52 protein-coding genes and 2 tRNA genes (2 of these 54 running past the window's edge) are annotated in these 57671 nt (G+C 59.8%); 20 read left to right on the forward strand and 34 right to left on the reverse strand.

The genetic code is table 11. The features are described 5' to 3' along the window. The 3 genes from J4D25_RS11975 to J4D25_RS11985 all read right to left on the reverse strand — a co-directional run. On the reverse strand, window positions 1-94 hold the 5' end (the start) of the coding sequence (locus J4D25_RS11975; RefSeq protein WP_057712205.1) for a triacylglycerol lipase. Its footprint begins 797 nt before the window's first position; the window shows 94 of its 891 coding nt (coding positions 1-94); its start codon is at window positions 92-94; its stop codon lies beyond the left edge, outside the window. A gap of 96 nt (window positions 95-190) precedes the next feature. Next, on the reverse strand, window positions 191-496 hold the full coding sequence (locus J4D25_RS11980; protein WP_046039891.1) for a multidrug efflux SMR transporter: 306 nt from the start codon (window positions 494-496) through the stop codon (window positions 191-193). Further along, the gene (locus tag J4D25_RS11985; protein WP_057712206.1) at window positions 497-1135 is read right to left on the reverse strand and encodes an FMN-dependent NADH-azoreductase; all 639 of its coding nucleotides are present in this window, start codon (window positions 1133-1135) and stop codon (window positions 497-499) included. Between the two features lie 109 nt (window positions 1136-1244). Here J4D25_RS11985 and J4D25_RS11990 point away from each other — a divergent pair, with 109 nt between their 5' ends. From J4D25_RS11990 to J4D25_RS12000, 3 genes are all read left to right on the forward strand, one after another. Then, the gene (locus J4D25_RS11990; protein ID WP_198530223.1) at window positions 1245-2159 is read left to right on the forward strand and encodes a LysR substrate-binding domain-containing protein; all 915 of its coding nucleotides are present in this window, start codon (window positions 1245-1247) and stop codon (window positions 2157-2159) included. 205 nt (window positions 2160-2364) lie between these two features. Then, window positions 2365-3135, forward strand: a complete 771-nt coding sequence (locus J4D25_RS11995) for a hypothetical protein (protein WP_057712208.1) — start codon at window positions 2365-2367, stop codon at window positions 3133-3135. Between the two features lie 82 nt (window positions 3136-3217). Further along, complete coding sequence (locus tag J4D25_RS12000; protein ID WP_057712209.1) at window positions 3218-3901, forward strand: hypothetical protein; 684 nt, start codon at window positions 3218-3220, stop codon at window positions 3899-3901. Between the two features lie 72 nt (window positions 3902-3973). On the opposite strand, the gene J4D25_RS12005 is transcribed toward J4D25_RS12000, so the two are convergent. Continuing rightward, window positions 3974-6043, reverse strand: coding sequence for an AsmA family protein (locus J4D25_RS12005; protein WP_057712210.1), 2070 nt, complete (start codon window positions 6041-6043; stop codon window positions 3974-3976). A 387-nt stretch (window positions 6044-6430) separates the two neighbouring features. Between J4D25_RS12005 and J4D25_RS12010 the strand changes: the two genes are divergently transcribed. The 7 genes from J4D25_RS12010 (at window position 6431) to J4D25_RS12040 (ending at window position 11710) form a co-directional block, all read left to right on the forward strand. Further along, on the forward strand, window positions 6431-6901 hold the full coding sequence (locus tag J4D25_RS12010; protein ID WP_057712211.1) for a hypothetical protein: 471 nt from the start codon (window positions 6431-6433) through the stop codon (window positions 6899-6901). Window positions 6902-7073: 172 nt separating this feature from the next. Beyond that, the gene (locus J4D25_RS12015) at window positions 7074-7706 is read left to right on the forward strand and encodes a TetR family transcriptional regulator (RefSeq protein ID WP_057712212.1); all 633 of its coding nucleotides are present in this window, start codon (window positions 7074-7076) and stop codon (window positions 7704-7706) included. A gap of 285 nt (window positions 7707-7991) precedes the next feature. Further along, window positions 7992-8492 carry an urease accessory protein UreE gene (gene ureE / locus J4D25_RS12020; protein WP_057712213.1) on the forward strand — a complete coding sequence of 167 codons (501 nt, stop codon included), beginning with the start codon at window positions 7992-7994 and terminating at the stop codon, window positions 8490-8492. Then, window positions 8489-9163 (forward strand): urease accessory protein UreF, encoded by a 675-nt coding sequence (locus tag J4D25_RS12025; RefSeq protein WP_057712214.1) that lies wholly within the window; start codon window positions 8489-8491, stop codon window positions 9161-9163. The genes ureE and J4D25_RS12025 overlap by 4 nt, the downstream gene beginning before the upstream one ends. 23 nt (window positions 9164-9186) lie before the next feature. Further along, window positions 9187-9801: an urease accessory protein UreG gene (gene ureG, locus J4D25_RS12030; protein ID WP_057712215.1), complete on the forward strand. Its 615-nt coding sequence runs from the start codon at window positions 9187-9189 to the stop codon at window positions 9799-9801. A 29-nt stretch (window positions 9802-9830) separates the two neighbouring features. Next, complete coding sequence (locus tag J4D25_RS12035) at window positions 9831-10403, forward strand: HupE/UreJ family protein (RefSeq protein ID WP_057712216.1); 573 nt, start codon at window positions 9831-9833, stop codon at window positions 10401-10403. Between the two features lie 173 nt (window positions 10404-10576). Then, window positions 10577-11710 carry an AGE family epimerase/isomerase gene (locus J4D25_RS12040; protein ID WP_057712217.1) on the forward strand — a complete coding sequence of 378 codons (1134 nt, stop codon included), beginning with the start codon at window positions 10577-10579 and terminating at the stop codon, window positions 11708-11710. 99 nt (window positions 11711-11809) lie between these two features. On the opposite strand, the gene J4D25_RS12045 is transcribed toward J4D25_RS12040, so the two are convergent. From J4D25_RS12045 to J4D25_RS12090, 10 genes are all read right to left on the reverse strand, one after another. Then, window positions 11810-12715 carry a cation diffusion facilitator family transporter gene (locus J4D25_RS12045; RefSeq protein WP_057712218.1) on the reverse strand — a complete coding sequence of 302 codons (906 nt, stop codon included), beginning with the start codon at window positions 12713-12715 and terminating at the stop codon, window positions 11810-11812. Window positions 12716-12933: 218 nt separating this feature from the next. Next, window positions 12934-13695 carry an SDR family oxidoreductase gene (locus J4D25_RS12050; protein WP_056725413.1) on the reverse strand — a complete coding sequence of 254 codons (762 nt, stop codon included), beginning with the start codon at window positions 13693-13695 and terminating at the stop codon, window positions 12934-12936. Window positions 13696-13992: 297 nt separating this feature from the next. Beyond that, the gene (locus J4D25_RS12055; RefSeq protein ID WP_057712219.1) at window positions 13993-14241 is read right to left on the reverse strand and encodes a hypothetical protein; all 249 of its coding nucleotides are present in this window, start codon (window positions 14239-14241) and stop codon (window positions 13993-13995) included. A 292-nt stretch (window positions 14242-14533) separates the two neighbouring features. Next, the gene (locus tag J4D25_RS12060) at window positions 14534-15250 is read right to left on the reverse strand and encodes an ABC transporter ATP-binding protein (RefSeq protein WP_057712220.1); all 717 of its coding nucleotides are present in this window, start codon (window positions 15248-15250) and stop codon (window positions 14534-14536) included. Further along, complete coding sequence (locus tag J4D25_RS12065; RefSeq protein ID WP_057712221.1) at window positions 15247-16119, reverse strand: ABC transporter ATP-binding protein; 873 nt, start codon at window positions 16117-16119, stop codon at window positions 15247-15249. The genes J4D25_RS12060 and J4D25_RS12065 overlap by 4 nt, the downstream gene beginning before the upstream one ends. Continuing rightward, on the reverse strand, window positions 16116-17399 hold the full coding sequence (livM, locus tag J4D25_RS12070; RefSeq protein WP_057712222.1) for a high-affinity branched-chain amino acid ABC transporter permease LivM: 1284 nt from the start codon (window positions 17397-17399) through the stop codon (window positions 16116-16118). The genes J4D25_RS12065 and livM overlap by 4 nt, the downstream gene beginning before the upstream one ends. Window positions 17400-17402: 3 nt before the next feature. After that, on the reverse strand, window positions 17403-18317 hold the full coding sequence (locus J4D25_RS12075; protein WP_007979705.1) for a branched-chain amino acid ABC transporter permease: 915 nt from the start codon (window positions 18315-18317) through the stop codon (window positions 17403-17405). Window positions 18318-18557: 240 nt separating this feature from the next. Further along, window positions 18558-19691, reverse strand: a complete 1134-nt coding sequence (locus J4D25_RS12080) for an ABC transporter substrate-binding protein (RefSeq protein ID WP_008048115.1) — start codon at window positions 19689-19691, stop codon at window positions 18558-18560. A 362-nt stretch (window positions 19692-20053) separates the two neighbouring features. Continuing rightward, window positions 20054-21337 (reverse strand): FAD-binding oxidoreductase, encoded by a 1284-nt coding sequence (locus J4D25_RS12085; protein WP_057712223.1) that lies wholly within the window; start codon window positions 21335-21337, stop codon window positions 20054-20056. 154 nt (window positions 21338-21491) lie between these two features. Continuing rightward, window positions 21492-22982, reverse strand: a complete 1491-nt coding sequence (locus J4D25_RS12090; protein WP_057712224.1) for an aldehyde dehydrogenase family protein — start codon at window positions 22980-22982, stop codon at window positions 21492-21494. Between the two features lie 174 nt (window positions 22983-23156). Here J4D25_RS12090 and J4D25_RS12095 point away from each other — a divergent pair, with 174 nt between their 5' ends. The 3 genes from J4D25_RS12095 to nadE all read left to right on the forward strand — a co-directional run bounded on the left by J4D25_RS12095 (window position 23157) and on the right by nadE (window position 26333). After that, window positions 23157-24068, forward strand: coding sequence for a LysR family transcriptional regulator (locus tag J4D25_RS12095; RefSeq protein WP_057712225.1), 912 nt, complete (start codon window positions 23157-23159; stop codon window positions 24066-24068). Window positions 24069-24274: 206 nt separating this feature from the next. Next, window positions 24275-25501: a nicotinate phosphoribosyltransferase gene (gene pncB, locus J4D25_RS12100; RefSeq protein ID WP_057712226.1), complete on the forward strand. Its 1227-nt coding sequence runs from the start codon at window positions 24275-24277 to the stop codon at window positions 25499-25501. Window positions 25502-25505: 4 nt separating this feature from the next. After that, window positions 25506-26333, forward strand: coding sequence for an ammonia-dependent NAD(+) synthetase (gene nadE / locus J4D25_RS12105; protein WP_057712227.1), 828 nt, complete (start codon window positions 25506-25508; stop codon window positions 26331-26333). A gap of 174 nt (window positions 26334-26507) precedes the next feature. Here the strand turns inward: nadE and azu are convergent, their stop codons facing one another. Then, on the reverse strand, window positions 26508-26954 hold the full coding sequence (azu, locus tag J4D25_RS12110; RefSeq protein WP_057712228.1) for an azurin: 447 nt from the start codon (window positions 26952-26954) through the stop codon (window positions 26508-26510). A gap of 344 nt (window positions 26955-27298) precedes the next feature. Here azu and J4D25_RS12115 point away from each other — a divergent pair, with 344 nt between their 5' ends. Further along, entirely contained in the window at window positions 27299-27886 is a 588-nt protein-coding gene (locus tag J4D25_RS12115) for a TIGR00730 family Rossman fold protein (RefSeq protein WP_057712229.1), read from the forward strand. Window positions 27887-27954: 68 nt separating this feature from the next. After that, a complete protein-coding gene (locus tag J4D25_RS12120) occupies window positions 27955-28134 on the forward strand; it encodes a hypothetical protein (RefSeq protein ID WP_057712230.1) in 180 nt (59 codons plus the stop codon). Window positions 28135-28358: 224 nt separating this feature from the next. Here the strand turns inward: J4D25_RS12120 and J4D25_RS12125 are convergent, their stop codons facing one another. From J4D25_RS12125 to rnr, 11 genes are all read right to left on the reverse strand, one after another. After that, a complete protein-coding gene (locus J4D25_RS12125; RefSeq protein WP_057712231.1) occupies window positions 28359-29249 on the reverse strand; it encodes a transglutaminase family protein in 891 nt (296 codons plus the stop codon). Further along, window positions 29249-31735, reverse strand: a complete 2487-nt coding sequence (locus J4D25_RS12130) for a circularly permuted type 2 ATP-grasp protein (RefSeq protein ID WP_057712232.1) — start codon at window positions 31733-31735, stop codon at window positions 29249-29251. Before J4D25_RS12130 ends, J4D25_RS12125 begins: the two co-directional genes overlap by 1 nt. Before the next feature lie 88 nt (window positions 31736-31823). Beyond that, window positions 31824-35096, reverse strand: coding sequence for a DUF2126 domain-containing protein (locus J4D25_RS12135; protein ID WP_057712233.1), 3273 nt, complete (start codon window positions 35094-35096; stop codon window positions 31824-31826). 385 nt (window positions 35097-35481) lie between these two features. Beyond that, window positions 35482-37785: a YgiQ family radical SAM protein gene (locus J4D25_RS12140; RefSeq protein ID WP_007994999.1), complete on the reverse strand. Its 2304-nt coding sequence runs from the start codon at window positions 37783-37785 to the stop codon at window positions 35482-35484. A gap of 186 nt (window positions 37786-37971) precedes the next feature. Next, window positions 37972-39369: a replicative DNA helicase gene (gene dnaB / locus J4D25_RS12145; protein ID WP_007915846.1), complete on the reverse strand. Its 1398-nt coding sequence runs from the start codon at window positions 39367-39369 to the stop codon at window positions 37972-37974. A gap of 122 nt (window positions 39370-39491) precedes the next feature. Beyond that, the gene (gene rplI, locus J4D25_RS12150) at window positions 39492-39938 is read right to left on the reverse strand and encodes a 50S ribosomal protein L9 (RefSeq protein WP_007973276.1); all 447 of its coding nucleotides are present in this window, start codon (window positions 39936-39938) and stop codon (window positions 39492-39494) included. 19 nt (window positions 39939-39957) lie between these two features. Further along, window positions 39958-40851: a hypothetical protein gene (locus J4D25_RS12155; protein WP_056725445.1), complete on the reverse strand. Its 894-nt coding sequence runs from the start codon at window positions 40849-40851 to the stop codon at window positions 39958-39960. A 36-nt stretch (window positions 40852-40887) separates the two neighbouring features. Continuing rightward, the gene (gene rpsR, locus J4D25_RS12160) at window positions 40888-41118 is read right to left on the reverse strand and encodes a 30S ribosomal protein S18 (protein WP_002551829.1); all 231 of its coding nucleotides are present in this window, start codon (window positions 41116-41118) and stop codon (window positions 40888-40890) included. Window positions 41119-41146: 28 nt separating this feature from the next. Beyond that, complete coding sequence (gene rpsF, locus J4D25_RS12165) at window positions 41147-41569, reverse strand: 30S ribosomal protein S6 (protein ID WP_008048087.1); 423 nt, start codon at window positions 41567-41569, stop codon at window positions 41147-41149. Between the two features lie 305 nt (window positions 41570-41874). Continuing rightward, the gene (rlmB, locus tag J4D25_RS12170) at window positions 41875-42642 is read right to left on the reverse strand and encodes a 23S rRNA (guanosine(2251)-2'-O)-methyltransferase RlmB (RefSeq protein WP_007973273.1); all 768 of its coding nucleotides are present in this window, start codon (window positions 42640-42642) and stop codon (window positions 41875-41877) included. Next, window positions 42639-45266 (reverse strand): ribonuclease R, encoded by a 2628-nt coding sequence (rnr, locus tag J4D25_RS12175; protein WP_057712234.1) that lies wholly within the window; start codon window positions 45264-45266, stop codon window positions 42639-42641. Before rnr ends, rlmB begins: the two co-directional genes overlap by 4 nt. A gap of 225 nt (window positions 45267-45491) precedes the next feature. On the opposite strand from rnr, the gene J4D25_RS12180 reads away from it, so the two are divergent. The 5 genes from J4D25_RS12180 (at window position 45492) to J4D25_RS12200 (ending at window position 48681) form a co-directional block, all read left to right on the forward strand. Beyond that, window positions 45492-45578, forward strand: a tRNA-Leu gene (locus tag J4D25_RS12180). Window positions 45579-45745: 167 nt separating this feature from the next. Next, window positions 45746-45832 (forward strand) — tRNA-Leu (locus J4D25_RS12185). Continuing rightward, the gene (locus tag J4D25_RS12190) at window positions 45803-46087 is read left to right on the forward strand and encodes a hypothetical protein (protein WP_157858916.1); all 285 of its coding nucleotides are present in this window, start codon (window positions 45803-45805) and stop codon (window positions 46085-46087) included. Before J4D25_RS12185 ends, J4D25_RS12190 begins: the two co-directional genes overlap by 30 nt. Before the next feature lie 18 nt (window positions 46088-46105). Further along, the gene (locus tag J4D25_RS12195) at window positions 46106-47116 is read left to right on the forward strand and encodes an extracellular solute-binding protein (protein WP_057712235.1); all 1011 of its coding nucleotides are present in this window, start codon (window positions 46106-46108) and stop codon (window positions 47114-47116) included. Next, window positions 47116-48681, forward strand: coding sequence for an iron ABC transporter permease (locus J4D25_RS12200; RefSeq protein WP_057712236.1), 1566 nt, complete (start codon window positions 47116-47118; stop codon window positions 48679-48681). The genes J4D25_RS12195 and J4D25_RS12200 overlap by 1 nt, the downstream gene beginning before the upstream one ends. A 120-nt stretch (window positions 48682-48801) precedes the next feature. On the opposite strand, the gene J4D25_RS12205 is transcribed toward J4D25_RS12200, so the two are convergent. The 8 genes from J4D25_RS12205 to miaA form a co-directional block, all read right to left on the reverse strand. Continuing rightward, window positions 48802-50736 carry a methyl-accepting chemotaxis protein gene (locus J4D25_RS12205; RefSeq protein ID WP_057712237.1) on the reverse strand — a complete coding sequence of 645 codons (1935 nt, stop codon included), beginning with the start codon at window positions 50734-50736 and terminating at the stop codon, window positions 48802-48804. A 150-nt stretch (window positions 50737-50886) separates the two neighbouring features. After that, window positions 50887-52176, reverse strand: coding sequence for an adenylosuccinate synthase (locus J4D25_RS12210; RefSeq protein ID WP_057712238.1), 1290 nt, complete (start codon window positions 52174-52176; stop codon window positions 50887-50889). 54 nt (window positions 52177-52230) lie between these two features. Further along, entirely contained in the window at window positions 52231-53418 is a 1188-nt protein-coding gene (locus tag J4D25_RS12215) for an ATP phosphoribosyltransferase regulatory subunit (RefSeq protein ID WP_007973265.1), read from the reverse strand. A 312-nt stretch (window positions 53419-53730) separates the two neighbouring features. Then, window positions 53731-54600, reverse strand: coding sequence for a protease modulator HflC (gene hflC, locus J4D25_RS12220; protein WP_057712239.1), 870 nt, complete (start codon window positions 54598-54600; stop codon window positions 53731-53733). Beyond that, window positions 54600-55775 carry an FtsH protease activity modulator HflK gene (gene hflK, locus J4D25_RS12225; RefSeq protein WP_057712240.1) on the reverse strand — a complete coding sequence of 392 codons (1176 nt, stop codon included), beginning with the start codon at window positions 55773-55775 and terminating at the stop codon, window positions 54600-54602. Before hflK ends, hflC begins: the two co-directional genes overlap by 1 nt. Window positions 55776-55871: 96 nt before the next feature. Next, window positions 55872-57173 carry a ribosome rescue GTPase HflX gene (hflX, locus tag J4D25_RS12230; RefSeq protein WP_057712241.1) on the reverse strand — a complete coding sequence of 434 codons (1302 nt, stop codon included), beginning with the start codon at window positions 57171-57173 and terminating at the stop codon, window positions 55872-55874. Window positions 57174-57185: 12 nt separating this feature from the next. Next, the gene (hfq, locus tag J4D25_RS12235; protein WP_003221112.1) at window positions 57186-57446 is read right to left on the reverse strand and encodes an RNA chaperone Hfq; all 261 of its coding nucleotides are present in this window, start codon (window positions 57444-57446) and stop codon (window positions 57186-57188) included. Between the two features lie 93 nt (window positions 57447-57539). Further along, window positions 57540-57671 carry the 3' portion of a tRNA (adenosine(37)-N6)-dimethylallyltransferase MiaA gene (gene miaA, locus J4D25_RS12240; RefSeq protein ID WP_057712242.1) on the reverse strand. It continues 840 nt past the right edge of the window, so the window shows 132 of its 972 coding nt (coding positions 841-972); its start codon lies off the right edge, out of view; it ends in the stop codon at window positions 57540-57542.

Below are 57671 nucleotides of genomic sequence, written 5' to 3' on the forward strand. Positions count from 1 at the left end.
TCCCGTACCAATACGGATAAAGCACCAACCGGATGAACCCGAGCATCCCCGGGACCAACACCAGCGGGTAGCGCGGGGCAGAACCTTGCGACATGGGCGGACATCCTTGTGGTCGGGCGGTGACGCAAGGCTGGATGCAAGACATCCGCCAAGCATCACCAGCGAAGATGACAAGTCTATGTCATCCGCCCTACTTCAACCCTACCACGCCCGCCACGATCAGCCCGACCGAGACCAGTTTGATCACGGTCAGGCTTTCACCCAGCAGCGCGAAACCGAGAAACACCGTGCCCAGCGAACCGATGGCGGTCCAGATCGGGTACGCAATGCTCACCGGCAGCTCGCGCATGGCCAGGGTCAGAAAATAGATCCCGCCCACAGCGGCCACTACGGTGACCAGCGAAGGCCAGAGCCGGGTGAAGCCCTCGGCGTACTTCATGCCCATGGCGAAGGTGACTTCGAACCCGGCGGCGACCAGCAGAAACAGCCAGGCCATCTAGAACTCTCCGGCCAGCGCCAACAAGCGCTGCTCAGCCTCGGCGGCAGAGATTTGAAAGCTGCGCTCGGCGGACTCCTCGCCCTCGGCAGCCACCACGGTGACGTCCGTGATGCCAATGAATCCAAGCACCGTACGCAGTAGCGTGTCGGCATGGTTCATGGCTTCCAGCTCGCCGCCCGGGCCAAAACCGAAGCCGCCACGGCTGGTGATGATCAGGGCCTTTTTACCCAGCACCAACGGCTCGTACTGGGCCACGCCATTGTCCAGGGTGTGATCGAAGGTCACCCCCACCCGCACGATCTGATCGATCCAGGCTTTCAAGCCGCTGGGGACGCTGAAGTTGTGCATCGGCGTGGAAATCACCAGCACATCATGGCCAAGCAGTTCGCCGACCAGTTCGTCGCTGAACGCCAGATCGGCCTGCATCGACAGCGGCCGAGCGGCGGGCTCGGGGTAAAACGCGGCGGCCACGAATGCCTCGTTGACTGGCGGAATCAGCGCCCGACCGACTTCGCGTCGGGTCAGTTGCGCGTGTGGATGACGGGCCTGCCAGGCCGCCAGAAACACTTCGGCCAAACGCCGGGAGTGCGAACGATCACCACGGGGGCTGGCGTGAACAGCAAGAATTCTACTCATCTGTCTCTCCTCAGGGCTAAACTCAAACGGCCTGTGGTTTGCAGCTTGAGGCTCACTACCGTCCTCGCTCAAATGAGCAGAAATCAGTCTGGATGAATCCATTTCATCCATGGAGTGTTCAATGTTCGCCTCGTTGCCGCTGACCGCCCTGCGCGCTTTTGAATCAGCCTCACGCCTGCTGAGCTTCAAGGCTGCTGCCGAAGAACTCTCGGTGACGCCGACGGCGGTGTCCCACCAGATCCGCTCACTGGAAAGTTGGCTCGGCGTGCCATTGTTCGAGCGTCTGCCGCGCCAGGTGCGCCTGACCGAATGCGGCGAACGGCTGTTCCAGAGCCTGCATGGGGCTTTTCTGGAAGTGGCGCAAAGTGTCGATACACTGCGTCCGCAACGCAGTGGCGCCAGCCTGACGGTCTCCACTACCGCCGCCTTCGCCGCCCTGTGGCTGGTGCCAAGGTTGGGACGTTTCTACGCCCGACACCCGAACATCAACGTGCGCCTCGATACTCACTGCGAAGTCATCGATCTGCATCAGGACGCCAGTGTCGACCTGGTGCTGCGCTACAGCCTCGATGATTACCCCAACCTTTACGGCCAGTGCCTGTTCGATGAGTCCTTTGGTGTCTACGGTTCGCCTGAACAAGTGGCCCTGGCGTCGAGTCGCGCTCCGACGCTAATCAGCGTGCGCTGGCACAACTCCAAACTCTATGCCCACGGCTGGGAGGCCTGGTGCGCTCGCTCCGGCGAAACCTGGCTGAGCGGTCGGCCGGCCGTGCGCGAATACGACGAAGAGCATTACGCCCTGCAAGCGGCGATTGCCGGCCAAGGCCTGGTGCTGGCAAGCAATATTCTGGTGTCGGAAAGCGTGGCCAGTGGTCTGTTGTTGCCGTACCGGGGGGAAATCCAGGTCGATGGAGCCGGCTACAGCGCACTGTGCGTGCCGGGGCGTGAGCGACATCCACCGGTTCGGGCTTTTTTTGCGTGGTTGCGTGAAGAGGCATTGTTGTCCGGGCATGCGGTGCGCTGACCAGCGCCTCGACAACAGTTCAAGTGTTTCAAGTTTAACGACTGCTTAAGTTCACCACTACGAATTAGAACAATCACAAACGCCGAATAACAAACACAACTAAAACCTGAAGTTACAAACCAAAACTAGACTTTTAAATCTATAAACCTACTCTAACAACCACAGCCAGCCGGCTGCTCACACCAATAAGTAAAGGATTACTTTCATGCTACTTGAACAACGACTCGAATTTATTGATTCCCTGCCAGCATTACCTATCATCACGCAGCGCTCGGCACCTGTATTTTCTACGCTCTTGAACAAACCTGAACATGATATCAACAAACCAACTGCCAGCGTCATGCCTGATACTATCGATGCCTTCCTGCCCGGCGTTTCGCAGGAAATCATCGACGACGTCAATTTGTGCAAACTGGTCATGCAAAACGCCGCCACCAAACTCTACCCCGAAGATGAAAAACTCTTCGAGTGGTATCGCTACTATGTTGACGGCCTGAGCAAACTGGGCTGGGTGACTCAAAACCGGAACATCCAGGAGGTCACGATCAAGAGAGTTGGCCTGACGATGGATCAGGTTGCCCTGGAAGTGGCTGCAGGATTGATTGGCGGTAATGCGGCTCAAATACTGAGCAACGTTGCGAAAAAAGCAGTTGAGATGGTGCAAAACAATCCGGGTGCCATCACCATTTTTGAGAAAAACAAAAAGCTTGGCACTCAGGCAAAATTCGATATCGCACCCATCTGGGTCGATAAAAATGGGCAACCCAACATGATCCTTAACTGCATATCCCTCGATGCGAGGGAAAGCACGCGCGGTATCCTGTTCTGGAAATCGACCCGACAGTCCACCACCATCAAAACAGGTGCTGTTCGTACTCACCTTGATATTAAAACGTTCTCCGGGATACGCAACGCCGTATATAAAAAATATCAGGCAGACGGACAAAAATTCATCGAAAACCTGCCGGACTTCTAATCGCTTTACCACATATTTAAATCGGCAATAAAATTGCCGATTTAAATATGCTACCGCGCAAGCCTCTGCGCAGGAAAAACTTATGAAAAAAGCACCGCTCGATATTTACCTAGTCAATGGAAACATCACGATCTTTTGCGGCTCGCACACGGACAGCTTTAAGAAAGACATACTAGCCTCCAGCCTGCTGGGCGATCTGGTGGCCTCAAAGAAAAGTGGCAACCGTGAAATATCGTGGCCAGCTTATACAGATACCGTTCAAAAAGTCGGCTGGGCTGTTGGCAGCCGAGAGACTCAGCAACTCAAGTTTGAAAACAGCAGCCTTTTAAATATTGTTGAGCAAAGCACCGGGAGTGCCCTGCCACAAGATGAACGGCTAGCGCTGGCCAACGCATTTGAGCAACTGACAAGACTCCAGCCTGACTCACTGGCGGTCAGGGCAATCGTCGAGAAACTCCAAAGTAACGCCACCGTGAGCAATGCCTACGCAGACATAGCGGTTTCCACGGCCGCATTACTGACGATCATTCGCAACAATAAGACCGTGGTAACCCTGCAAATGGCGTTCAAAACAGATCAGGAGATTGCAATCGATATTCTCGACCAGCCGGTTTTGAGCGTCACCCACGAACACAAGACCAACATTTGGCTGATGAGTAGCGTCCTGGATGGGCGCTTTTACAATCAGGTAAGAGATGACGTTCTCAAGAAAGTGGGGCTTAACATCGAAACAAAACTGCTGCATATCCCTGCCCCCCCGGCTTGAATTGAATGATCCAGCCTCGCAAGACGTTCAAGCGCCCCTGAATCGGAGCGTTTGAACTGTCTCCGGCAACCTTCAGTTTTTTACCGTCTTCGGCGCCTTGCCCGCCTTCATCTGCTCCAGCAACGGCGCGCACTGGTTCGGCTCGCCGCCACTCGGCGCTATCAGCGCCAACAACCCTGCCGCCGGTGCGGCGATCGCGCCTAACGCGACCATCCCGGCTCCACGCAACATCAACGGCACGGCCTTGACCCCCGCATCGGGCTTGATGAACTTGCCCCGCACGTACAGCGGCGAACGCAACGAAATCAAACGCCAGCCCTTTGATTCCGGGGTGATGGTCAGGTCCAGTTGTTCGGTCGCCATGTTCGCCGTGCCATCGATGTAAACAATGGCGTTCTCGGTGTCGAACACAAACAAGCGGGTACTCGCCAGGCCGGACTGGATGCCGAAGTCGGCGGCGGCGCAGTTGATCTTCACTTCCTTGTCGCCAAAGATCTTGCCGACCACGTAGTTGCCGACGTTCAGCCCGGCCAACTCCATCAATTCGCGACTGATAGCACCATCGTTGATCAGCATTTTCAGATTGCCATTGGCGCTGCCCAGCAGTTTAGCCACCGAATTGCCGTGCCCGCTGATATCACCGTCGCCGTTGAGTTCGCCGAAACTGGTTTTCATCGGTTCAAAGCCGGGGAACAACTGCTTGAGCTTGAAGCCTCGCGCCGTGAGTCTGGCATGGCCCTCCAGCGGATCGGTGTGGCCGTTCAGGCGAATCTGCGCATCCAACTTGCCGCCGGCCACGCCGAAACGCAGCGGCTCGAGGCTGAGCACTCCATCGGTGAGTACCAGATGGGTATAGAGATCGTTGAACGGCAGTTTTTCGCTGTGCACGATGCGCTTGCCGGTGAACTCGACATCGGCGTCCATATCGCGCCAGCGATCGGTCTTGAACTCTTCGACCGGCAGCACTTTGTCCGCCGGTTGTTTGCTGTCACCGCCTCGGGCCTTCTGCTCGGCGTTGGAGTCGGCACCAATCAGCGGTGCCAGGTCATCGAACAGCAATTGATTGGATAACAGCGAACCGCTGAGCTTTGGCCGTGGCTGGCTGGCCACGTAGGTCAGGTTGCCATGGATGTCACTTTCACCGATCTTGCCGTTGAATTCTTCATAGTGGAATACCGCGCCACCCGGCTCGTGTAACTTGGCGATCAGATGGCCGTCGGTGGCATAGGGTGGCGTGTCCGGCAGGATCACGCCGGTCAGCGGGTAGAGATTGCCCAGACTGGTACCGGCCAGTTTCAGGCGCAGGTCCAGGGCGCCGAGGTTCAGCGGATCGGTCAGGGTGCCGGCCAGTTCGACGCTGGAATCGGCGATTTTTACCTGTGCCTGAAGCGGAAACGGCCGTGCCGCGTCCTGCAACGCCAACAGCCCGCCAATCTTGCCCTGGCCCGCGAGTTTCTGGCCGTGGTACTGGCCGTTGACCTTGAGGGCGAATGCATAGTCCTGGGGTGACGAACCCTTCTCCTGCGCGGCTTTCGCCGCTTTGTCGCCGACGATATCGCTGAACGGAATCGGCTTGCCCAATGGGTCGATCAGTACGTCGAGTTGGGTCTTCAGGTTCTGGTCGTCGAGGGTGACATGCCCCTTGTCAAAGCCGATCGCTCCGATATCCACCACCCAGCTCGAAGGCTCGGCGTCCGGGTCCTTTGGGTCGAATTTGAAGGTCCAGTTGGCGCGCCCGTCAGCCAGGCGTTGCAGGTGGGCATTGGGCTCGGTGAGATCGATACGCGGGATCACCACCCGCTGCGCCAGCAATGCCAGGGGTGAAATACGCAGTTCCACCCGTTTGAGGGTGATCATCTGCGGCTGTTTCGACCAGTCGGGATTGCCCAGGCTCAAGTCTTCGGCCACCACATGAGGCCACGGTACCCAGGCGCGCCAGCCGCCTTCATCGGGCTCGGGTTGCCAGACCACTGACAGATTGCCGTTGATGGCGAAAGCGCGGTGCATTTCTTCGGAAACTTTGGCGTTGAGCGGCGCTTTGATCCGGTTCCAGTCGAAGAACACGATGATCAGTACCAGCATCACCAACAAGGTAAGGAAAGTGGAAAGGGTCCAGACCAACGTCTTTTGAGTGCGCGTCATTGCACAGGGCTCCTGATACGACCGAGCGCCCCGACTGCGACGCACATGTGAAACGGTGAGCCGCAAACGGCTCGCCATGCAAACTACGACTGATAAAAACCCGACAGGTTTAATCGGTAGACCGATTTCGCCGATTTCGCCCAGTCCAATACTGACCAGTCGGTCGATCTGCGTTACCGAACCTGCACTTTTGCACAACACAGGTGGGTCGAAAACACCCACAAGAGTGCAAGACAACTCGCCGGAAACGCCCGGCCTAGGGCCTCCGCAGCAAACAATCAATTCCGTTGATTATTACCATTGCGTTTATGAACTTTCATATCGATTTATCGAGAGTAGCATTGCTCTCGTACCCACTTATTCGCACCCCCACGGAGCAAAACAATCATGAAACGCCAACTACTGCTTAGCCTTACACTTTCGATGCTGGCCAGCACTGCCTTTGCCCTGCCAGCAGCTGACCAGGCCACCCCACAAGTGAAACAAGACCACTCGGTGTTCAGCCAGACCGTCGCCGCCGATGGTTCCGACCGCACCCCACAAGGCCAGACCCTTGCCGAAGGCGGTAATGATCGCCTGAAAGAAAAAGGCCTGATTACTCAGGATGGCTCGGACCGTACTCCACAGGGCCAAACCCTGGCTGCCGATGGTTCCGATCGTACCCCACAAGGCCAGACCCTTGCCGCTGACGGTTCGGATCGCACCCCACAAGGTCAAACCCTGGCTGCTGATGGTTCCGACCGTACTCCACAAGGCCAGACCCTTGCCGCCGACGGTTCGGATCGCACTCCACAAGGTCAAACCCTTGCTGAAGGCGGTGGTGACCGCGTGATCGAACGCAACAGCGCCGTGAGCTAAGCTCCATGGCCGCCTTGAAAAAAAGCCCAATCCCCGGATTGGGCTTTTGAATTTTCATAGGCTCGCTCGATAGATGCCACACATCCCCGCGTGATCCCCCCACAGTCGTTCGACGCCGGCAAAGCCGATTTGCTAGAGTGCGCCGCGTCCCTGTCCAGAAAACGCCCTTGCGATGCTGCCCCGCGCCGAACAGAAACAACAAACCCGTAACGCCCTGATGGACGCTGCCCGGCGCCTGATGGATGGCGGCCGAGGATTCGGCAGCCTGAGCCTGCGCGAAGTCGCGAAAACCGCCGGCATCGTACCGACCGGTTTCTACCGCCATTTTGCCGATATGGATGAATTGGGCCTGGTACTGGTCAGCGAAGTCGGCCAGACATTCCGCGAAACCATTCGCCTGGTACGACACAACGAATTCGTAATGGGCGGCATCATCGATGCCTCGGTGCGGATCTTTCTTGATGTGGTTAGCGCCAACCGTTCGCAGTTCCTGTTTCTTGCCCGTGAGCAGTACGGCGGTTCAGTGCCGGTGCGCCAGGCCATCGGCCGTTTGCGTGAAAACATCAGCTCGGACCTGGCGGCGGATTTGTCACTGATGCCGAAACTGCAGCATCTGGACATCGCCGACCTGAGCGTCATGGCGGATCTGATCGTCAAGAGCGTGTTCGCCACCCTGCCGGACATCATCGATCCGCCAGCCGAAGCCTTGCCAGAGCACCTGACGCCCCAGGCGAAAATCACCCAGCAGCTGCGGTTTATCTTTATCGGCCTCAAGCATTGGCAAGGGCTCGGCAGCACTGAGTAACTTTCTGTGGATGAAATCCCTGTGGGAGCGAGCTTGCTCGCGATGAGGGCATGACATCCACCATCGATGTGACAGTTCCACCGCCATCGCGAGCAAACTCGCTCCCACATTAAACCTCGCCGCTTTAACTTGGTGCGCAAACCAAAAACAACGCACCAACTTCAACCAAAATACTCACTCCATCGATACCAGTCCTACGCCACCGTCAGGCATTTCCTACACATCATGCCGATTGGCAAGCCCCTTGCTCTAGCCTGAGCATTGTCCATTGCTGGAAGCCTTCCGATGCTGGTGATTCATCGCAGAATCGACCCTCAACCCGTTTGGGCCGCCGAGCTGCACCTGACGTTCGAAGCCCGCAGCAAAAGCCGATTGCGCTGTTTCAGTGCCGAGGGTGAAGACGTCGGGTTGTTTTTGGAGCGCGGCCAGCCGCCGTTGCGTGACGGCGAATGCCTGCAAGCCGAAGACGGGCGAATCGTGCGCGTCTGCGCCCGTCCCGAACAACTGCTGCATGTCACCTGCGCCAATGCCTTCGAACTGACCCGCGCGGCCTATCACCTGGGCAACCGCCATGTCGCCCTGCAAGTCGGCGACGGCTGGTTGCGCCTGCTCGACGACTACGTGCTCAAGGCCATGCTCGAACAACTCGGAGCCGTTGCCGTGAACATCGAGGCGCCATTCCAGCCGGAACATGGCGCCTACGGCGGTGGCCATCACCACTCGCGTCACGGCGATGAAGACTTCAACTACGCGCCGAAACTGCACCAGTTCGGCGTACGCACATGAACCCGGCCTGGGCGCTGTTGCGCCTGGCCAGTCCGCAATTGCCGATTGGCGGCTACAGCTACTCCCAGGGCCTTGAAATGGCTGTGGATAACGGCCGTGTTCACGACCCCGACAGTGCGCGACGCTGGATCAGCGATCAGTTGCTGCTGAATCTGGCACGCTTCGAAGCACCCTTGCTGCTCGCCCATTGCGTGGCCGCCAGCGAGGAAAACTGGGACGAATTGCTGCAGCGCTGCGAGGAACACCGCGCCAGCCGCGAAACCCGTGAGCTGCATCAGGAGAGCCGGCAGATGGGCTATTCGTTGCAGCAATTGCTCAATGGCTTGCCGGAACTCGACGCCCCCGCCCGCGCCTTCCTCGAACAGCGCAGCGAGCCACATCTGGCCCTGGGTTGGGCGTTGGCCGCGCGCGCCTGGCAGATCAGCCCGCAGGACGCCCTGGCCGCATGGCTCTGGAGCTGGCTGGAAAACCAGTTGGCGGTGCTGATGAAGACCCTGCCCCTGGGTCAGCAAGCTGCCCAACGCCTGACCAGCGAACTGTTGCCGCTGCTTCAACAAGCTCAACAGAACGCCACTCAAGTCGATCCCGATCATTACGGCAGCGCCGCTTTCGGCCTGTCCCTGGCGTGTATGGGCCACGAGCGCCAGTACAGCCGTCTGTTCCGTTCCTAGGGCCATTTATTTTGGAGAATCACATGAACGCACAACCCCTGCGCGTCGGTATCGGCGGTCCGGTCGGCTCCGGCAAAACCGCCCTGACCCTGGCCCTGTGCCTGGCCCTGCGCGAGCGTTACAACCTGGCCGTCGTGACCAACGACATCTACACCCGCGAAGACGCAGATTTTCTGGTGCGCAACGAAGCCCTGGCACCGGAGCGCATCATCGGCGTGGAAACCGGTGGCTGCCCGCACACGGCCATCCGCGAAGACGCCTCGATCAACCTCGAAGCCGTGAATCAGCTCAACCGCCGTTTTCCGGGGCTGGACCTGATTCTCGTAGAGTCCGGTGGCGACAACCTCTCCGCGACCTTCAGCCCGGAACTGTCCGACCTGACCATCTACGTGATCGACGTCTCGGCCGGCGACAAGCTGCCACGCAAGGGCGGGCCGGGAATCTGCAAATCCGACCTGCTGGTGATCAACAAGATCGACCTGGCACCTCTGGTCGGCGCCTCGCTGGAGATGATGAACAGCGACACCCAACGCATGCGCAACGGCAAACCCTTTGTCTTCAGCAATCAGAAAACCGGCCTGGGCCTGGAAGAGATCATTGCCTTCATCGAACGCCAGGGTTTGCTGACCGCGGCCTGATCACGACTTATCAACAAGGAAGCTTATCCATGACACTCAAACGCATTTTCGGCGCCCTGGCCCTGCTGCTGACTCCGACCCTCGCCTTCGCCCATCCGGGACACGGCGACAACGGCTTGATCGCCGGTATCAGCCACCCACTTGGCGGTCTCGATCACTTGCTGGCAATGCTCGCGGTCGGCCTGTGGGCAGCACAGCAGCAAGGCGCCGCACGCTGGGCGCTGCCATGTGCCTTTGTCGGCACTATGTTGATTGGCGGGCTGTTGGGTTTTGAAGGATTGAACCTGCCGGCACTGGAGAGCGGGATTGCCGCTTCCGTGTTGGCTTTGGGGCTGGCGGTTGCCCTGGCAGTGCGTCCACCGTTGGTGATGGCGGTGGGTGCGACTGCGTTGTTTGCGCTGTTTCATGGTGTCGCGCACGGGCTGGAACTGCCGGAAATGTCGAGCCCCTGGACCTACGCCGCAGGCTTTGTTGCGGCGACGGCGGTATTGCACGCGGCGGGTTATGCGCTGGTGCGGGTGTTGCCGCAGGCCGCAGCGCCCCTGGTGCGACTGGCGGGCGCGGCTTCGGCGGCGACTGGGGGGTGGTTGATGGCGGGTTGATTTTTTGTTGCCTGTGGTGGCCCCATCGCGAGCAGGCTCGCTCCCACATTGTTCCTGTGGATATAGTTCCATTGTGGGAGCGAGCCTGCTCGCGATGGCGGCCTGACAGACACCACCCCTCTCAGGCCTGTTAACATGTCGCGCAATCGCCCCTGCCGTGACGACGCCAGCCAATGCCGCCTGTTTCCCGCTCTGCCTCTCAGCCTGAACTGACCGCCCTGTTCGCCTCGGTGCAACAGCATTTCCTGAACGTCATCGTGCCGCTCTGGCAAGGTCCGGGCTGGAACGCCGATATGGCGTTGCCTTATGAGGCGCTGGATGCCAAACACCAACCGCTGCCACCGCAACGCTACCGGGCCATGGCCTGTGCGCGGCAGTTGTATCTGTTTGCCAGCCTGATCGGTCAGGTACCGGGCGCCGAAGAGCGTGCCGCCGCGTTGTTCCGCTCCTTGCAGCGGCACTTCCACGATGCCGAGCACGGCGGCTGGTTCTACAGTGTCGATGCACAAGGTGCGCCGCTGGATCAGCGCAAGGATCTCTACACCCACGCCTTCATCCTGTTCGCCTGCGCCCATTACTGGGACAAGGTTCGCGAGCCGCTGGTGGAGTCGGTGCTCAACGCCTCGCTGGAAGTGGTCGCGCAGCGTTTCGCCACGGACGACGGTCTGTACGAAGCCACGCTCGTCCGCGACTGGGCATCGCTGGACAGCGGCCCTTTGCAAAACCCGCTCATGCACCTGGCCGAAGCTTTCCTCGCCACCCTGTCGGTGCGTGAAGACCTCGACGTGCAACAGGCGCTCGTCGGGTTATGCACAGCCATGCACGCGCGCTTCATCGATCCACAGCACGGCGTGTTGATGGAAAAACCGCTGGGGTCTGTGGATAACTGGTTTGAACCGGGGCATCAGTTCGAGTGGTATTTCCTGTTGGAATCCTCGGCGCTGTTGCGCAATTCGACGCTGCATGCCGATCTGGAGCGGGCCTTCGCCTTTACCGAGCAAGTGGGCGTTGATCAGCAGACTGGCGCCGTGCGGGCGATGCTCGATTTCGCAGCCGATGGCGGCACCCGGGACGCCACGCAACGCATCTGGGCCCAGGCCGAGTACCTACGCGCATTAACGCTGCGCCCGGACAGCGAAGCGGCTGTACTGCGTCAATTGCAGGCATTGCAGCAGCGCTCGCTGCATGCCGGCGGCTGGTACGAATGCCGTGACGAGCACGGAGAAGTCAGCCGCCGCGACATGCCGTCAACCACGCCCTATCACCTGGCGACCTGTTATCGCGGGTTGGCGGAATATCTCGGCTGACTGTTCGGCCGCTTTCGCGAGCAAGCCCGCTCCCACAGGTTGCATACAATCCCTGTGGGAGCGGGCTTGCTCGCGAATGACCTCGAAGAGGTCGCCTTGTCACTCAATCCACTTGCGGTCCCCGGTAAAGCTGATGGTCAGCCATCGCGCAGCATCCGCCTCGCCAAGCTTCGTGGAAATTTCCTCGCGCAAACTGTCCAGTTGCCCCACACCGTCCAGCCAGTAATCCTTCGGCAATACGATGTGAATCTCGATAAAACAGGCTCTGCCGTGTTTCTGCACGTAGGAAATGTAATCGTCGAAACCATGCTCGGCCTTCGCCACTTCCATCACCTGACGCACCTTGTCGTCCAGTTGATCCGGGACGATCCCCAGCACATCGCGCAAGGCCGGCCCGAGGATTTTGAACGCCGGGGGGAGCATGCCCAAGGCCAGCAGAATCAGGATCATCGGGTCGACATACACCGCCCACTTGTCGTACCCCTGAGTCTTGAGCAGCAGTGCGATCAGGAAACTCACCAGCAGTCCCGCCGACAGCATCGCGTCCACCAGCCAACTGATGTTGTCGAACTGGATCAGCGATGAGTTGAGCGTGCGATTGCGTTGGCGGACGTAGAAGAAATAAATGAGCTCAACGACAGTGAAGAAGGCCGCGTAGAAAATCACCAGACCGAGTTCGACTTCGCGACCACCACTGATGATGCCGAACACACCGTTGAGAAAGGCATAAACGGCCACCAGGAATATGAAACTGCCTTCGATCACCAGCACCATGGGCTCCAGGTGCCAGGAACCGAACTGAAAGCGATGGTTGCTTTCCTTGGCGATCAGCCGGGCGGTGATCAGCATCAGGACCTTGATGAAGGCCGCGATCAACGAAAAGAAGCCATCGAACAGGATGGATTGGGCGCCCGAAACAAAACCGGTGATGATCCCGGCGAATGTCACGGCGAGCATCAGGAAGGTCGATTGTTTGAGCAGCGCCTGCTCGCCTCGATTACTCACTTGATCTCCTCAGATACCTCTAGACCGCCGGGTGCGGCGGATTGCTTGAGGGAGGAGTCTAGCTGATGTCCGGTTTTGACCGCTCTTGTGGCGAGGGGGCTTGCCCCCGTTCGGCTGCGGAGCAGTCGTAAACCGGTGGATGAAGTACATCTGAAAATTGAGCGCTATGGTTTCGGGGCTGCTCCGCAGCCCAACGGGGGCAAGCCCCCTCGCCACAATTAAGACTTACGCTCGATTGCAAAACCAGCCCAGGTCTGGCTCACCGGCATCAGCTCCAGGCTGTTGATGTTGATGTGCGCCGGGGCATTGAGCACCCAGAAGATTGTCTCGGCGATGTCTTGCGGCTGAATCGGCTCGGCGCCAGCGTACGTGGCGTTGTAGCGCTCCTGGTCACCGGCAAAACGCACCAGCGAGAACTCGCTCTCGCACAGGCCCGGCTCAATGTTGCTGACCCGCACGCCCGTGCCTTGCAGGTCGCAGCGCAGGTTCACGGAGAACTGTTTGACGAACGCCTTGGTCGCGCCATACACGTGGCTGCCCGGGTACGGGTAGTTGCCGGCGATGGACCCCAGGTTGACGATACCGGCACCACGACCGTGGGCAATCAGGCGAGGCAACAGCAGACGGGTGCTGTACATCAGGCCTTTGACGTTGGTATCGACCATGGTGTCCCAGTCGTCCAGGTCGCACTTGGGCGCCGGATCAACCCCCAGGGCCAGCCCGGCGTTGTTGATCAACCCGCGCAGCTTTGCAAAGGATGGCGGCAGATTGGCAATCGCCTCCTCCATGGCCTTGCGATCACGCACATCGAGCACCAGGCCATGGACTTCGGTCTGCTTCGACAGCTCGGCGCACAACGCATTGAGGCGCTCTTCACGACGGCCAGTCAGCACCAGTTTCCAGCCGGCCTCGGCAAAACGACGGGCACAGGCTTCACCAAAACCGGAGGTCGCGCCGGTAATAAACAGGGTGTTGGACATCGTGTTCTCCTTGCTTCGGCTGATCGCCAGCCATTGGAATAGAAAATCAGCAGGCAGCATGCCCGGCCTTGTTCACAGCGGCAACCACCGTTCAATCTGTTCAAAAAACGCTCAATCCCGGCAACCCCTTGACCAGCGTGGCCTACAGCCATGTGCGCGCACGTTATCCACAGGCCGGTCCACAGTCTTTGGGGGCAAGTGGAAAAGCTGCAAGCCGCTATCCACAAGGCTTTGCGCGGGGTTTTGAAACTTTTTTGCTTGACCCTCAACCGCCTGCTGTGTAGCCCTTGGCCATTTTCATGACTGACGGGTCAAACCGGCGATGGCGCCAAGCCAGTAACCACGGCCTTCAGCCGAGTCTTTCCAGAGTTTAGTCACAGACTTATCCACAGGCTTGTCCACGCCGATTCCATGCATTTTCATCCCGAACAAAAAGGTTGACAAAGACGCCTGCAAGCTGCGCAAAAACACCTGATCAAAAAACAACCACACCTCTGCAAGCCACGGTTTAAAAGGCCTGCAGCCAGCTACTCCCACGTTATTCACAGCCGGTTCCACAGCAAACGGGGACAAGTCAAAACCGTGGCAAAACAACTATTTGCAGCGTCTTTATGTCGCGCTTTGCGAGCATGAGAATATTGTTTTCCACAATTTCCCAGAGGCATGCCAAAACCTGTGGGAGCGAGCTTGCTCGCGAAGACGGCGGCACAGCTTGCATCGTGGAGACTGACACACCGCTATCGCGAGCAAGCTCGTTCCCACAGGGTTCAGTGGTGTTTAGAAGATGTAAAAAAACCCCGGCGATTGCGCGCCGGGGCTTGTGCATAACAAAGCAGACTCAGTGCCCGCCGAGATAGGCGCTACGCACATCCTCGTTGACCAACAACTCTTTGCCAGTGCCGGTCATGCGGATTTCGCCGTTGACCATCACGTAAGCCCGGTCAGACAACCGCAGGGCGTGGTTGGCGTTTTGCTCCACCAGGAAGATGGTCATGCCGGTCTTGGCCAGTTCCCGCAGGGTGGCGAAGATCTGCTTCACCACGATCGGCGCCAGGCCCAGGCTTGGCTCATCGAGCAGCAACAACTTGGGCCGGCTCATCAGGGCCCGGGCGATGGCGAGCATCTGCTGCTCGCCGCCGGACATGGTCATCGCCCGCTGGGTACGCCGCTCTTCGAGCCTGGGGAACAGCTCGAACATGCGCTGCATGTCCTCCTTGGCGTACTTGTCGCCAATAGGGATAGTGCCCATCAACAGGTTTTCTTCGACTGTCATGTCGGGGAACACCCGCCGCCCTTCCGGCGATTGCGCAATGCCGTTGGAGGCGATGTAGTGGGACGACTTGTGGGTAATGTCCACGCCCTGATAGAGGATCTGCCCGTCCGCCGCCCTTGGCTGGCCGAAGATCGACATCAGCAGGGTCGACTTGCCGGCACCGTTGGAGCCGATCAAGCTGACGGTTTCCCCTTCGTTGATGTGCAGCGAGACACCTTTAAGGGCCTGGATCGGCCCGTAAAACACGTCCAGTTCCTTGAGCTCGAGGATGGGTTTACTCATACCACCTCCTCTTCTTCCGCGCCCAGATAAGCGGCGATCACTTTCGGGTCGTTGCGAATGTCGTCGGGGCCACCCTCGGCGATGACGATGCCGTGGTCCAGCACCACAATGTGGTCGGAGATACTCATAACCATGCCCATGTCGTGTTCGATCAGCACCACGGTCAGATCGTGCTCGTCGCGCAGCAGCCGGATCATCGCGCTCAGCGCTTCGGTTTCCTGAGGGTTGAGGCCGGCGGCCGGTTCGTCGAGGCAGATGATCTGCGGACGGGTGCACATGGCCCGGGCGATTTCCAGGCGGCGTTGCTGACCGTAGGACAGCTCACCGGCCAGGCGGTTGGCGCAGTCCACCAGATCCACCACTTCCAGCCAGTAGAACGCGTGGTCCAGCGCATCGCTTTCGGCCTTGCGGTAGCCCTTGGTATTGAGAATGCCGGCCAGCATGTTGCGGTTGACCCACATGTGCTGGGCCACCAGCAGGTTTTCCAGCACCGACATTTCCTTGAACAGGCGAATGTTCTGGAAGGTCCGTGCCAGGCCGGCGCGGTTCACCAGGTGGGTGCCGCCGAACATCTTGTAGCGCATCCGGGTGATGAAGCTTTTTGGCGAAACGAAGTCGGTCGGCTTGAACGATTCGCCGAGCAACTGGATGACATTGGTCTGTTGCCCACGCACGTTGAGTTCGATCTTGCCGCCGGAGGCCTTGTAGAACCCGGTCAGGCAGTTGAACACGGTGGTCTTGCCGGCGCCGTTGGGGCCGATCAGGGCGAAGATCGAGTTGCGCTTGACCTTCAGGCTGACATCATTCAACGCCTTGATGCCGCCGAAGTGCATCATCAGTTTTTCTACACTGAGTACGACTTCGCTCATGGCGCTACTCCTTTACGCGGGGTCACACCGGTACGGCTGATCCGAATCAGGCCGCGCGGTCGCCAGATCATCATCAACACCATCAGGATGCCGAACAGCAGCACGCGGTACTCGGCGAAGCCACGCAGCAGCTCCGGGGCGACGGTCAGCACGAAGGCTGCAATTACGACGCCTATGGTCGAACCCATGCCACCCAGTACCACGATGGCGAGGATCAGTGCCGATTCGAAGAAGGTGAACGAGGTCGGGTTGACGAAGCCCTGATAGGTGGCGAAGAACACCCCGGCCAGACCGGCCGTCGAGGCGCCGATGGTGAACGCCGAGAGCTTGACCAGCACGTGGTTCAGACCCATGGAGCGACAGGCGATTTCGTCCTCACGCAGCGCTTCCCAGGCACGGCCGACCGGCATGCGGGTCAGGCGATGCTTGATGTGCAGCACGGCCAGGACCACCAGGAACAACACGGCGTAGATGAAGTAGTACTTCACGTCAGGGTTGTAGGCGATGCCGAAGAACTCATGGAACGGCACCCCGCCCTCTTTCGCCCTTTTTCCGAACTCGATGCCGAAGAAAGTGGGCAACGGCGCTGCCATGCCATTCGGGCCGCCGGTCAGGGTCAGCCAGTTATTGAGGATCAACCGAATGATTTCACCGAAGCCCAGGGTCACGATCGCCAGGTAATCACCGTGCAGGCGCAGCACCGGGAAACCGAGGATGCAACCGGCCAGTCCGGCGGTAATCGCCGCCAACGGCAACACCGTCCAGAAGCCCAGCCCAAGATATTGATAACCGAGCGCCAGGCCGTAGGCACCGATGGCGTAGAACGCCACGTAACCAAGGTCGAGCAGACCGGCCAGGCCGACCACGATGTTCAGCCCCAGCCCCAGCAGCACGTAGATCAGCCCGAGGATGACCACGCCCAACAGGTACGAGTTGGAGAAAAACGGGAACACCACCGCGATAACAATCATCAGTGGGATGATCCAGCGCAGCCGGGATTTGTAATCAGGCGGCAGTACATGGACCCCGGACCCGGTGGTTTCAAAACCCTCGAGGATTCTCAGGCCCTTGGGGGTTTGCAGGAACAGGCTAAGGGCAAAGCGACCGGCCATGACGATGGCGACAATCCAGGCCACCCGGCTCGTTTCCATATTGAAGCCATAGCCATCGAGGACTACGCCGACAATCGGGCCGAACACAATCAGGGCCACCAGGCCGGCAAGAATCGCGTCAACCAGGCTTCTTTTGAGATCAATGGTTTTTTTAGTGGTTGAAGACATCGCTTACACCTTCGACACAAGAGGACGGCCGAGCAGGCCTTGAGGCCGAAAGACCAGAACGAGAACGAGCAGCGAGAAGCTGAAAACGTCTTTGTAGTCCGAGTTCACCAGACCGGAAAACAGCGACTCGGAAATCCCGAGAATGATCCCGCCGAGCATCGCGCCAGGCAGTGAACCAATCCCGCCGAGCACCGCGGCAGTGAACGCCTTGATCCCGATGATGAAGCCGGCATAGAAGTCGAATGTGCCGTAGTTCATGGTGATCAGCACGCCGGCCAAGGCCGCCATCGCTGCACCGATGATGAACACATAGGAAATCACCCGATCGGTGTTGATCCCCAGGATCGAAGCCATCTTGCGGTCTTGCTGGGTTGCACGGCACATGCGGCCGAGCTTGGTGTACTTGATGACGTAGGTCAGCAGGCCCATCCCGACGAACGCTGCGACCAGAATGAAGACCTTGGTGTAGGTCAACTGAACGAAACCGGTACCGATATCAACGCGCCAGGCACCCGAGAGCAAAGTCGGAACGCCTTGTTGCTTCGCGCCCTGGGAGATCTGTGCGTAGTTTTGCAGGATCAGAGAGATACCGATCGCACTGATCAGCGGGGCGAGTCGAGTGGAGTTACGCAGGGGTTTGTAGGCGACACGCTCGATGACCCAGCCATACACCGCCGTGACGACGATGGTGAAGATCAGTGTGCCAAGCATCAGCAGCGGGAAAGATTCGATACCGAAGTAAGCCAGCAGAGCCAGACTGATTGCCGCGAGGTAAGCGGAAATCATGTAAACCTCGCCGTGGGCGAAGTTGATCATGCCGATGATGCCATAGACCATTGTGTAGCCGATGGCGATCAGGCCATAGACCGACCCGAGGGTCAGGCCGTTGACCAGTTGCTGCAGGAAAATACCATCCATAACGCAATCTCACGCAATGAGAACCTGCACATGTGGCTGTGCGGTTCCTCTAAGGAAAATACAGATATACGTCGGAGCAATGTCAGCCACGATCAGGCAGGCCACCACGGCCCCCTGTAGGAGCGAGCTTGCTCGCGATTGCGGTTTGACATTCAACGAATGAGTTGCCTGCCAGTCCGTCATCGCGAGCAAGCTCGCTCCCACAGGGGAACCGTGGGGTTCACCCAATTGAGTCAGCCCTTACTTCTGTTTTTCCAGCTGGTGGTATTTGCCATCCTTGTCCCACTGGTAAACCACGTAGTCGGAGATTTTCAGGTCGCCCTTGCTGTCCCAGGTCTTCTCGCCCATGACGGTCTTGACCGGGTTTTTCTTCAGCCATGCAGCCGCTTCTTCGCCCTTGTTGGACTTGGCGCCGTTGAAGGCTGCTGCCAGGGTCTGGACCGAAGCGTAGGCGTACAGGGTGTAGCCTTCAGGCTCGGTACCGGCCTTGCGGAAGGCGTCTACCACGGTCTTGCTGTCTGGCAGCAGGCGTGGGTCGGCGCCGAAGGTCATCAGCACGCCGTCAACGAATTGCGGGCCGCCAGCGGTGGTCACCAGTTCGTCGGTCACGATGCCGTCGTCGGACATGAACTTGACGTCCTTGAGGCCTTGTTCACGCAGTTGACGCACCAGAGGACCGGCTTCCGGGTGCAGACCACCGAAGTAGACGACGTCAGCGCCGGCACCGCGGATCTTGGTCACGATGGTGCTGAAGTCTTTCTCGCCACGGGTCAGGCCTTCATACAGCACAGGAGTTACGCCGCGCTTGACCAGTTGAGCCTTGGTAGCATCCGCCAGGCCCTGGCCGTAGGTGTCCTTGTCGTGCAGCACGACAACTTTCTTGCCCTTGAGCACGTCGACGATGTAGTCGCCGGCCACGATGCCTTGCTGGTCGTCACGCCCGCACATACGGAACATGGCGCTCAGGCCGCGTTCGGTAACGGCCGGGTTGGTGGAACCCGGGGTGATGGCGATGATGCCCGCTTCGTCGTAGATCTCGGAGGCCGGAATGGTCGAGGAGGAGCAGAAGTGACCGACTACGCCGGCGACTTTCTGGTTGGTCAGGTCCTTGGCGACCGTCACAGCCTGTTTCGGTTCGCAGGCGTCATCGCCCTTGACCAGTACGATTTTTTCCCCGTTAACCCCGCCAGCCGCGTTGACCGCATCGGCCGCGGCCTGTGCACCCTTCATGTACTGTTCGCCAAATGCCGCGTTGGCGCCCGTCATTGGTCCCGCTACGCCGATCTTGATGTCAGCCTGAGCAAACGCAGAAACACCCAGCGCAGTTGCCACTGCGAGGGCCAGAAAGCCTTTCTTGTAAAACGTCTGGGACATGAGGTGGTGCTCCATGGTTTTTTTAATTGGCACTGCGACTTCACTGAATGCTCAGAGCAAGGGCCGTGCCATCGGTTTTTTATTCTGAAAAAAGTCGCTGCTTTCTTGTTATTTCGACTGTTTCGGTCCCATTTTCATTGGGCGTGCAACCGTCTAAACCGCGGAAGGTAAAACCATTTTTTATTTGAGGCGCAACCCGACTGCGCCATCATTGCAACCGCGGCTTTAAACAACGTGCAACCAGCCTGTAACAACGTGCGTCACCGAAGTGCACACTGCTGGTGCGGAACTGCTACAACCCGCACCACTACAGGCTAGCCGCAGATCGAAAAAGCGCCGCCTCCCACTGCAAAAATCAACATTCAGATCACGATCCGCAGGCACTGGCCCGCGTGATACAGCGAGAATCCCGCCTCATACAGACAGCTGCGCAACCCCACCCCGGCCAATGGCTGCATGGGTGCAAAGGGAATCGGTAGCGCTTGAGGATTTCCGTTACACAGGTAATCGGCAAAGGCCTTGCCGACCACCGTGCCCGTGGTCACGCCCCGGCCGTTGTAACCGGTGACTGCCACCAAACCGGGCGCCGGCTCGAACAGGCGCATCAAATGATCGGGGGTGAAGGCGATGCAACCGGTCCAGGTGCACTCCCATTCCACCGGTTTGAGGTACGGAAAATAGTGTTGCTGCACGCGGTCGGCCCAGGCCTTGAGGAACCAGGCCGGTTTCTGATTGCCATTACCGAGACTGCCAAGCAGCAGGCGACCGTCTTTGTCTCGACGGATACTGCTGAGCACTTGGCGGGTGTCCCAGGAACCCTGGCCACCGGGCAGAATTTGTCGGGCGGCTTCTTCGGTCAGCGGCACCGAGGCCACCTGATAGTAATAACCGGGGAAGAAATTGCGCCGCAGCTCCGTCCAGTCGCCTTCGGTGTAGGCATTGGAGGCAATCACCACTTTCTCGGCCATGACCGAGCCCTGGGCAGTCTGTACTGACCAGCGCTGACCCTGGCGTTCGAGACGGGTGACCGGGGAATGATCGAACAATTGACCGCCCAGGCCGATGGCCGCTTTGGCCAGCCCCGTGGTGTAGGCCATCGGGTTGAGTGTGCCAGCGCGGCGATCGAGCAATGCCGCGGCGATCTTTTTCGTGCCGGTGGCTTGCTCGCAGGCCTGACCGGTGAGCAGCTCTACGGGCGCACCGCGACGTTTCCATTGTTCTTCACGACTGCGCAAGTCGGCCTCGCCACGGGCGTTATGCGCCATGTGCAGCGTACCTTCGCGGCGCAACTGGCAATCGATGTTGTACTTGTCCACAAGGCTGAACACCAGGGAAGGCGCCGCCCCCAGCATGCGGTTGAGCTGGCTGCCAACCGCCTCGCCAAACCCGGCTTCGATCTCGTCCGGGGGAATCCACATCCCGGCATTGACCAGCCCGACGTTGCGCCCGGAACCACCATGACCGGCGCGATGGGCCTCCAGCACGCAAACAGTCTTGCCTTGCTCCAGCAGATGCACCGCCGCCGACAAACCGGTAAACCCGGCACCGATGACGCAGACATCCACCGTGACCTCACCCTTGAGGGCCGAATTGTCCGGCCTTTGCGGCGTCAGTTTTTCCCACAGACACTCTTCGCGTAACGGCATTGCCAGACTCCAAGCAGAAACCTAACAAACACATACTTCAAATGTGGGAGCGGGCTTGCTCGCGAAAAACGTCAGGGCAACACGGTTATGCAGCAAACACGCGTTATCGTTGACGTCCATCGCGAGCAAGCTCGCTCCTACAGGAAGGCACCTGTCAATCGAACGTGATGCCCTGCGCCAACGGCAACTCCAGCGAATAGTTCACGGTGTTGGTCTGGCGGCGCATGTAGCCGCGCCATGCATCGGAACCGGACTCACGACCGCCGCCGGTTTCTTTCTCGCCACCAAACGCGCCGCCGATTTCCGCGCCGCTCGGGCCGATGTTGACGTTGGCAATGCCGCAGTCGCTGCCCACCGCCGACATGAACTGCTCGGCTTCACGCACGTCGGTGGTAAAGATGCACGAGGACAGGCCTTGTGGCACGGCGTTGTTCAGGCGCAGGGCTTCCTGGAAATCGCTGTAGCCAACCACGTACAGGATTGGAGCGAAGGTTTCGTGGCAGACCACATCGCTTTGCTCCGGCATTTCGACGATAGCCGGCGACACGTAGTAGGCATTCGGGAACTTGTCTTGCAGCTGACGCTCACCGCCAAACACCCGGCCGCCCTCACTCAAGGCCTGCTCCAGAGCGTCCTGCATGTTTTCGAAGCTGTGCTTGTCGATCAGCGGACCAATCAGATTGCCTTCCAGTGGGTTGCCGATACGCACTTTGGAGTAAGCGGCTTTCAGGCGAGTGACGATTTCTTCTTTCACCGATTCATGGGCAATCAGGCGACGCAACGTGGTGCAGCGCTGACCGGCGGTGCCGACGGCGCTAAACAGAATCGCGCGAACGGCCATGTCCAGATCGGCGCTTGGGCCGAGGATCATCGCGTTGTTGCCACCCAGTTCGAGGATGCTGCGGGCAAAACGCGCGGCGATTTTCGGTGCTACTTCACGGCCCATGCGGGTGCTGCCGGTGGCGCTGACCAGCGCGACACGCGGATCATCGACCAGAGCTTCGCCGGCATCGCGACCGCCAATAATCACCTGGCTCAGGTGCGGTGGCGCATCGCTGAAGTTTTTCAGCACGCGATCGAACAGCGCCTGGCAAGCCAGTGCGGTCAGTGGCGTCTTTTCCGACGGCTTCCAGATCACCGGGTTGCCGCAGACCAGCGCCAGCGTGGCGTTCCAGGCCCAGACCGCCACCGGGAAGTTGAACGCACTGATCACCCCGACCACGCCCAGCGGGTGCCAGGTTTCGCGCATGTGGTGGCCAGGACGCTCGGAGGCGATGGTCAGGCCGTACAACTGACGGGACAGGCCGACGGCGAAGTCGCAGATGTCGATCATTTCCTGAACTTCACCCAGGCCTTCCTGGGTGATCTTGCCGGCCTCCCAGGACACCAGCTCGCCGAGGTCGGCCTTGTATTCACGCAGGATGTCACCCAGTTGCCGCACCAGCTCGCCACGGCGCGGTGCCGGAACCTTGCGCCACAGTTCGAACGCATGATCTGCGCGACTGATGTGTTGCTCGACTTCAGCTGCGCCTTCCCAGTTGACGGCGGCGATCCTGCTGCCATCGATCGGCGAATGCACCGGCACTTTGCCGTTCTGGTACAGGGCCGGGTTCACACCTAGACGATCAAGCAATGCGGCAACCATGGGTCACTCCTCAAGCAAAAGACAGAACACGTGCAGCCGGAAAATCACGGCTGATCAGACCTGTAGTTTTAGCTGCCCGGAGGTTACTCAACAAACGACCTTTAAGAGAGATATCATTCCGTTTATTCATGCTGTGCATTGCTGGCAATAAGAAACAAGAACCAAGGACCGCCCATGCTGAATAAACGCTACTTGCCATCGATCGCTGCATTGCAGTGCTTCGAGGCCGTCACCCGGCATTTGAGCTTCACCCGGGCCGCCGAAGAGTTGAACCTGACCCAAAGCGCCGTGAGCAAACAGGTCGCGCAACTCGAAGAGCTGTTGCAGCACCTGCTGTTTCGCCGGGTGCGCCGCCGCCTGCAGATGACGCCGGCTGGCGATCTGTACCTGGTTGAGGTGCGAAAAATCCTCACGCAGGTCGAGATGTCGACCCATTACCTGCGCTCCTACGGTGGCGAAACAGAAGTCCTGCGGGTTTCGACGCCCCCCACTTTCGGTGCACGCTGGCTGGTGCCGCGCCTGAAAGGCTGGCGCCTGCGGCATCCGTCGATCCATCTGGACCTGTGCAGCGAGCAGGAAGCCGACGACCTGCTGCAAGGTCGCAGCGACCTGGCGTTCTACTTCGGCCAGGGCTCACGGCCCGGCACCGAATGCCTGAAGCTGTTCGGCGAAGAGTTGGTGCCGGTGTGCGCCCCGGGCAGCCTGCCGGACGCACCGTTTACCGATCCGACACAACTGACTGACCTGGTCCTGCTGCAAAACGCTTCCCGCCCCCAGGCCTGGCATGACTGGTTCGACCATCAGGGCTACCACACCGAGCACAGCTACCACGGACCGCGCTTCGAAACCTTTTACATGTGCATCCGCGCCGCCCAGGTCGGCTGCGGCGTGGCGCTGTTACCCCGTTTTCTGGTGGAAGAGGAACTGGCCGACGGCAAGCTGGTCATTCCCTGGCAGCATGCAATGCCCAGCACCGACGCCTACTACCTGGCGTACCCGGAGCACTCGGCGGAAGTCCCCAAGGTGCGGGACTTTGTGAAGTGGATGCTGGAGCAGATCGATAGCCCGGATGTGATGCAACATTAAACCCTTGCACAATCCCTGTGGGAGCGAGCTTGCTCGCGATGGCGTCATCACATTCAACATTTATATCGCCTGACCGGTTGCTATCGCGAGCAAGCTGGCTCCCACTGGGGAATTGCAGCGGTCAAAAAACTGCTGGCAATCCTGCCCAGTGATATGCGCCACTAGCGCCACTGATCAATACCGCTGCAACGCCGGAGATTCCCGTTATGAGCGAGAGTGTGTTTGCCGATCGCATCGTGCAGAACCTGCTCGACACCGACTTCTACAAGCTGACGATGATGCAGGCGGTGCTGCACAACTACCCGAACGTCGAAGTCGAATGGGAGTTTCGTTGCCGTAACAGCGAGGACTTGCGCCCGTACCTGGCGGAAATCCGATTCCAGATCGAGCGCCTGGCCGAACTGAGCCTGAGCGCCGACCAGTTGAGCTTTCTGGAACGCATCAGCTTCCTGAAGCCGGACTTCCTGCGCTTTCTCGGGTTGTTTCGCTTCAACCTGCGTTACATCCACACCGGCCTCGAAAACGGTGAACTGTTTATCCGCCTGCGGGGCCCCTGGCTGCATGTGATCCTGTTCGAAGTGCCGCTGCTGGCGCTGGTCAGCGAGGTGCGCAACCGCTATCGCTACCGCGAAGTCGTGCTGGAACAGGCCCGCGAGCAGCTCTACCGCAAGTTCGACTGGCTGAGCGCCAACGCCAGCAGCGACGAATTGTCCGAATTGCAGGTGGCCGATTTCGGCACCCGTCGTCGCTTTTCCTACCGCGTGCAGGAAGAAGTGGTGAATGTGCTCAAGCACGATTTCCCCGGACGCTTCGTCGGCACCAGCAACGTTCACCTGTCCCGGGAGCTGGACATGAAACCCCTGGGCACCATGGCCCACGAATGGATCATGGCGCACCAGCAACTTGGCCCGCGGCTGATCGACAGCCAGATCGCCGCACTCGATTGCTGGGTCCGTGAATACCGTGGCCTGCTGGGGATTGCCCTGACCGACTGCATCACCATTGATGCCTTCCTCGGCGATTTCGATCTGTTTTTCGCCAAGCTTTTCGACGGTTTGCGCCACGACTCAGGCGATCCGGTGGTTTGGGCGGAAAAAGCCATCGCCCACTATCACAGGCTCGGCATCGACCCGATGAGCAAGACGCTGACTTTCTCCGACAGCCTGACCCTGCCCAAGGCTCTGGAGATATTCCGGGCGCTGCGCGGTCGGATCAATGTCAGCTTCGGCATCGGCACCAACCTGACGTGTGATATTCCGGGTGTCGAACCGATGAGCATCGTGCTTAAAATGACCGCCTGCAACGGCCAGCCGGTGGCGAAGATCTCCGACGAGCCAGGCAAGACGCACTGTAAAGACCCGAATTTCGTCGCTTACTTGCGACACGTTTTCCAGGTTCCTGCCGCCCTTTCAAGTACATCAAGCAAGGAGTGAATTCATGCAAGCCGTACAGCGTGAGATTGCTGAACAGCTCAAGGTCCAGCCGCCATTCGCCGACGAAGCCGCCCTTGAGGCCGAAGTCGCCCGGCGGGTGACCTTCATTCAGGACTGCCTGGTCAATTCCGGGCTCAAGACCCTGGTACTGGGCATCAGTGGTGGTGTCGACTCCCTCACCGCCGGCCTGCTGGCCCAACGGGCCGTCCGTGAACTGCGCCAGCGCAGCGGTGATGCCGCCTACAAATTCATCGCCGTGCGCCTGCCCTACGAAACCCAGTTCGATGAACACGACGCCCAGGCTTCAGTGGATTTCATCAAGCCGGACGAGCGCCACACCGTGAACATCGGTCCGGCGGTCAAATCACTGGCCAATGAAGTGGCGGCCTTCGAAGGCAAACATGCGGTGTCGGTGGACTTCGTGCTCGGCAACACCAAGGCGCGCATGCGCATGGTCGCCCAGTACACCATCGCCGGCGCGGCCCATGGCCTGGTGATCGGCACCGATCACGCGGCGGAAGCGGTGATGGGTTTCTTCACCAAGTTCGGTGACGGCGCCTGCGACCTGGCGCCACTGAGTGGCCTGGTGAAAAATCAGGTCCGCGCCATCGCCCGCAGCTTCGGCGCGCCGGAGTCGCTGGTGGAGAAAGTCCCGACCGCCGATCTGGAGGACCTGTCGCCCGGCAAACCGGACGAAGCGTCCCACGGCGTGACCTATGCCGAGATCGATGCGTTCCTGCACGGCAACCCGGTGCGCGAGGAAGCGTTCAGGATCATTTGCGACACCTACAACAAGACCCATCACAAGCGGGTGATGCCGTTTGCGCCTTGAGGCGTGAGTGAATGAAAAAGCCCGCTGAGGAGTGATCCCCAGCGGGCTTTTCTTTGGCCAAAACATGCGTTGATGCTTCTGGCCCCTTCGCGAGCAAGCCCGCTCCCACAGGTACGGTGGTGGCCCTGTGGGAGCGTGGCTTGCCCGCGATGAACGATAACGCGGTGGTCAGTCTTACTTCAGGGTCACGGTGCCTTTCATCATCGAGATGTGGCCCGGGAACGAGCAGAAGAAACCGTATTTTTCATTGGCGTCGAGCTTCGACACGTCGAAGGTCACCGAGTCGGTTTCCTTGGCGCCGATGATCTTGGTGTGGGCGATCACGCGGGCGTCGCCTTCCTTCAGGTAGTTCTTGTCGATGCCGGCGCTCAGGCCGTCGGTGGCGATCGGCTGCATGTCGGCTTCTTTACTCAGCACCCAGTTATGGCCCATGACGTTCTTCGGCAAGCTGCCGGAATGCTTGAGTTCCACGGTAAACGTCTTGCAGCTCTTGTCGATTTCAATAGCCTTCGTGTCGAAAGACATCTGGTCGGTGGAGTCGACGGTGACTTTGCACTCTGCAGCCATCAATTGGCTGCTGGCCAGTGTCAACAGGGATACCGCAACAAGTTTGGCAAACATGGTGAATCTCCAAGGCAGGGTTAAGGAAATCGCGAATAAACAGAAGACTGCCTGAAAACTTCGCAAGTTCATATGACTTGAATCAAAAATTGTATACAACTTTCGCGCTATGGCACCGATGCGAAATATCTACCGGCCAAGTGTCTGGCCCGGGCCTATCATCAGGCCGTCCCCCTTCAAATGGAATGTCTGTCATGTCGATCAACAGCTTGTTGTGCAGTTTGCTGGCCGCCTACGCCTGCGGCGCCAGCGGCACGTACGAAACCCCGGAACACCAAGTCTAGCCCTTGGAGTGCCGCGCGCCTGCCTTTACTCTGTGGCCCTGATCGACCAAGGAGCAAGGCATGTCTTTAACATCCGTTTGTGTATTTTGTGGTGCCAGCACCGGCACCAACCCGGCTTACCGCGAAGCAGCCGTGGCCCTCGGCCGGGCGTTGGCCGAGCGCAAGCTGACCCTGGTGTATGGTGGTGGCGCCGTGGGCTTGATGGGCATCGTCGCCGATGCGGCCCTGGCGGCCGGCGGTGAAGTGATCGGCATCATCCCGCAAAGCCTCAAGGACAAGGAAATCGGCCACAGCGGCCTGACTCGCCTGGAAGTCGTCGATGGCATGCACGCGCGCAAGGCGCGGATGGCCGAGCTCAGCGATGCCTTTATCGCACTACCCGGCGGCCTTGGCACCCTCGAAGAGCTGTTCGAAGTCTGGACCTGGGGCCAACTCGGCTACCACGGCAAACCGCTGGGTTTGCTGGAAGTGAATGGTTTCTACAGCAAATTGACGTCTTTTCTTGATCACATCGTCGGCGAAGGCTTCGTTCGCGAGCAGCACCGTGACATGCTGCAAGTGAGCGAATCGCCGCAAACCCTGCTCGATGCTCTGGATGCCTGGCAACCGTCCATAGCGCCAAAATGGGCCGAGCAAAAACCCAGCTAACGGCTCGGCACCGATACAGGGCAGAATATGCGCCGCTCAACCTCACCTTCGACCCCAGAGGATCGCCCATGGCCAAACCTAATTATTCCTTCGCCAAACGTCAGAGAGACTTGGCCAAGGAGCAGAAGAAAGAGGAAAAGCTTCAGCGCAAGAAAGCTACAGCTGAAGAAGCGACACTGAACCCTGAGGGTGAAGTGGCGGCAGAAGACGATGTTGATGCACCGAAAGACTCGGCGCCCGACGCCTGAGAACCTCCGGGCCGGTTGATCTGATCAGGCCCACCGGATCTGTGTCCAGGGTTGGCAGCTTTGCTGCCGACCCTCACAGGCCAGTCTGAAACACCCCTATCCAGAAACCACTGCACATCCCCTGTGGGAGCGGGCTTGCTCGCGAAAGCGCAGTGTCAGGCAACATCCTTGTTGAATATGAAATTGCTTTCGCGAGCAAGCCCGCTCCCACATTTTGATCCCTGTTACTCCAGTGGCATCACCGTCACCCGAACTTCCGGGTCGTGGTTCCCTCCCCCAAGAATCACCCCCCGCAACGGCGACACATCGGAAAAATCCCGGCCCCAGGCCAGGGTGATGTGCTCCAGTGCCGGTTGCACATTGTTGGTCGGATCGAAATCCACCCAACCCAGCACCGGGCAAAACACCGAGACCCAGGCGTGGGATGCATCGGCGCCAATCAGCCGTGGCTGGCCAGGTGGCGGCTGGGTCAGCAGGTAGCCGCTGATGTAGCGCGCGGCCAATCCACGGGAGCGTACACAGGCGAGCATCAGGTGGGCAAAATCCTGGCAGACCCCGCGCCGACGCTCCAACACTTCTACCAGCGGCGTCGCCACCTGAGTCGCTTCGGCATCGAAGGTAAATTCGCTGAAGATTTTCTCCATCAACGCCTGAACGCCGAGCAACAGCGGCCGCCCCGTCGGAAAGCAGCTCTCGGAAAATTCGACGAAGTTGCGCTTTAGATGCACGTAAGGTGATTCGAAGCGGTAACGGCAGGCTTCAAGCAATTCGGGCGACAGCGGCTGACTGCTGTAAGTCAGCGCGCTACGGGTGTCTTCCCATGGGGGTGAAAGATTGAAGTCCAGCACGGGCCGGGGAAGTACCTCGATCGTGAGGCTGGCATTGACCAGCAGCTCATCATGAGGACGTTCAAACGCCAGCCGGGTCAGCGGATTGCCGAACACATCCAGCTCATCGCGGCGCGAAGTGGGGTCAGGGCTGATCTGCAACTGCTGAGCCGTGCAGCGCTGCCACACGCAAGGCCGCGGCCACAAATGCGCCAGTTGCTGAGCCAGGGACACCGGACTGTCGTAGTGATAATGGGTGTCGTGGAAAATCTGGTAGTGGGCGCTCATCAGACGGACACCGTGCGCTGGCTGACATCGTCGACATGGGCGAAATGCCGCAGCGCCAAGCGATCGGAAACTTGCCCGCTGGCGTCGGCGATCTCTTGCAGCAGCGCGGCCAGCCCCTCGATGGCAGCGCGAACACTCGCGTCGCCGAACAGCGGGTTTTCCAGGCAACCCAGATCGAATCGGGCCAGACGCTCGACCAATTGCGGCAGCGCTGCTTCACGCGGTACGCCAAAGTCATCGTTGAGGCGTTTGAGTGTGCGGGTCACCAGTTTCAATTGGAACAACACGGCGTGAGGGTTCTGCTCGTCGAGCAATAGCAGGTCGAGCACCGGAATCAGCTGCGCCACCGCCAGGTATCGAGAACGGTAAGTGATGCTGCTGTTGCCCAGTTCCAGCAACCACTCCAGCCCGGCCTGATCGAAAGCCCCGGCGCCCCGCAGGAACGCCGCCAGGCTGCCGCTGAGAAATTGCAGGCGTTCGATTCGCCGACCAATCATCAGGAAACGCCAGCCTTCATCTCGGGTCATGTCGTCCAGGGCAAAGCCGGACAGCGCCGCCAGGGACATCACCAGACGATTGAGAAAATCCAGCAACTCACCGAAATCCGGCTCTTCGGTTTCCAGCTCCATGGCTTCGCGCTGCAACTCCACCAGCGCCTGCCAGTTTTCCCGCGAGAGCTTGCCGCGCACCTGCGAAGCAGCCCACTGCAAGCGTTGCAGGTTGGAACGCAGACTGAACGGCCAGTCATCGCCGAGCAGCGCCGCCAACAGGCGTTCCGGCAACTCGCCCTCCTCGGGCAGCAACATCAGTCGTTCGCCGAGGTCCACCGCTGCCTGCAGGGCTTGCGGGTCGTCGCCGTCGACATAGCGCGCCAGCATGATGCGCAGCAAACGGGCGCTGTCGTCGCAACGCTCGCAATAACGACCGAACCAGAACAGGTTTTCCACCACCCGCGATGGCAGGTACGGATCGCGCCGCACCAGGTCATGCACACCGATGTTGCGTTGGGCCTTCCATTGTTCGCCGCTAGGCGCACGATCGCCCAGCACCCAGGTGTCTTTACTGGCGCCGCCGCGCTGCATCGACACCACTTCGGCATCGGCTTGGGCGGCGACCCGGGTCAAGCCACCGGGCAGTACCCGATATCCCTCGCGGCTGGCCACTGCATACACGCGCATGCCGATGGCACGGGGTTGCAGTTGACCGTCTTCGGCTTGCCAGATCGGCGCCTGGGACAATTGCGCAAGCTCTTGCGCCACATAGGCATAAGGACGCGCCTGCATGCGCTCTGCGAGCTCCTTGCGCTGTTTTTCACTCAAATCACGGCCAAATACCGGTGCAAAGCTCTGGGACGGAAACGCCGGCTTGATCAGCAACTCTGGAAGTTTCTCCAGGGCCTGGGCCAGAACCGGCGCTTCACCGCACCACCAAGTGGCGATGGACGGCAGGATCAGTTCTTCGCCAAACAGGAATTGATTGATCTTCGGCAGAAAACCCAACAAACCCGGCGACTCCAGCACACCGCTGCCGAGGGCGTTGGCCACCAGCACCCGCCCCTGCCGCACAGCCTCAAGCAGGCCAGGAACGCCGAGGGCGGAGTCGGTTCGCAGTTCCAGCGGATCGCAGAAGTCATCGTCGAGCCGGCGCATGATCGCGTGGACCCGACGCAGGCCACTCAGGGTCTTCAGGTAGACCGTGGCATCGCGTACCGTCAGGTCGCCGCCCTCCACCAGCGGATAACCGAGCTGACGAGCCAGATACAGATGTTCAAAATAGCTTTCGTTGAAACGCCCCGGTGTCAGCAGCACCACCAACGGTGCGTCTCCGTCACTCGGGGCCTGACGGACCAGGGTTTCCTGCAAGGTGCGGAAGAACCCGGCCAGGTGCTGCACTTTCAGATCACGGTACAGCTCGGGAAAGGCCCGGGACACAATCGTGCGGTTTTCCAGCGCATACCCGGCTCCTGAAGGCGCCTGGGTACGATCCGCCGTCACCCACCAGCGGCCATCGGGTGTGCGCGCCAGATCCACGGCATACAGATGCAGAAAGGCTCCGTCAGGCGGGCTGATGCCCTGACAGGGCCAAAGGAAGTTGTTGTGACCGAACACCAGCTCGGCGGGAAGCAGACCTTCGGCAATCAGCCGTTGCGGACCGTAAAGGTCAGCCAGCACGGCATTGAGCAACCGCGCCCTCTGAGCGATGCCGGCCGACAACTGTTGCCACTCGTCAGCCGCGATGACATGGGGCAGCAGGTCCAGCTCCCACGGCCGGTCCGCGCCCTTGGGGTCGGCATAGACGTTATAGGTAACGCCGTTTTCCTGAATCTGCCGGGTCAGCAGGGCCTGACGCTGCACCAGTTGTGCCGGCGTGCTGCGTTGCAACTGTTCGAACAGCCGGCGCCAGTGCGGGCGCACGGCGCCACTGTCGTCGAGCAGTTCGTGATAGGTGCCCGCCGTCAGCGGGTAGCGGTCTAGCAGGTCAGGCATGGAAAGCTCGGCAGACAGCAATGAACGGTCAGACTAACGCAGGCTCGTGACGCCCGGATATACGAAAAATCCGAGCGTCGCGTACGGTTTAGAAACGTCGCAAATCGAGTGTCATCGGCAACTCGTCGCTGATTTCCAGATTGGGTACAGGAAACTTTCCCGGCGTGTGTCCGATGCGGAAAAAGCGCGCCATTCGCCGGCTCTCCGCTTCGTTGGCATTCACCGGCAAACTGTCGTAGTTGCGCCCGCCCGGATGGGCGACGTGGTACTGGCAACCGCCCAGCGAGCGCTGCATCCAGGTGTCGAGCAGGTCGAACACCAGGGGCGCGTGGACCGCAATGGTCGGTTGCAGGCAGTTAGCCGGTTGCCAGGCACGGAATCTCACGCCCGCGACGAATTCACCTACACGCCCGGTGGGCTGCAATGGCACCGGAATGCCGTTGCAGGTCAGCAGATATCGCTGGGGCGGCAAGCCGCTGAGCTTGACCTGCAAACGCTCCAGTGACGAATCCACGTAACGCACCGTACCGCCCATGGCGCCCTCTTCGCCCAGCACGTGCCAGGGCTCGAGCGCCTGGCGCAGTTCCAGCGCAATACCACTGACGGCGTAATCGCCAACCTTGGGGAAGCGGAATTCCAGATGCGCGGCGAACCATTCGGCCCGCACCGGATAACCCGCGGCGTTGAGATCGACGATGACATCGGCAAAGTCTTGCTCGATAAAGTGCGGCAACAGGAAGCGATCGTGCAGCTCCGTGCCCCAGCGCGCCAGTTTCGGCGGCGCATAGGGCTCGCGCCAGAACCGCGCAACCAGCGCCCGCAGCAACAATTGTTGCGCCAGGCTCATGCGCGCATGGGGCGGCATCTCGAACGCACGTAGCTCCAGCAATCCGAGGCGCCCGGTGGCACCGTCCGGCGAATAGAGTTTGTCGATGCAGAACTCGGCGCGGTGGGTGTTGCCGGTTACATCGATCAGCAGGTTGCGCAGCAGTCGATCCACCAGCCATGGTGGGCACTCCTCACCCGCTTCAGGCATCTGCGCGAAGGCGATTTCCAGCTCGTACAAGGCATCGTTGCGCGCCTCATCGACCCGCGGCGCCTGGGACGTCGGGCCGATGAACAATCCGGAAAACAGGTAGGACAGCGACGGATGGTTATGCCAGTAGCTGATCAGGCTGCGCAGCAGATCCGGGCGACGCAGAAACGGCGAGTCCCCCGGTGTCGCGCCACCCAGCACGAAATGGTTACCACCGCCCGTGCCGGTATGGCGGCCATCGATCATGAATTTTTCAGTGGTCAGCCGAGTCTGGCGCGCTTGTTCGTAGAGGAATTCGGTGCGTTCGACCAGCTCATCCCAGGTCGCGGACGGCTGCACGTTGACCTCGATCACCCCCGGATCCGGAGTAATGCGCAAGTTGCTCAGGCGTGGATCACTCGGCGGCTCATAGCCCTCCAGCAACACCGGGCACATCAGCTCTTGCGCGGTGGCTTCGATGGCAGCGACCAGTTCGAGGTAATCCTCGACCCGTTCCAGCGGCGGCATGAACAGGTACAAACGGCCTTCCCGCGCCTCGGCACAGAGCGCCGTGCGGGTCAGCCAGTCGGCGGATTCGTCGATGTTTGGCGCACGGTCTTCTGCGACGGCTGCGCCTTGGCTCTGAAGCTGCCCTGTGTCGGGCAGCGGCGGGAAATCCTGATTCGGGTCCTGCGGATAAATGAACGGATACTCCGCCGCCTTCACCCAAGGCTGCGAACCCAGCGGCAAGCGATAACCGAGTGGAGAATCCCCCGGCACCAGACGGCAGTGCTCGTCGCGCAGATACCAGCGCCCGCTCTGCCACTGGTCGCCCTTGGCGGTGCGCGCCAGTGGCAGAACCTGGCCGATGACCTTGTCCAGGCCTTGACTGAAGACCTTGCGCAGGCGCTTACGCTCCAAAGGCTCTTCCAGGCGTGAGTCTTCGGCGCTGACGTTTTGCGGCAACATTCCTTCGCGCCAGAGGTAATAGAAATTGTCTTCGTAGGCCGGGAACACAAAGCGTGTCGGAATCTTCAAGCGTTCGGCGACACTCGCCAGAAAACGCCCGGCCAGCGCACCGTCGGCGCCATAATCCTCCTGCTCGTCGGCGATCAGCGCGCTGTTGTGCCAGATCGGCACGCCGTCACGGCGCCAGTAGCAATTGAGCGACCAGCGCGGCAGTTGCTCGCCGGGATACCACTTGCCCTGCCCGAAATGTACCAGCCCCTGGGGCGCGTAGTGCTTGCGCATGCGCTGGAACAGTTCGGCGGACAACCGTCGTTTATCCGGCCCCAGTGCCGCGGTATTCCACTCGGCGCCGTCCGGGTCATCAATGGACACAAAGGTCGGCTCGCCACCCATGGTCAGGCGTACATCGTCTTCCAGCAAGTCGGCATCGATCCGTCGGCCCAGGGCCTGGATCGCCAGCCACTGATCGTCGCTGTAGGGCTTGGTGACCCGTGGTGCTTCCCAAATCCGCTCCACGGACATTTCGTGGCTGAATTCGCACTCGCAGGGTTCCACCAAACCACTGATCGGCGCCGCAGAGGACGGATCGGGACTACAGGCCAATGGAATATGTCCTTCACCGGCAAACAGTCCGGAGGTCGCATCCAGGCCGATCCAGCCGGCGCCGGGCAGGTACACCTCGCACCAGGCGTGCAGGTCGGTGAAATCCACGTCGGTACCGGACGGACCGTCGAGACTTTTGACGTCGGCGGTCAGCTGGATCAGGTAGCCCGACACAAAACGCGCCGCCAGCCCCAGGTTGCGCAGCAGTTGCACCAGCAACCAGGCGGAGTCGCGACACGAACCGGAGGCCTGGTCGAGGGTGTGCTCAGGTGTTTGTACGCCGGGCTCCATGCGGATCAGGTAGTCGATGTCTTCGCTCAAACGCTGGTTGAGCGCGACGAGAAAGTCCACGGCGGGTAACGGTGTGCGGTCGATGCCGTCCAGGTAGGCCTTGAACTTCGGCGTCAGGGGCAGGGTTTCCAGGTACGGCGCCAGCTCCTTGCGCTCATCCGCGGCATAGGTGAAGGGGATTTTTTCCGCATAGGGCTCGAGGAAGAAGTCGAACGGATTGAAGATCGCCATTTCGGCCAGCAGATCGACTTCGATTCGCAACTCTTCGGTTTTTTCCGGGAACACCAGCCGCGCCAGGTAATTGCCCTGAGGGTCCTGCTGCCAGTTGATGAAGTGCTGTTCGGGGGAGACTTTCAACGCATAGGACAGAATCCGCGTGCGGCTGTGGGCGGCGGGACGCAGGCGAACGATCTGCGGGCCGAGTTCGACAGCGCGGTCATAGCGGTAATGCGTGACGTGGTGCAATGCGACATGAATCGACACGGCGTGCCTCCTGCGAGCCTTGAGCGTATTGGAAAGCGCGCAAGACTTATGCCATCCAGCAGCGCTGGCGCTTTCTTCGGTTGCCTGAGGCAGTACAGCACCAAAATCGGGCGATGCGCAGAATTGGCTTGCAAGAGTTGCACGTATTTGTGGCGTTCAGCTGCATAGTCGCTGCCAAACCCGGCCTCTTCGCGAGCAAGCCCGCTCCCACAGGGATCTGCTGCGAACACACAATCGCGGGCAACCTCGAACACTGTGGGAGCGGGCTTGCTCGCGAAGAGGCCAGTTGCCACACCCCACTTTCAGGCTGTGATACAGCCTTTACTCCTCCAGAAACGCAAAACGCCAACCCGAAGGTTGGCGTTCTGTTCAGTTCAAGCGAGGCTTAGCGCGGCACGACCGGCTTGCGGGTCGGCTTTGGCCCCTTGCCTTTGGCCGCATCCTTGCGTTCCTTGGCCGCCTGCTGGTTGCGGGCGAATGCCGCAGCCTTGGCCTGTTCGCGCTTGTCCCACGGGTTGCCGCCATCGCTGGCACGCGGTGGCAGGCCGGTGTGCTGGGTCAGGATCTTCGTGGTCTTTTCCCCTGCAACCTTATGGCTGCCCGCCGGTGTCGAGTTCTTGCGACGGGCGCTCTGGTAGCTGTCAGTCGACGGCTGATGCAAAGGAATCAACTGGTTCTTGCCCGGCCCGATCAGGTCGGCGCGGCCCATGCGGGTCAGTGCCTCACGCAGCATCGGCCAGCCTTTCGGGTCGTGATAACGCAAGAACGCCTTGTGCAGTCGGCGCTGCTCCTCGCTCTTGACGATGGTCACCGCGTCACTCTTGTAGGTGACCTTGCGCAGCGGGTTCTTGCCCGAGTGGTACATCGCGGTGGCGGTGGCCATCGGCGACGGGTAGAACGCCTGCACCTGGTCGGCACGGAAGCCGTTGCCCTTGAGCCACAGGGCCAGGTTCATCATGTCTTCATCGGTGGTGCCCGGGTGGGCGGCGATGAAGTACGGAATCAGGTACTGCTCCTTGCCCGCTTCCTTGGAGTACTTCTCGAACATGCGCTTGAACTTGTCATAGCTGCCGATGCCCGGTTTCATCATCTGGTTGAGCGGACCTTCCTCGGTGTGTTCCGGGGCGATCTTCAGGTAGCCACCGACGTGGTGGGTCACCAACTCCTTGACGTACTCCGGCGACTCGACCGCGAGGTCATAGCGCAGGCCGGAAGCGATCAGGATCTTCTTCACACCCGGCAATTCACGGGCACTGCGGTACAGCTGGATCAGTGCCGAGTGGTCGGTGTTCAGGTTCGGGCAGATGCCAGGGAACACGCACGATGGCTTGCGGCACGCGGATTCGATTTCCGGGCTCTTGCAGGCAATGCGGTACATGTTCGCGGTCGGGCCGCCGAGGTCGGAAATCACGCCGGTAAAGCCCGGGACCTTGTCACGAATTTCTTCGATTTCGCGAATGATCGACTCGTGGGAACGGTTCTGGATGATCCGGCCTTCGTGCTCGGTAATCGAGCAGAAGGTGCAACCGCCGAAGCAGCCACGCATGATGTTCACCGAGAAGCGGATCATGTCGTAGGCCGGGATCTTCTCCTTGCCGTACGCCGGGTGCGGAATGCGCGCATAAGGCATGCCGAACACGTAGTCCATTTCTTCGGTGGTCATCGGAATCGGTGGCGGGTTGAACCAGACGTCGACTTCGCCGTGCTTCTGCACCAGCGCACGGGCGTTGCCCGGGTTGGTTTCCAGGTGCAACACGCGGTTGGCGTGGGCGTAGAGCACTGCGTCATTGCGGACCTTTTCCACCGACGGTAGACGAATCACGGTCTTGTCGCGGGTCATGCGCGGGCTGGCCAGGATCTGCACGACCTTGGCTTCCTGCGGATCTTCAACCGGACCTTTTTCCTGCTCGATGGCGCAGGCCTGGGTGTCCTGGGTGTTGACGTACGGGTTGATGATCTTGTCGATCTTGCCCGGACGGTCGATGCGCGTGGAGTCGACTTCGTACCAGCCTTGCGGTGTGTCACGACGGATGAACGCGGTGCCGCGCACGTCGGTGATGTCTTCGATCTTGTGACCGTAGGACAGGCGCTGGGCGACTTCGACAATCGCACGCTCGGCGTTACCGTAGAGCAGGATGTCGGCGCTGGCGTCGATCAGGATCGAGTTGCGTACACGGTCCTGCCAGTAGTCGTAGTGGGCGATGCGGCGCAGGGACGCTTCGATGCCGCCGAGCACGATCGGCACGTGCTTGTAGGCTTCCTTGCAGCGCTGGCTGTAGACCAGGCTGGCGCGGTCCGGACGCTTGCCGGCCAGGCCACCCGGCGTGTACGCGTCGTCGGAACGGATTTTCTTGTCCGCGGTGTAGCGGTTGATCATGGAGTCCATGTTGCCGGCCGCGACACCGAAGAACAGGTTCGGCTCGCCGAGCTTCATGAAATCGTCTTTGGACTGCCAGTTCGGCTGGGCAATGATCCCGACGCGGAAGCCCTGGGACTCCAGCAGCCGGCCGATGATCGCCATGCCGAACGACGGGTGGTCGACGTAGGCATCACCGGTGACGATGATGATGTCGCAGGAATCCCAGCCGAGCTGATCCATCTCCTCCCTGCTCATGGGCAGGAACGGCGCTGGCCCGAAACATTCGGCCCAGTACTTGGGATAGTCAAATAACGGCTTGGCTGCTTGCATGTCGATAACCGGTGTTGGCTTTCATTGAATTTCGCGGGCGCGGAATATAGCACAAATTTTGACCAATTCCGACGGCCATGGTCGGAAATTGCGGCGACCCCATCGAGCAAGCTCGCTCCCACAAGTTCGGCGTGATCCATGTGGGAGCGAGCTTGCTCGCGATGAGGACCGATCAGACGCTACAAATTATTCGTCATCGTCGAAGTTATAGCTACCCGGCGCCAGGTTCTCGAAGCGGGTGTACTTACCGATGAAGGCCAGGCGGATAAAGCCGATCGGCCCGTTACGCTGCTTGCCGATGATGATTTCGGCGATGCCCTTGTGCTCGGTCTCCGGGTGATACACCTCGTCGCGGTAAACGAACATGATCACGTCGGCGTCCTGCTCGATCGCTCCGGATTCCCGCAAGTCGGAGTTCACCGGGCGTTTGTTTGGCCGTTGCTCCAGGGAACGGTTGAGCTGCGAGAGCGCCACCACCGGACAGTTGAATTCCTTGGCCAGGGCTTTCAGGGATCGGGAGATCTCGGAAATCTCGTTGGTCCGGTTGTCACCGCTGGAGCCCGGGATCTGCATCAGTTGCAGGTAGTCGATCATGATCAGGCCGACATCGCCGTGTTCACGCACCAGACGGCGGGTCCGGGCGCGCATTTCCGACGGGCTGATGCCGGCGGTATCGTCGATGAACAGCTTGCGGTCGTTGAGCAGGTTGACCGCCGAGGTCAGGCGCGGCCAGTCGTCATCTTCCAGCTGGCCGGAACGGACCTTGGTCTGGTCGATACGCCCCAGGGAAGACAACATACGCATGATCAGCGATTCACCTGGCATCTCGAGGGAGTAAACCAGGACGGCCTTCTCGCTGCGCAACACGGCGTTTTCCACCAGGTTCATCGCAAAGGTGGTTTTACCCATGGATGGACGGCCAGCGACGATGATCAGGTCGGACGGTTGCAGGCCGCTGGTCTTCTCGTCGAGGTCGGTGTAGCCGGTGGACAGGCCAGTGATGGCGTTGTCGGTGTTGAACAGGGTGTCGATGCGGTCGATGGCTTTGGTCAGCAGGTCGTTGACGCCCACCGGGCCACCGGTTTTCGGTCGGGCCTCGGCGATCTGGAAGATCTGCCGTTCAGCCTCGTCGAGAATCTCGGCGGCAGTGCGGCCTTCAGGGTTGAACGCGCTGTCGGCGATTTCGGTACTGATACCGATCAGCTGGCGCAACGTCGCCCGTTCGCGAACGATCTGCGCATAGGCCTTGATGTTGGCGACGGACGGGGTGTTTTTCGCCAGTTCACCGAGGTAACCGAGGCCACCGACTTGCGAAGTCTGACCTTCCTTGTCCAGTTGCTCGGACAGGGTCACGACGTCGATCGGCATGTTCTGATCGGCCAGCTTGGCGATCGCACGGAAAATCAGGCGGTGGTCATGTCGATAGAAATCGCCGTCGGAGACTTGATCGAGCACACGCTCCCAGGCGTTGTTGTCCAGCATCAGACCACCGAGTACAGCCTGTTCGGCTTCGATGGAATGCGGCGGCACTTTCAGCGCGGCGGTTTGCAGATCGTATTGCTCAGGAGCGGAGATATCGTTCATGGCCACTTGGTTCTTGGTGATAAAAAGCAGAGGTTTCAGAAAGACAAAGGGCACGACCTGTAAACAGGATCGTGCCCGATGTTACCGGCAAGCACCCGAGGGTGCCAGCCGACAAGTGCTGCTTAAGCTGCTACCACGACAACGCGTACGGTGGCTTCAACTTCGGCGTGCAGGTGCACGGCTACGTCGAATTCGCCTACGTTGCGGATGGTGCCGTTCGGCAGACGAACTTCGCTCTTCTGCACTTCAACGCCGGAGGCGGTCAGTGCGTCAGCGATGTCGTGAGTACCGATCGAACCGAACAGCTTGCCTTCGTCGCCAGCGGTGGCAGTGATGGTCACTTCCAGCTCGGCCAGTTGGGCAGCGCGGCTTTCAGCCGATGCTTTGCGATCTGCTGCAGCTTTTTCCAGCTCAGCGCGACGCTCTTCGAACGCAGCCAGGTTGGCTGGGGTCGCAGCGGTAGCTTTGCCGTAAGGCAGCAGGTAGTTACGACCGTAACCAGCCTTAACGTTCACTTTGTCACCCAGGTTGCCCAGGTTGGTGACTTTTTCCAGAAGGATCAGTTGCATGTGAAAATCCTCTTAACTTTTAACCTTCACCGTTCGCGTTATCGGCATCTTTCGGTGCCGAACGACCGCGAAAATCAATCAGGCTGTCGACGATGGCCAGGACCACCAGCAACGGATAGATCAGTTGCATGAACAGCAACAGCGTCACGTACAACCCCACCAGCCAGAACCTGGCCAGTCGCTTCTGCGCCACCAGCCCGTGAATCAGGGCCAGCCCGGCGAACACCAGCGGTACGCTGCACAACGGCGTCAACATGGCCATCTGTGAACCGAGATTCGGCCCCAGAAGCATGCACGCCAGCAGCAACATCGCCGGCAACAGCGGGATGCGGATGGCGCGAAACTCGCGACCAAAACCGCCCGGGTTGTACAACAACGCCTGCCAGTAACGCCCGACAAGCAGGCTCAGCAAGCTGACGATTTGCAACAACGCCGCAATCAGGCCGGTCAGGACCGGTGCAATCAGGGACGCGAAACGCGCTTGTTCGTCTACCGACAACTTCTGGTAGACATCACCGAGTAGCGACGGCATGACTTTGATCAAAGCCTGCGCCAGCATCTCGATCTGGGGAGCAAAAGCTGTCCCCAACACCACTGAAAACACCACTCCCATCGCTATGCTGACCAGCAGCACGCGGTTCCAGGACTCGCTTGCGCGCAAAACCAACGCAAGGCTCGCAGACCCCAGCAGCACCAGAAGTGCCCGTGGGTCGTCGGAGTAAAGCCACCAGGCCAATGCCGGCAGCAGTCCCAGAGCAAGAACGCCCAGGGCGTCCCTCAATCCGCGCCGCAGGAGCACAAGGCATCCGGCGGCAGCACCCAACCAATACAACAACGGCAATGCCGCGCATCCAGCCACTACCAGAGTGGCCTGCATACGGCCGCGCATGATGAACTCAGCTATGGCCCGCATGCATTCAATCCTTTGCTACGTGTCGACTGCCTGGTCTCAGCGGCCGTGGCTGTCGGTGTAGGCCAGCAGGGCCAGGAAGCGGGCGCGCTTGATAGCGGTGGCCAGCTGACGCTGATAACGAGCTTTGGTACCGGTGATGCGGCTTGGAACGATTTTGCCGGTCTCGGATACGTAGGCTTTCAGAGTGTTGAGATCTTTGTAATCGATCTCTTTCACGTCTTCAGCGGTGAAGCGGCAGAATTTACGACGACGGAAGAAACGTGCCATGTAATTGGCTCCTTAAAAGGTCCGTGGATTACTCGTCAGCGTTATCGCTGTTGTCGCTGTCATCACTATCAGCGCTTTCAGCGCCTTCGTGCTCAGGACGGTCGCGACGCTCACGGCGCTCACTGCGGTTTTCTTCAGCCTTGAGCATCTCGGACTGGCCGGTAACGGCTTCGTCGCGACGGATGACCAGGTTACGGATCACTGCATCGTTGTAGCGGAAGTTGTCTTCCAGCTCGGCCAGGGCCTTGCCAGTGCACTCAACGTTCAGCATCACGTAGTGAGCCTTGTGAACATTGTTGATTGCGTAGGCCAGTTGACGACGGCCCCAATCTTCCAGACGGTGGATTTTGCCGCCGTCTTCTTCGATCAGCTTGGTGTAACGCTCAACCATGCCGCCGACTTGCTCGCTTTGATCCGGGTGGACCAAAAAGATGATTTCGTAATGACGCATGAATGCTCCTTACGGGTTGTAGCCTGCCGCTCAAAAGCGGTCAGACAAGGAGTGAATGACACTTATGGACTTGCGGACGCTAGACACGTTGGTGCCTGCCATCACAGCAAGGGGCGCAATTGTAGAGAAGGGGCGAGGGAGGCGCAAGGTAATTGGCGATTATTTGAACAATCCCAATCTTTCCCTCACTACAAAAACACTGTGGGAGCGAGCTTGCTCGCGATGGGGTCGCAACATTCGACATTAATGCTGAATGTTACACCGCTATCGCGAGCAGGCTCGCTCCCACAGGGACTGCAACTGGATCAGGATTTCTTGGCAGCAGCCTTGGCTTTGACGCTGCGCTGACGCTGCGCTTCGAACAGGCAGACACCCGTCGCCACGGAAACGTTGAGACTGCTGACGCTACCGGCCATCGGCAGGTTGACCAGGTAGTCGCAATGCTCGCGGGTCAGACGACGCATGCCCTTGCCTTCGGCACCCATGATCAGGATGGTCGGGCCGGTCAGATCCTGGTCATACAGGCTGACCTCAGCTTCTCCGGCCGTGCCAACAACCCACAAGCCGCGCTGCTGGAGCTTTTCCAGAGTGCGCGCCAGGTTGGTCACGGCAACCAGCGGAATCACTTCCGCCGCACCGCAGGCGATTTTTCGTACAACCGGAGTCAGGGTCGCTGACTTGTCCTTCGGCACGATCACTGCCAGCGCGCCCGCCGCATCGGCGGAGCGCAGGCAGGCGCCGAGGTTGTGCGGATCGGTCACGCCGTCGAGCACCAGCAACAACGGTGCGCCGTCGGTGCGATCGAGCAGCTCGTCGAGCATCGCCTCACCCCAGACCTGGCTCGGACTCACGTCCGCGACCACACCCTGGTGTACGCCTTCAACCCAGGCGTCCATTTCACGGCGCTCGGCCTGGCCGACCTGCACCCGGTTTTCGTTGGCCAGTTCGATCAGCGTCTGGACCCGAGGGTCATTGCGACCTTCGGCCAACCAGATCTGCTTCACGCGCTTTGGGTGGTGACGCAACAACGCTTCTACAGCATGTACGCCGTAGATCTTTTCCAACTGACTCATGGCTTGGCCTTAGGTTTACGCGCCCCGCCACTCTTGGCTGGAGCCGAGCCCGCTTTTGGCGGGCCTTTACGATGTTTGCTCGGTTTGGCTGGCTTGCCGCCGACGGCCTTGTCAGGCGTCGACCGATTGGTCTTTCCCCCAGACGCCGCTTTACCGCCGCTTTTCGCACCGGCGAGCAACGCCTGCTTCATTTCACGACTTTTGCGCAATTCGGCGTTTTTCGCCGCTGCATCGCTCGGGCGATAGGCCTCTACAGCCTTTTCCTTGGCAGGACGACGACCGGTTTTCGCCGGGGCCGGTTCTGCTTCGACTTTCGCAGCGGGCGCCGTGCTTTCGGCACCACGCTTCTTGCGGCCGATCGGCGCGCTGATGGTTTTCTCGGCCATCTCGAAGTCGATCTTGCGTTCGTCGAGGTCGACGCGCATGACGCGCACTTCCACGGTATCGCCCAAGCGGAAGCTGCGACCGGTACGCTCACCGGCCAGGCGGTGGTGCACAGGATCGAAGTGGTAGTAATCGCCCGGCAGCGCGGTGACGTGCACCAGGCCTTCGACGTAGATATCGGTCAGTTCGACGAACAGGCCAAAACCGGTCACAGCGGTGATCACACCCGGGAACGACTCGCCAACGCGATCTTTCATGAACTCGCACTTGAGCCAGTTCACTACATCGCGGGTCGCTTCGTCGGCACGGCGCTCGCTCATCGAGCACTGCTCGCCGAGTTGCTCCAGGGCCGCTTCGTCGTACGGATAGATGCGCGCTTTCGGAATGGTCATCGCACCGGCACGACGAACGTGCGGGGTGTCCTGTTTCGAATGGATCACGCTGCGAATCGCCCGGTGCGTGAGCAAGTCCGGGTAGCGACGGATCGGCGAAGTGAAGTGGGTGTACGCCTCGTAATTCAGGCCGAAGTGGCCCTGGTTATCGGCGCTGTACACCGCCTGGCTCAACGAACGCAGCATGACAGTCTGGATCAGGTGGAAATCCGGACGATCCTTGATGCCGGCCAGCAGTGCCTGGTAATCCTTCGGCGACGGACCATCCTTGCCTTTGTGCAGGGACAGGCCGAGCTCGCCAAGGAACGCGCGCAGCTTTTCCAGGCGCTCCGGTGGCGGACCATCGTGAACGCGATACAGCGCCGGAATTTCGTGTTTCTTCAGGAATTCGGCGGTGGCCACGTTGGCCGCCAGCATGCATTCCTCGATCAGCTTGTGCGCATCGTTGCGCACGGTCGGACGAATTTCGGCGATCTTGCGCTCGGAACCGAAGATGATCCGGGTTTCCTGGGTTTCGAAATCGATCGCGCCACGTACGTGACGGGCCGCCAGCAACACCTTGTACAGCGAGTACAGCTGCTTGAGGTGCGGCACCACGTCGGTGTATTCACCGCGCAGCTTGCGCCCTTCGGTGGCTTTCGGCGTTTCCAGCATCGCGCTGACCTTGTTGTAGGTCAGGCGCGCATGGGAGTGAATCACCGCTTCGTAGAAGCAGTAGTCGGTCATTTCACCGGACTTGGAGATGGTCATCTCGCAAACCATGGCCAGGCGATCGACTTGCGGGTTCAGCGAGCACAAACCGTTGGACAGCTGCTCAGGCAGCATCGGAATCACGCGCTCGGGGAAGTACACCGAGTTGCCGCGAACCTGCGCTTCGGCATCCAGCGCCGAACCGAGTTTCACGTAGCTGGATACGTCGGCAATCGCCACGTACAGCTTCCAGCCGCCCGAGAACAGGCGCAGCTTGCCCGGACGGGCTTCGCAATAGACCGCATCGTCGAAGTCGCGGGCATCTTCGCCGTCGATGGTGACGAACGGCAGATGGCGCAGGTCGATGCGCTTCTCTTTGTCTTTCTCTTCGACTTCCGGCTTGAGCTTGCCGGCTTCCTTGAGCACGGCGTCAGGCCAGACGTGAGGAATGTCGTAGGTACGCAGGGCAACATCGATTTCCATGCCCGGCGCCATGTAGTTGCCCACGACCTCAACCACGTCGCCTTGCGGCTGGAAGCGTGGCGTCGGCCAGTGAGTGATCTTCACTTCGACGAACTGACCGATCTGCGCGTTGGCGTTACGACCCGGCGTCACCAGCACTTCCTGCTGGATCTTCGGATTGTCGGCAACCACGAAACCGATGCCGCCCTCTTCGAAGTAGCGGCCGACGATGGTTTCGTGAGCGCGGGACACCACTTCGACGATCATGCCTTCGCGGCGACCACGACGGTCCAGGCCGGATACCCGGGCCAGGGCACGGTCACCATCGAACACCAGACGCATCTGCGCCGGGCTCATGAACAGGTCGTCACTGCCGTCGTCCGGCACCAGGAAGCCGAAGCCGTCGCGGTGACCGCTGATGCGACCCAGGATCAGGTCAAGCTTGTCCACCGGTGCATAAGTGCCGCGACGGGTATAGATGAGTTGAGCATCGCGCTCCATGGCGCGCAGACGGCGGCGCAGGGCTTCGATCTGGTCTTCTGTGGTCAGACCAAACTCTTCGACCAGTTGCTCGCGGTTAGCAGGCGAACCTCGATCAGCAAGGTGCTGAAGGATCAGTTCGCGGCTAGGAATAGGGTTTTCATATTTTTCCGCTTCACGAGCGGCCTCGGGATCGAGGGACTGCCAATCGGCCATTAGAGAGTTTTCACCTTGTCTATATGCGGGTTAGTTTGGCATAGGCGTAATGAAACGGGAAATTTCAGACTAATACGCCCCATCTAAAGCCCTGTATCGACACATCAAAGCTGAATTGCAGACCGCTGGTGAATTTTTTCAGGTTTTTTTGTGGCCGGGGGTTTACAGTTAAAAAGACGCTCCGTATAGTGCGCGCCATCGACGACGGACAACGTTGCCGATACTGCCCAGATGGTGAAATTGGTAGACACGCCAGCTTCAGGTGCTGGTGACCGCAAGGTCGTGGAAGTTCGAGTCTTCTTCTGGGCACCAATTTCGAGCTTGAGATTAGTTCAATTTCAAGGCTCACACAAAAACCCGCGAAAGCGGGTTTTTGCATTTTTGACCGCTGGTTTATTAATTTTAAAATCAGGGGTTTACAGATCAAAACGCTCTCCGTATAGTGCGCCACATCAACAGCGGCAACGCTGAAGATGAATGCCCAGATGGTGAAATTGGTAGACACGCCAGCTTCAGGTGCTGGTGACCTTACGGTCGTGGAAGTTCGAGTCTTCTTCTGGGCACCAATTCAAATTCAAGGTTACGACCTTGGATTTCACAAAAACCCGCGAAAGCGGGTTTTTGCGTTTCCGGGGTTTAAAAACACGCCTCCTCCCCCTGTAGGAGCGAGCTTGCTCGCGATGGATGTACAGGCGACGCATTTCCCCAGACACCCCTCGTTTTCGTTCACGCCCATCGCGAGCAAGCTCGCTCCTACAGGATTTATCGGCGCATTTGAGAAACAATATCGTTTATCATTGTTACAAGTTTTTGCAATGTGACAGTGAGGAACCCTGCGAATGATGTTTCGAAATACCCTGCGCCGCGGCCTGATCACCACCCTCCTCGGCCTGGCACTCGCCACTCCCCTCACCCAAGCCGCCGATCCGGTTGCCCTGACCCTCTACAACGGCCAGCACAAAGAAGTCGGCGACGCGGTCGCCAAGGCCTTCGAAGCCAAGACCGGGATCCACGTCAATGTGCGCAAAGGCAGCAGCAACCAGCTCGCCAGCCAGATCGTCGAAGAAGGCGATCGCTCCCCCGCCGACGTGATCTACACCGAAGAATCGCCACCCCTGAACAAACTCGGCGAACAAGGCCTGCTGGCCAAGACTGAGGACGCCACACTGGCCGTTCTGCCCAAGGAATACGTCGCCGGCAACGGCACCTGGATTGGCGTGACCGCCCGGGTGCGCGTCGTTGCGTTCAACCCCAAGCTGATCGATGAAAAAGACCTGCCGACCTCGGTGATGGAATTTTCCGACCCGAAATGGCAAGGCAAGGTCGGCTTCGTACCCACCAGCGGCGCCTTCCAGGAGCAAGCGGTCGCGATCATCAAGGTGCACGGCATGGACGCAGCCGAAGAGTGGCTGACCGGTCTGCGAGCATTCGGCAAGACCTACAGCAACAACATGGTTGCATTGAAAGCGGTAGAAAATGGCGAAGTCGCCACCGTACTCGTCAACAATTACTACTGGTTCGCCCTGCAGCGTGAAAAAGGCCAGCTCGACTCGAAACTGCATTACTTCAGCGGTGGCGATGTCGGCGGACTGATCACGGTTTCCAGTGCTGCGGTGCTCAAATCCAGCAAACATCCCAAGGAAGCACAGCAGTTGCTCGCCTACATGGCCAGCGAGGAAGGCCAGCGCGTGATCACCCAGACCACCGCCGAATACCCGCTGCACAAAGGCATGGAGTCTGATCGCGGACTCAAGCCATTCAGCGAGCTGCAAGCGCCGAAAGTCACGCCAGCCGACCTCGGCAATGCCGAAGAGGCCCTGGACCTGGAACGTGACGTTGGCTTGAACTGATGAGCGCATCGCTATCTGCCACCAGTCTGCGCAGCAACAACGCGCCCCACCGCAAGCGTCCACCGATAGGGTTGATGTTGCCGGTCTTGCTGCTGGTCGTCCTCAGCTTCCTGCCGCTGGCCTATGTCGGACTCAAAGCCTGGCAAGCAGGCTGGGCAGAAGCACTGCATTTGCTATGGCGACCTTATGTGTTCGGCTTGCTGCGCAACACACTCGCATTGATGATTGGCGTCACCATTGTTTGCGGGGTGATCGGCTTGTCGCTGGCCTGGTTGCTCGAGCGCAGCAATCTGCCGGGCCGACGATTGTGGGGCGTGATTCTCTGCCTGCCGTTTGCCGTACCGGCCTTTGTCAGCAGCTTCACATGGGTTTCCCTCAGCGCTCATTTCGAAGGACTCGGCGGGGCGATCCTGGTGATGAGCCTGTCCAAGTATCCGTTGATCTTTCTGCCCGTGGCGGCAACCTTGCGCAATCTCGATCCGTCCCTGGAAGAGTCGGCTCGCACGCTGGGGCAAAATCGCTGGGGCGTGTTCTTTCGCGTCACTCTGCCCCTGCTCTGGCCTTCGCTGCTGGCGGGTTCGTTGCTGATTGCCCTGCACATGCTGGTGGAGTTCGGCGCCTTGTCGATCATCGGCCTGCAAACCTTCACCACGGCGATCTATCAGCAGTTTGAGTTGGAGTTCAGCAATGCCAACGCGGCGATGCTCTCCGCCGTACTGCTAATGTTGTGCCTGGCACTGCTGTGGCTGGAGCTGCGTGTGCGCGGCAAGGGTCGACACGTGCGCACCGGACAGGGTGCGGCGCGACGCGCGGAACAGGTTCAACTGGGACCCTGGGCTGTGGCGGGACAGCTTTATTGCCTGTTGCTGGCAATCATTGGCAGCGGGATTCCGCTGGGGATGCTGGTCTACTGGCTGGCGGTAGGAACATCGGCAGCCTTTCCCGTAGCGGCAATCGGCGAAGCATTGCTGTCGTCCCTCGCTCTGTCGCTGGGTGGCGCTGCTCTGTGCCTGGTGCTGGCGGTGCCGGTCGGCCTGCTGGTCGTGCGCTACAAAGGCCAACTGGCGACCTGGGCCGAGCGCCTGCCCTATCTGCTGCACGCGCTGCCGGGGCTGGTCATTGCCCTGACCCTGGTGTATTTCGCCCTGCACTACGTGCCGATGCTTTACCAGACTTCGGCATTGCTGCTGATCGCCTATGCCCTGCTGTTTCTGCCGCTGGCCCAGGCGCCGATCCGCACCGCCCTGAACAAGGCGGCACCACAGCTTGAGGAGGCGGCACGCACGCTGGGAGCCTCGTCATTCAGTGCCTTCTGCCGAGTGACACTGCCGATTATTTTCCCGGCGCTGGGGGCGGCTTTTGCCCTGGTGTTCCTGGATGCGATGAAGGAGCTGACGGCGACCTTGCTGCTGAGCCCCACCGGACTCAATACACTGGCGACGGAAGTCTGGGCGCATACCGCGAATGTGGAGTTTGCGGCGGCGGCACCTTATGCGGCGTTGTTGATATTGGTGTCGGGGTTGCCGGTCTATCTACTGACGACCCGGATGTATCTGAGCCGCTAAGACCGTCATCGCGAGCAAGCTCGCTCCCACAGGTTTCGATGGTGGACACAAAGTTTGTGAACACCCCGGATCAAATGTGGGAGCGAGCTTGCTCGCGATGAGGCCATCCCTGAAACAGTATTAAGCCCTGAACTGCCCCAGGCTCGCCTTCAACTGCGCCGCCAGACCATCGAGCACCTTGCCGCTCGCCGTAGTCTCCACGACAGCTTGCGCCGCTTTCTCGGCCTGGGCATGAATGGTCTGCACCCGCCCCCGAACTGCCTGCGCGCCCTGCGCCTGATGCGCTGCAGCCTGGGTAGCCAAACCGATCGCCGCATGGACCTGCTCGACGGATGCCTGCACCGACTGCTGCAGCCGCGCACTGTCACGCAGCACCAGCAAACCCTCACTGGCCTGACGCCCGGCCTGACCAATCGCCGCCACCGCCTCACGCGCACCTTGCTGCAAGGCCACGATGTGCGCCTGAATATCGCCGGTGGAGCTTTGCGTCTTGCTCGCCAGCGCCCGCACCTCATCGGCCACCACGGCAAACCCGCGCCCGGTCTCGCCGGCACGCGCCGCCTCAATCGCTGCGTTCAGCGCCAGCAGGTTGGTCTGCTCGGCGATGCCGTGAATCACCGTCAGCACCACCTCAATTTGCTCACTTTGCTGCGCCAGGCGCTCGATCACTTGCGCGCCAGTGTTGACCTGACCCGCCAACTCCTCGATCAGGCTGCCGACTTTCGCCGAGGTCCGGGTGTTTTCATCGGTGGCCTGACGAATGTCCACCACCTGCTTCAGCGCCGCCTGCATGGCATGGCTTTCCGACTGCGCCTCATCAGCCATTTGCGACAAGGCGCGCAAACTCTCCGCCACCTCGTCGCGCTGCATGCCAGCCGCCGCGTCCGCACCGGCGTTGCGCAAGGTCATGGCGCCGATCTCCACGCCGGTACGCTGGGCGACATCCCCCGCCTCACGCACGATCGGCTGCAACTTATCCACAAAGCGATTGACCGCCGAGGCCATGTCGCCGATTTCATCCTTGCTGTTGATCTGCACACGTTTGGTCAGATCACCCTCGCCCGCCGCCAGGTCATCCATGGCAACGATCAGCATTTTCAGGCGATTGACCACTCGGCGACCGAGCACCACCGCCAACAACAGCAGGACACCGAAGCCCACCACCGCCAGACACACGCCGATGCGCCAGCGCAATGTCGTAGCAGCCTCCTGCACGGTGCTGGTGGTATTGGCCTTCATTTCCGCCGCCGTGGACTGCGCCGACTGCAGACGCGAGCGCATGGCCATTGCGCTGTCAGCAGCCGCACCCTTGAGGCTGTCGCCCACCAGTTGATCGCTGCTGGCGATCAACGCCGAGAAGCGCTTGTCGAGGGCCGCCAGATCAGTCTCCACGGAAGCCGTCGAGACCCCCATCAGGACCTTGCCGATTTCTACGCCGTTAGGATTGATCGGGGCCTCGATGTAGAACACCGAAGGATCGTTCTTCGCCGCATCCAGCACCTTGTCCAGCGCACGCTCGCCCTGGCCTTTTTCCAGCAGCGCCTTGTTGATCGGATTTTCCCGATTGAGGTAGCGCGTCAGGTGCTGGCCGGTGGCGTCGTCATACACCACGAACAGCACATTGGGATTGCGCTGGGCCCGGCGGGCGAACTCGGAAAGTGTCGGAATGTCGTTGTCCCACATGGCGCGAGGCGCGACGGAAGCCAGAAGCTGTGCCATGTCACTGGCGGAGTCCTTCAGGTCCTTTTCCAGGGCCGAACGCAATTGCGCCTGCTCCTGCTCAAGACGCGAGGACAAACCGGCGGTCAGGCGCTGACGCGTACTGGTAGAGAGACTGTCGAGGCTCGACGTGACTTCGCGTCCCGCCTGCTCAAGCTCAGCGGAAAGCTTTTGACTGTCCGCGCCCAGGCGCAGGCCCAGATCGGCTTCCAGCGCGGTCACCGTGCTCCGGGTCAGAGCGACAGCTACCAGCACCTGCACCAAAAGGGCGATACCAAGGGTAACGAACACGGGCCGCAACAAACGGCTCTGTAACAATGAGAGAACGGCTGACACTTGATATCCCTCTGCAAAAGCGCCATTAAATTGATGGCACGCCAAAAGTGACGTTTTAGGCAAAGCTAATAGCAAAGGTCATGCCGTCCAGCAGGCATAAACGACAAAGGCCCCAATGAAGGGACCTTTGTGTTTTACATCAAAGACTTATCAAGCAAACGGATGGCGCAGGACGATGGTTTCGTTGCGATCCGGGCCCGTCGAAATAATGTCGATCGGCGCGCCGATCAGCTCTTCGACGCGCTTGATGTAAGCACGGGCGTTAGCTGGCAGCTCTTCCAGGGTTTTGGCACCCACGGTCGATTCGGTCCAGCCCGGCACTTCTTCGTACACAGGCTGCAGGCCTACATAGCTGTCAGCATCAGTCGGGGCAACGGCCTTGCCTTCTGCATCTTTGTAGCCGACGCAGATGTTGATGGTTTCCAGACCGTCGAGTACGTCCAGCTTGGTCAGGCAGATGCCCGAGATGCTGTTCACATCGATAGCGCGACGCAGGATAACGGCGTCGAACCAGCCACAACGACGGGCACGGCCGGTAGTCGCGCCGAACTCGTGACCTTGTTTAGCCAAGTGTGCGCCGACTTCGTCGAACAGCTCCGTCGGGAATGGACCCGAACCTACACGGGTGGTGTAAGCCTTGGTGATGCCCAGGATGTAGTCCAGGAACATAGGGCCGACACCCGAACCGGTAGCAACGCCGCCAGCGGTGGTGTTGGAACTGGTCACGTACGGGTAGGTACCGTGGTCGATGTCCAGCAACGAACCTTGGGCACCTTCAAACATGATGTCTTTGCCAGCACGACGCAGGTCGTGCAGCTCGGCAGTCACGTCCAGCATCAGCGGCTTGAGCAGCTCAGCGTAGTCTTTGCACTCGGCCAGGGTCTTGTCGAAGTCGATGGCTGGCTCTTTGTAGTAACCAACCAGCATGAAGTTGTGGTAATCCACCAGTTCACGCAACTTGTCTTCAAAGCGTGGCATGTTGAGCAGGTCGCCAACACGCAGGCCACGACGTGCAACCTTGTCTTCGTATGCCGGGCCGATGCCACGACCGGTAGTACCGATCTTCAGCTCGCCACGGGCCTTTTCACGGGCCTGGTCCAGCGCAACGTGGAAGGACAGGATCAGCGGGCAGGATGGGCTGATACGCAGGCGCTCGCGCACCGGTACGCCCTTCTCTTCCAGCTTGGTGATTTCCCGCAGCAGAGCGTCGGGTGCAACCACCACGCCGTTGCCGATCAGGCACTGCACGCCTTCGCGCAGCACGCCCGACGGAATCAGGTGCAAGACGGTCTTCTCACCGTCGATCACCAGGGTGTGGCCAGCGTTGTGGCCACCCTGGTAGCGCACTACGGCGGCAGCATGTTCGGTCAGCAGATCAACGATCTTGCCTTTGCCCTCATCACCCCATTGGGTGCCCAGGACTACGACATTCTTACCCATAACACTTGTCCTCATTCGCGCAAACTTGGTGCCGGCGGCAGCCGGCAGGAAAACTCAAGAAGCCAGTGGCGATACTTGCCAAAGCCCGTTCTGCTGAATCAATTGCCGGTCGCAGTCCGCTTCACGGGCGGCGGCCAAAGGTTGTCCAGGCAAAGCCTGAACGACACGCTGACCCTCACTGCGCAACTGGCAAACCTGCTGCCAGAGTGCCGCATCCGTACTGTCAGGCATCCAGATACCGCCAGACGGTAGCTCGATCTCAGCACGCCCCAGGGTCACCAGGGTTTTCAAATCGGTGGAGAAGCCGGTCGCCGGACGGGCGCGACCGAAGTCGGCGCCAATGTCGTCGTAACGACCGCCCTGGGCAATGGACTGGCCAACACCCGGTACAAACACAGCGAACACCACACCGGTGTGGTAGTGGTAGCCACGCAGCTCGCCCAGGTCGAAATACAGCGGCAGCTCAGGGAAACGCACGGACAGCCGCTCGGCAATCGCCAGCAAATCGTCCAGCGCTGCCAGAACAGGGGCCGGTGCCTTGGCCAGACGCTCGCGGGCCGCAGCCAGCACTTCACGACCGCCACACAGGTCGACCAACGCCCGCAGCATGCCCGACAGATCGGCAGGCAAGCCTTCGGTCAAGGTAATGACCTCGTCGATGGCCTTACGTTGCAAGGCATCGAACAACTGCTGCTCGACTTCACCGGACAAACCGGCCGCACGGGCCAGGCCGCGATAGATGCCAACATGACCGAGGTCCATGTGCACATCCGGCACATCGGCCAGTTGCAGCATGGCCAGCATCAGGCTGATGACTTCGACGTCGCTGCTCGGACTGCCGTCGCCGTACAACTCGGCACCCAGTTGAATCGGGCTGCGCGAGGACGACAGGGCGCGAGGCTGAGCGTGCAGGACACTACCGGCATAGCACAGGCGGCTTGGGCCTTCACGACGCAGGGTATGCGCATCGATGCGCGCCACTTGCGGCGTGATGTCGGCGCGGAAACCCATCTGACGGCCCGATTGCGGGTCGATGACCTTGAAGGTGCGCAGATCCAGGTCCTGGCCCGCGCCGGTCAGCAGGGATTCCAGGTACTCGATATGGGGAGTCACGACAAACTCGTAACCCCAGCTCTGGAACAGATCCAACACCTGACGACGCGCGACTTCAATACGCGCAGCTTCCGGTGGCAGTACTTCTTCGATGCCATCTGGCAGAAGCCAGCGGTCTACCGTTGCCATTACGCCTTCCCCTATCTCCGGGCGACCAGCCTGTCGGCGAGCCTTGAGTGAAGCAGAAAATGGTCGGCTTGCGCACAAACCACGCGCATGAGCGACGGAGCGAAAAGCCCTTCTACCGGCTTCGCCAACCACTTTCCTCGAAAAACTGTCGAGCCAATCGGCCCGGCATCTGCTTGAACACAGCAATCAAACATGCAGACGCAAAAAAGCCGGGAATTTCCCGGCTGCCGCATCATACACACGTTTTCCCAAAGGATCACCCCGCCAGAGGTTTTAGCCGCCCGGCGGGGGATAATTCAGGTCAACGCCGTATCAAGGCTTGGCTTTTTCCAGGTAATGGAAGAAGTCGCTGCTTGGGTCGAGGACCATGACGTCGGATTTGTTCGCGAAGCTTTCACGGTAGGCGCGCAGGCTACGGTAGAACGCGTAGAACTCCTGATCCTGACCGTAGGCCTTGGAGTAGATCGCAGCAGCCTGGGCATCGCCATCACCGCGAACCTCTTCGGATTCACGATAGGCTTCAGCCAGCAGCACGCGGCGTTGACGATCGGCGTCGGCACGGATGCCTTCGGCCAGTTCGTTACCCTTGGCGCGGTGCTCGCGAGCTTCACGCTCACGCTCGGTGCTCATACGCTCGAACACACTGCGGTTCACTTCTTTCGGCAGGTCGATGGTCTTGACCCGAACATCGACCACTTCGATGCCCAGCTCTTTTTCAGCCATCTTGTTCAACGAAGCAGTAATGTCCGCCATCAGCGCATCGCGCTCACCGGAGACCACTTCGTGCAACGTGCGCTTACCGAACTGGTCACGCAGGCCCGACTCCAGACGACGGGACAAACGCTCGTCGGCGATCTGCTTGAGGCCGGAAGTCGCGGTGTAGTAACGCTCCGCGTCCTTCACGCGCCACTTGGCGAAGGCATCGACCATCACGGCTTTCTTTTCCAGCGTCAGGAAGCGTTGTGTCGGTGCATCCAGCGTCATCAGGCGTGCGTCGAATTTGCGCACCTGGTTGACGTAGGGCACTTTCACGTGCAGGCCTGGCTGAACATCGGTCTGGACCACGCGACCGAACTGCAGCAACACCGCACGCTCGGTCTGAGCCACGATGTAGAAGCAGTTCCAGGCAGCGATCGCCACGACGACGCCGACAATAAGGGCGATCAGCGATTTATTGCTCATCAGCGACTCTCCCTGGTACGTGCTGGCTGTTGCTGCAGATCAGCTGCCGCACGCGCATTCGCTTCATTGCTGGTGGCTGCCGCACTGCTCACCTGGGTGCTGGTGCTGCGACCACTTTCGACCATCTTGTCCAGAGGCAGGTACAACAGGTTGTTCTGGCCGTTCTTGTTGCCGGTCACGAGAACCTTGCTGGTGTTGGTGAAGACTTCCTGCATGGTGTCCAGATACAGACGCTGGCGGGTGACTTCAGGGGCCTTGCGGTACTCGGCGACCAGCTTGGTGAAGCGATCGGCCTCACCCTTGGCGCGCGAGACGGTCTCGTCACGGTAACCATTGGCATCCTCAAGGATGCGCTGGGCCTGACCACGAGCTTCCGGCACGACGCCGTTGGCATAGGTTTCGGCCTGGTTGCGCGAACGCTGTTCGTCTTCCCGGGCACGGATCACGTCATCGAAGGCTTCCTGGACTTCGCGCGGTGCCGCTGCGCTCTGTACGTTGACCTGGGTGACGGTGATACCGGTGCGATAGGTGTCCATGAAGCGTTGCAGACGCTCCTTGATCTCGCTGGCCATCAACTCACGACCTTCGGTCAGCACCTGGTCCATCGCGGTGGAACCCACCACATGGCGCAAGGCGCTGTCGGTCGCGTGCTGCAGGCTGATTTCCGGCTGATCGACGCTCAGCACGAAATCCTGCAGGTTGCTGATCTTGTACTGCACGGTCAGCGGCACTTCGACGATGTTCTCGTCTTCGGTCAGCATCTGGCCCTGCTTGGTGTAGGCACGCTCACGCGTGACGTTCTCCATGTACTTCTTGTCGATCGGCGGGAAGTAGATGTTCAGGCCCGGACCCACGGTCTCGTAGTACTTGCCGAAGCGCAGCACCACAGCTTGCTCCTGCTCGTCGACGACATAGACCGCGCTGTACAGCCAAACGGCCGCCAACACGACCAGACCGATGCCGAGCAGGCCGCCAAAGCCGCCACTCTTGCCCGGACCACCGCCGTCGTCGCCACCACGTTTCTTACCACCACCGAACAAACCGTTCAGGCTTTCCTGCAGCTTTCGGAAGGCCTCGTCGAGATCCGGTGGCCCCTTGCGGTCGCCGTTGTTACGACGCTTGCCACCCCAAGGATCCTGATTATTCGAGTTGCCACCCGGCTCATTCCAAGCCATAGCGCTCTCCATCTGATAAAGCAAAGACGCACCCACGGCGCGCCGACCAATGCTACAGAATGCCTGTCACCGCGGCACAACCGCTTTCTCAGGCTTTTATTGCAAAGTGTGTTGCTCGATGAACTCCATCGGTTGCAAACCTTCGCGACTCACCAGCCGATTCAATTCGGCCCGTGGCAAACGAACGGCCAGCAAGCTGATGCCTTCGTCATCGTGTTCTTCCTTTTGTACCGCACCGAGTTCGAAAAACTGCGCACGCAGTCGAGCAAATCGGTTCGGCAAGCGCAAGGTGCCAACAAACAATTCATCGCCAAGCAACTCGGCCACGGCCTGCTTGAGCAGATCAAGACCTGTGCCATCTTTCGCCGAAAGCCAGACCCGCTGCGGTTTGCCATCGGCATCGCGCTGGATCTGCGGCTCCACGCCCTCGAGCAAATCGAGTTTGTTATAGACCTCCAGGATCGGCAAGTCTTGAGCCCCGATCTCTCCGAGCACCACCATGACCTGTTCAATCTGGGCCATGCGCTCAGGCTCATGGGAGTCGATCACGTGCAGCAACAGGTCGGAGTTGCTCGACTCTTCGAGCGTAGCCCGAAATGCCTCGACCAGCTTGTGCGGCAAGTGACGAATGAAGCCCACGGTGTCAGCCAGCACGATCGGGCCGAGGTCATCGAGCTCGAGCCGGCGCAAGGTCGGGTCGAGGGTGGCGAACAACTGGTCAGCCGCAAAGACGTCTGAGTCGGTCACCGAGTTGAACAGCGTCGATTTGCCGGCGTTGGTATAACCCACCAGCGAAACCGTCGGAATGTCAGCCCGTTTGCGGCCACGGCGCGATTGTTCACGCTGGCTGCGGACCTTTTCCAGGCGCCCCTTGATCTGCCGCAGGCGAACCCGCAACAGGCGCCGGTCGGTTTCCAGCTGGGTTTCACCCGGACCGCGCAGGCCGATACCGCCTTTCTGCCGTTCAAGGTGAGTCCAGCCGCGAACCAGCCGCGTACTCATGTGCTCAAGCTGGGCCAGTTCGACCTGGAGCTTGCCTTCATGGGTGCGGGCGCGTTGGGCGAAAATATCGAGAATCAAACCCGTGCGGTCGATCACGCGACACTCGAAAATACGTTCGAGGTTACGTTCCTGACTGGGCGTGAGGATGTGATTGAAAATCACCAGATCGACCTGTTCGGCCTGGACCAGGTCGCGCAACTCTTCGACCTTGCCGCTGCTGATCAGGGTTTTGGCGGTTGGCCGATGACGCGGCACGTTGAAAAACGCGACGGTCTCGGCGCCAGCCGAAATTGCCAACTCCTGAAACTCCTGCGGATCTTCGCGCGCCTCAGGGTCCTGACCATCCAAGTGAACGAGAATGGCTCGTTCACCACCACCGTGGCGCTCAAAGAACAAAGGAGACTCCTATCAGGCGTTACCTGGCTCAGCATCACCTGCATCGGATTCGGTTGCGCTAGGCAGACGAATTGGACGAACCGGCACCACTGTAGAGATGGCGTGTTTGTAGACCATCTGGCTGACGGTGTTTTTCAGCAGGATAACGAACTGGTCGAAAGACTCGATCGTGCCTTGCAGCTTGATACCGTTGACCAGGTAGATGGACACCCCAACTTTCTCTTTACGTAAAGTATTCAAGTAAGGGTCTTGTAGCGAATGCCCTTTTGACATGTGCCGCACTCCTTTAAGGATTCAATATAAAAAATAGGTAATCAGATGGCTTTGGCCGTCACACCCCCAAGGATAGACGGCAATTGCAAGGACTCAGCTCAATATGGAGATGGTCCCAAGGTATTTCAAGGCGCGCGGCAGATTGTCGCAATCCAGACTGTCCAGCCAATGCAGATCAGTCCAACTGCGCAGCCAGGTGAACTGGCGTTTCGCCAATTGGCGCGT

It is taken from the genome of Pseudomonas sp. GW456-L13 (assembly GCF_017350115.1).
Taxonomy (GTDB): Bacteria; Pseudomonadota; Gammaproteobacteria; order Pseudomonadales; family Pseudomonadaceae; genus Aquipseudomonas; species Aquipseudomonas jessenii.

Coding starts and splice junctions, on each gene's coding strand:
- J4D25_RS11980 (WP_046039891.1), bottom strand. CDS start 496: ATGGCCTGGCTGTTTCTGCTGGTCGCCGCCGGGTTCGAAGTCACCTTC.
- J4D25_RS11985 (WP_057712206.1), bottom strand. CDS start 1,135: ATGAGTAGAATTCTTGCTGTTCACGCCAGCCCCCGTGGTGATCGTTCG.
- J4D25_RS11990 (WP_198530223.1), top strand. CDS start 1,245: ATGGAGTGTTCAATGTTCGCCTCGTTGCCGCTGACCGCCCTGCGCGCT.
- J4D25_RS11995 (WP_057712208.1), top strand. CDS start 2,365: ATGCTACTTGAACAACGACTCGAATTTATTGATTCCCTGCCAGCATTA.
- J4D25_RS12000 (WP_057712209.1), top strand. CDS start 3,218: ATGAAAAAAGCACCGCTCGATATTTACCTAGTCAATGGAAACATCACG.
- J4D25_RS12005 (WP_057712210.1), bottom strand. CDS start 6,043: ATGACGCGCACTCAAAAGACGTTGGTCTGGACCCTTTCCACTTTCCTT.
- J4D25_RS12010 (WP_057712211.1), top strand. CDS start 6,431: ATGAAACGCCAACTACTGCTTAGCCTTACACTTTCGATGCTGGCCAGC.
- J4D25_RS12015 (WP_057712212.1), top strand. CDS start 7,074: ATGCTGCCCCGCGCCGAACAGAAACAACAAACCCGTAACGCCCTGATG.
- ureE (WP_057712213.1), top strand. CDS start 7,992: ATGCTGGTGATTCATCGCAGAATCGACCCTCAACCCGTTTGGGCCGCC.
- J4D25_RS12025 (WP_057712214.1), top strand. CDS start 8,489: ATGAACCCGGCCTGGGCGCTGTTGCGCCTGGCCAGTCCGCAATTGCCG.
- ureG (WP_057712215.1), top strand. CDS start 9,187: ATGAACGCACAACCCCTGCGCGTCGGTATCGGCGGTCCGGTCGGCTCC.
- J4D25_RS12035 (WP_057712216.1), top strand. CDS start 9,831: ATGACACTCAAACGCATTTTCGGCGCCCTGGCCCTGCTGCTGACTCCG.
- J4D25_RS12040 (WP_057712217.1), top strand. CDS start 10,577: ATGCCGCCTGTTTCCCGCTCTGCCTCTCAGCCTGAACTGACCGCCCTG.
- J4D25_RS12050 (WP_056725413.1), bottom strand. CDS start 13,695: ATGTCCAACACCCTGTTTATTACCGGCGCGACCTCCGGTTTTGGTGAA.
- J4D25_RS12060 (WP_057712220.1), bottom strand. CDS start 15,250: ATGAGTAAACCCATCCTCGAGCTCAAGGAACTGGACGTGTTTTACGGG.
- J4D25_RS12065 (WP_057712221.1), bottom strand. CDS start 16,119: ATGAGCGAAGTCGTACTCAGTGTAGAAAAACTGATGATGCACTTCGGC.
- livM (WP_057712222.1), bottom strand. CDS start 17,399: ATGTCTTCAACCACTAAAAAAACCATTGATCTCAAAAGAAGCCTGGTT.
- J4D25_RS12075 (WP_007979705.1), bottom strand. CDS start 18,317: ATGGATGGTATTTTCCTGCAGCAACTGGTCAACGGCCTGACCCTCGGG.
- J4D25_RS12080 (WP_008048115.1), bottom strand. CDS start 19,691: ATGTCCCAGACGTTTTACAAGAAAGGCTTTCTGGCCCTCGCAGTGGCA.
- J4D25_RS12085 (WP_057712223.1), bottom strand. CDS start 21,337: ATGCCGTTACGCGAAGAGTGTCTGTGGGAAAAACTGACGCCGCAAAGG.
- J4D25_RS12090 (WP_057712224.1), bottom strand. CDS start 22,982: ATGGTTGCCGCATTGCTTGATCGTCTAGGTGTGAACCCGGCCCTGTAC.
- J4D25_RS12095 (WP_057712225.1), top strand. CDS start 23,157: ATGCTGAATAAACGCTACTTGCCATCGATCGCTGCATTGCAGTGCTTC.
- pncB (WP_057712226.1), top strand. CDS start 24,275: ATGAGCGAGAGTGTGTTTGCCGATCGCATCGTGCAGAACCTGCTCGAC.
- nadE (WP_057712227.1), top strand. CDS start 25,506: ATGCAAGCCGTACAGCGTGAGATTGCTGAACAGCTCAAGGTCCAGCCG.
- azu (WP_057712228.1), bottom strand. CDS start 26,954: ATGTTTGCCAAACTTGTTGCGGTATCCCTGTTGACACTGGCCAGCAGC.
- J4D25_RS12115 (WP_057712229.1), top strand. CDS start 27,299: ATGTCTTTAACATCCGTTTGTGTATTTTGTGGTGCCAGCACCGGCACC.
- J4D25_RS12120 (WP_057712230.1), top strand. CDS start 27,955: ATGGCCAAACCTAATTATTCCTTCGCCAAACGTCAGAGAGACTTGGCC.
- J4D25_RS12125 (WP_057712231.1), bottom strand. CDS start 29,249: ATGAGCGCCCACTACCAGATTTTCCACGACACCCATTATCACTACGAC.
- J4D25_RS12130 (WP_057712232.1), bottom strand. CDS start 31,735: ATGCCTGACCTGCTAGACCGCTACCCGCTGACGGCGGGCACCTATCAC.
- J4D25_RS12140 (WP_007994999.1), bottom strand. CDS start 37,785: ATGCAAGCAGCCAAGCCGTTATTTGACTATCCCAAGTACTGGGCCGAA.
- dnaB (WP_007915846.1), bottom strand. CDS start 39,369: ATGAACGATATCTCCGCTCCTGAGCAATACGATCTGCAAACCGCCGCG.
- rplI (WP_007973276.1), bottom strand. CDS start 39,938: ATGCAACTGATCCTTCTGGAAAAAGTCACCAACCTGGGCAACCTGGGT.
- J4D25_RS12155 (WP_056725445.1), bottom strand. CDS start 40,851: ATGCGGGCCATAGCTGAGTTCATCATGCGCGGCCGTATGCAGGCCACT.
- rpsR (WP_002551829.1), bottom strand. CDS start 41,118: ATGGCACGTTTCTTCCGTCGTCGTAAATTCTGCCGCTTCACCGCTGAA.
- rpsF (WP_008048087.1), bottom strand. CDS start 41,569: ATGCGTCATTACGAAATCATCTTTTTGGTCCACCCGGATCAAAGCGAG.
- rlmB (WP_007973273.1), bottom strand. CDS start 42,642: ATGAGTCAGTTGGAAAAGATCTACGGCGTACATGCTGTAGAAGCGTTG.
- rnr (WP_057712234.1), bottom strand. CDS start 45,266: ATGGCCGATTGGCAGTCCCTCGATCCCGAGGCCGCTCGTGAAGCGGAA.
- J4D25_RS12195 (WP_057712235.1), top strand. CDS start 46,106: ATGATGTTTCGAAATACCCTGCGCCGCGGCCTGATCACCACCCTCCTC.
- J4D25_RS12200 (WP_057712236.1), top strand. CDS start 47,116: ATGAGCGCATCGCTATCTGCCACCAGTCTGCGCAGCAACAACGCGCCC.
- J4D25_RS12210 (WP_057712238.1), bottom strand. CDS start 52,176: ATGGGTAAGAATGTCGTAGTCCTGGGCACCCAATGGGGTGATGAGGGC.
- J4D25_RS12215 (WP_007973265.1), bottom strand. CDS start 53,418: ATGGCAACGGTAGACCGCTGGCTTCTGCCAGATGGCATCGAAGAAGTA.
- hflC (WP_057712239.1), bottom strand. CDS start 54,600: ATGAGCAATAAATCGCTGATCGCCCTTATTGTCGGCGTCGTCGTGGCG.
- hflK (WP_057712240.1), bottom strand. CDS start 55,775: ATGGCTTGGAATGAGCCGGGTGGCAACTCGAATAATCAGGATCCTTGG.
- hfq (WP_003221112.1), bottom strand. CDS start 57,446: ATGTCAAAAGGGCATTCGCTACAAGACCCTTACTTGAATACTTTACGT.